Source organism: Shewanella piezotolerans WP3 (assembly GCF_000014885.1).
GTDB classification, from domain to species: domain Bacteria; phylum Pseudomonadota; class Gammaproteobacteria; order Enterobacterales; family Shewanellaceae; genus Shewanella; species Shewanella piezotolerans.
In genome coordinates this window covers 634,386-692,056 of the sequence record NC_011566.1, presented here as the reverse complement: position 1 = coordinate 692,056, position 57,671 = coordinate 634,386, and the positions used below count along the sequence as shown (strand labels likewise).

The following is a 57,671-nucleotide window of genomic DNA, read 5'->3' as shown; positions in this document are numbered from 1 at the left end:
CCGCTGCAGCAACAAGGAAACTACCGGTTTCAATTCTGTCTGGCATCACTTGGTAGTCACAACCTTGCAATGATTCAACCCCTTGAATACGAACCGTATCAGTTCCTGCACCCTCGATCTTAGCGCCCATTGCAATTAAGCAATTGGCTAAATCGACAACTTCAGGCTCACGAGCTGCATTCTCAATGACAGTTTCACCATCAGCTAATGCTGCTGCCATGAGTAGATTCTCAGTTGCACCAACGCTTATCATATCCATAAAGATATGCGCACCTTTTAGCCGACCATCAACGCGAGCTTTAATGTAGCCCTCTTTGACTTCTATCTTGGCGCCCATTTGCTCAAGCCCCTGCAAGTGCAGATTCACCGGTCGAGCACCAATTGCACAGCCACCAGGCAGTGATACATCAGCCTTACCATAACGGGCAAGTAGAGGCCCCAAAATAAGTATCGATGCACGCATGGTCTTAACTAACTCATAGGGTGCACAAAACTCATTAAGGTTAGTGGTTGAAATGCAAACTTTATCATCACCAGAGCGAGTGACTTCAGCCCCTAAGCAGCGCAAAAGTTCACAACTAGTATTAACATCCCTAAGGCTAGGCACATTCGATACGTTGAAATCAGTTTCAGCTAACACACCTGCCATAAGGATTGGCAGAGCGGCGTTCTTCGCGCCTGAAATAACAACGTCGCCTGCAAGCGCACCGCTTGCTTCAATTTTTAATTTATCCACGTTAACTCTCTAAATCCGCATTTACATATTAAACACTTTTTCACGCTTCCATTGGGTCGGCGTGAAAGCATTAATCGTAATTGCGTGTAACTCACCGCTGGTAATGTGAGCCATTAATGGACCATAAATAGTTTGTTGCTGCTTTACGCGCCCCATACCGTCGAAACATTCACCGACCGCGACGATTTTGTAGTGAGTACCTTCTTGAGTTACCTTAACTTCGTCTAGCGATAATGCTTCTAACAGGATAGCTTCTATATCTTTACATTCCATGGAACTGTTCACCTTACTGTGCTTCTTCAATAAAGAAGTCGTTTAAATCATATAATACGATAAATTTCTTAAGCTGCTCTGAAGCAGAAACCAGTTTTAAACTGGCGCCTTTGGCAGCAAAGATGCTGACTAATTCGAGTAAAAATGCCACTCCGGCACTGTCGCAATATTCAATGTCCGATAACTGCAAAAATGCAGTATCTACATCTAATAAGCAATGTCTGTCATTCCATAGACTGATTACGGCTTGCTGATCTAGGCAGCCACTAATCGCACAAATTATACCTTGCTGTTGAAAGCTAGCCACTAGTTCGCCTGCTCATTCGCACTTAAATCAATATGAGTCTCGGTGCGCTCAATCAGCATTTCTATTACAGACTCTATGCCTTTTTGGCGTACCAAATTGGTGATCTCTGATTTTTTAGAAGACAATAAACTTACACCCTCTGCCACCAGGTCAAATGCCTTCCAGGTGCCATCTTTTAAACGTCGAGCCTTAAACTGTAAGCTAATATCAGGACGCCCTTTATCTATAATCCTAACATTAACATTAACCATTTTCTCACCAGCAAAGTCCCTAGCAGGGCTAAACTCCACAGTTTGATCGGTATATTCAGTAAATGCCTGAGCATAGGTTGAGATTAAGTAACCGCGAAAAGCATCGACAAAGCGTGCTCGCTCATCTTTTGTAGTGTCACGCAGGTATTGGCCCAGTACTTTATAAGACGCATATTTATAATCAATATACGGCATTAATTCTTCGGTCACGATAACTTTAAGATGATCAGGATTATCCGCAATCAACTGCTTATCTTGATTGAAACGGGCAAAAGTTTTTTGAGAAACGGCTTCCACTAGTGCGTAAGGGTTGGTTCTATCTATTTCAATATCTGCGGCGTTGTCTGCCGCTTGAGCGATAAAGCTCAATACAACTGTTGATACCAACACTAGCCCACGAAAAAATTTGTTAAACATAGCCATTACTCCAACTACTAATCCTTAGTGCCAGCACTATAAAGAAATTGACCAATCAACTCCTCAAGTACCAAGGCGGAATGAGTATCATCAATACTGTCGCCATCAACTAACATCTCAATATCATCGTCCATAAACCCTGGAGATAACCCTAAAAACTGTTCACCCAATAAGCCTGAGGTCAAAATAGATAAACTACTGGTTTCTGGGAAATACTTGTATTGCTTATCCATCGATAAGCTTACAACCGGAACCAACCTTTCAGGATCCAATTCAATTGCACTAACACGCCCGACAACAACACCACCGACCTTAACCGGAGAACGTACTTTCAAACCACCAATGTTGTCGAATTTTGCATGCAAGGTGTAACTATTTTCCCCCGTCTTCACTTCGACATTCGCAACGTTAAAAACCAAAATCAAAAATGCAGCCAACCCTGACAATAAAAATAGACCGACTAAAACCTCAATCTTCCGTGTCAACATAACTCATCTACCACTCTATTCAATAAATCTAAACAATAATTAACCGCAATTAGTATGCTAATCATTAGCACTAGTTACCAAACATCATCGCTGTTAATAGAAAATCTAACGCCAATACCGCGAGGCTCGACTGCACTACAGTTTGGGTTGTTGCTCGGCTGATCCCTTCAGGATTAGGAATGACATGATAGCCACGATAAAGTGCAATCCAGGTGACCACAACGGCAAACAATAAACTCTTAATCATGCAGTTAACAATATCTTGTCGCCACTCTACAGATGACTGCAAAATTGACCAAAAGGCACCACTATCAATGCCCTTCCACTCCACGCCAACAATATGGCCACCATAGATACCAATTGCAGTGAACATTAATGCTAAAAGCGGCAAGCTAATCACTCCAGCCCAAAACCGCGGTGCAATAATCTGCCTTAATGGATCGACCGCCATCATCTCTAAGCTTGATAACTGTTCGGTACTCTTCATTAAGGCGAGCTCAGCAGTTAGCGCTGAACCTGCCCGCCCAGCAAACAGTAATGCCGTAACCACAGGGCCTAATTCTCGTAATAAACTCAAGGCGACCATCGGGCCCAAGCTCTCTTCAGTACCAAACCCTACTAGAATATTATAGCCCTGTAGGGCTAGTACCATGCCAATAAATAGTCCGGAGACTAAAATGATCACCATTGATTGCACGCCAATGACATACAGTTGCTTTGTTAGTAATGGCAGGCCTTTCTTCAATCTTGGACGATGCGCGATAGCTCCCCAAAGCATTAATCCCGCTCTGCCAAGTCCAGTCACTAACTCAATAGCACTGCGACCCAATTTAGCAATTTGTTCAGTCAAGCCCACTTAACAACTCCTTTTTATAATCAGGCGCAGGGTAATGAAACGGCACAGGTCCGTCTGGTTCACCACCTATAAACTGTTTCAATTGCGGATTATCAGCTAAGCGAAGCTCATCAGGTGTACCATGGGCAATAATTCTTTTATCTGCCAATACATAAACATAATCAGCAATACCTAACACCTCATCTACATCATGAGATACCACCACAGAAGTAAGATTAAGCGCATCGGACAGTTCACGAATAAGCTTAACTAACACCCCCATGGAGATCGGGTCCTGTCCAGCAAAGGGCTCATCATACAGGATAATTTCAGGCTCTAAGGCAATTGCACGAGCCAATGCAGCTCTACGCTGCATACCACCCGATAACTCGGTTGGCATTAACTTCGCTGCGCCGCGCAGCCCAACGGCTTCTAGTTTCATCAATACAATACGACGGATGATAGCTTCAGGCAGACCGGAGTGCTCTCTCAGTGCAAAAGCGACGTTATCGAATACATTAATATCGCTGAAGAGTGCGCCGCTTTGAAAAAGCATGCTCATACGCTTTCGCAGTGCAAACAGCTCATTACGATTGCATTGATGCACATCAGTACCATCAAATAGTACTTTGCCTCTATCTGGCGTAAGTTGACCCCCAATAAGTTTTAGTAAGGTTGTCTTACCGATACCGCTTGGTCCCATAATCGCAGTCACCTTGCCGGTCGGGATTGACAGGCTGATGTCCTCGTAAATGACATGAGAACCTCGGCTAAAGGCCATATTCTGGATTTCGACCAATGAGTTATGCTTTTGAGTCATGCATGAGCCCTGCATTCGAAGTTAGAAACATCCATTTTTCCACACCGGAAAGGAAGAAATTGTACGTAATTGGCCATTCAGGTACAACCAAATCAACACTATCTCGACTCAATACTTTCATTTTTCTTCAATTACAGCGAAAATACGCGGCTATATCCCAAAATACTAAGAATCGATGTTATTTAATATATTTTTGCTAGTGGCTGGCTTAGGTGCTTTAGTCTGGAGTGCAGATAAGTTTGTCTATGGTGCAGCAGCCTTTGCACGTAACTTAGGTCTTCCGCCAATGTTGATCGGCTTAACCATCGTCGCGATGGGTAGCTCTGCCCCTGAAATGTTTGTTGCAGCGACAGCCTCAATGGAAGGAATGACAGATACTGCGATTGGTAATGTACTTGGCTCAAATATTGCGAATGTCACTCTTATCTTAGGTATTACAGCACTACTTGGTGCTATTTCTGTCAGCTCGCAAACCCTAAGGCGTGAAATACCTTTGATGCTAGCCGCGACGGCGATTGTGGGTTACTTTTTACATGACGGTTTTCTAACTCGCATCGAAGGTGTGTCTTTAATGGTGCTGTTTTTCGCATTGATGGGATACCTTATCTGGCACGCACTGACCAATAAAAATCGCGATGCGTTGGCAATAGATGCTGAGAGTGAGATCCCAGCAGACGTCCCGACTAAGAAAGCGATTTTTTGGCTTATCATTGGGATGGTGTTATTACCATTGTCTGCAGATTGGATGGTTCAAGGGGCTGTCGGGATTGCCAAGGCATATCACCTTTCAGATCTCGTTATCGGACTCACCATCATTGCAGTAGGCACAAGCTTACCAGAGCTGGCAGCTTGTGTAGCCGGCGTTCTGAAAAAAGAAGATGACTTAGCCATCGGTAATATTGTTGGCTCAAACTTATTTAACATTTTAGCGGTACTTGCACTCCCCGGCCTCATTGCACCTGGCGAAGTCGATGCAGCGGCAAGTACACGAGATTTCTACATGGTACTTGCAACGAGCAGTGCACTTGCAATACTGATCTTATTGACCGGACGCGCACGGCAATTAAAACCGTGGCACGGCATCGTACTACTGATTACATTTGTTGCATACCAAGCGTTACTTTTCCTATCTTGAATATGAATGCAGCAACTAAAGCAGTAAATAAAAGAGAGACCAAGAAATGGTAAATGAACAGCAGTTACGCCAATGGGGCACCAAAGTGATTGATATCGAGAAACAAGCCCTCGATAACCTTCACCAGTATGTTGATTCGAGCGAATTTGCCCAAGCTTGCCAACTTATATTGCAATGTACAGGTAAAGTCATCGTGATGGGCATGGGTAAATCAGGCCACATTGGTAACAAGATATCAGCGACATTAGCCAGTACCGGAACCCCTGCATTCTTTGTCCACCCGGGTGAAGCGAGCCATGGGGATTTAGGCGTTTTAAGCGAAAACGATATCGTACTTGCTATCTCAAACTCCGGTGAGTCAAGTGAAATACTAACCTTAATGCCCGTCATTAAGCGTATGGGACTGCCGATGATATCGGTCACGGGCAAACCTGATTCAAACATGGCAAAACTCGCTCAACTGCACCTTTGTATTGAAGTGCCAGAAGAAGCATGCCCACTTGGGCTAGCACCGACCTCAAGTACGACAGCTACTTTGGTTATGGGTGATGCACTCGCCGTAGCTTTACTGCAAGCGCGTGGCTTTACTAAAGATGATTTTGCGCTTTCTCATCCAGGTGGAAGCTTAGGCCGTAAGCTATTATTAAAAGTCAGTGATGTGATGCACAGCGGTAATGAACTGCCTTTAGTAAAGCATGATATTTGCATTACCGACGCGCTTTATGAGATCTCTAAAAAAGGCTTGGGCATGACGGCTATTGTAGATGCTGCAAACACCTTAGTCGGGATTTTTACCGATGGAGATCTGCGCCGGGTAATTGATGCTGAGGTCAACTTACGCACCACTTCTATTGCTGATGTCATGAGTAAAGGTTGCGTCACGATTACCGACAATGTACTCGCAGCAGAAGCGCTGAAAGTGATGGAAGAGAAAAATATTAACGGCCTTATCGTCATCAATTCAAAGCAACAACCTGTCGGCGCATTGAATATGCTCGATATGGTTAAAGCAGGAGTGATTTAACATGTCTAAACAAGGATTTTACGGACCAATCAGTGATGACGTTTGGCAAGCTGCCAGCAAGATCAAACTCCTGATCTGTGATGTCGACGGGGTATTTTCAGACGGCTTGGTTTACATGAGCAATGCCGGAGAAGAGCTTAAAACATTTCATACCCGCGATGGCTACGGTGTGCGCTCAGTCCTATCTAGTGATATCAATGTGGCAATTATTACCGGTCGCAAATCACAAATAGTAGAAGACAGAATGACGGCGCTTGGTGTCACTCACATTTACCAAGGTGTGGATAATAAACTCGCCCCTTACAATGAACTACTCGCCCTGTATGGTGTAACTCCTGATGAAGTCGCCTATATCGGCGATGATATGGTCGATCTTCCTGTCATGAAGGAAGTGGGTCTATCTGTATGTGTAGCTGATGGCCATCCATACGTTAAGCAGCATGCGCTTATGACCACCCATATTAAAGGCGGTCACGGTGCACTGCGCGAGCTAACAGATCTACTGCTGCTTAGCCAAGATAAGTTTGAGTCAGCTCATGGGATGAGCATATGAATCGCGTCACACTCGCGATAATCGCTTTATTTGGCACTGCACTCATCCTCTATTGGCAGGTTCAGTCTAAAAAAAGTGATCAAACGTTAGACGTCGATGCAAGCGAACAACCCAATTACATCATCGATGATCTGCGCAGCACAGAGTACAATGAAGCAGGTTTTGTCAATAGCAAGGTCACAGCCAAGCATATGGAACACTATGAAGATGCTAGCATGACTTACTTTACTGAGCCTGTTTACTTGATCTATCCCGATGATGGTCAAGCACAATGGCGCCTAAGAGCAACCAAAGGCAGCCATAACAATTTAACCGGTAAGGTCTCATTGCAAAACAATGTTATTATCGATTCAATTAGCCCTGAAGAGCCGATCCAAACATTATCTACATCCTATTTAGAACTCGATTTAGATACTATGATAATGACCTCTGATGAAATTATTCACGTCACTGGCAATGAATTTGTTATTCAAGGCACAGGTCTTTATGCTGACCTCAATGCTCAAAGTGTAAAGTTGATCAGCGAAGTCGAAGGGATCTACGATGCTAAATAAGCTGTTCAAAAAAACCAATATACTCACTCGTGCAATCACACTAAAGGCCGAGTAGAAGGAAGTTATGAAATATAATCAATCCATACTTGCAGGTCTATTGTGTCTGCTCAGCATTAGCAGCTATGCCGCTGTCGATGACCTTAAACAAGAGGTCAAAATTGCCGCTGCAAGCCAAGAAGCCGATATCAAAAACAATCAGGTTATCTTTTTTGGCCCAGTAGAGGTGACTCAAGGCTCAATTAAAATGAACGCTGATGAGTTACGTGTTTTCTCTAAAGAAGCGAACTCTGGAAAAACACTGGTTGCCACAGGCAATCCAGCAACCTATACCCAAATAATGGAAGATGGCCGCCCCGCAACAGCAAGTGCTAAAGAGATCCGTTACGAACTCGCGACCAGAACCTTAACTCTTTTAGGTGATGCGACACTCGAGCAAGAGGGTAGCCAGGTCACAGGTAATCGCATTAAGTACAATATAGGTTTACAGCAACTTATTGCTGAAAGCACCGGCGAAGGCAATGACAGAGTAATCACCATCATTCAACCAGAAGCCTACCAAGAAGAGACTCCTGAAACCCCAGCTGAACCGATAGAAAAGCAGGAGCAGCAATGATCCAAAAAACGCTTATGGCACGCAACCTAGCTAAGAGTTATAAAAACCGTGCAGTTGTTCAAGATGTGAGTTTAACGGTAAAAACCGGGCAGATCGTTGGCTTACTCGGCCCAAATGGGGCAGGAAAAACCACAACTTTCTATATGGTTGTCGGTTTAGTGCAGAGTGACAAAGGGCAAATATTTATTGATGAGGACGATCTAACCTTAGATCCTATGCATCTTCGCGCACGAAAAGGTATAGGTTACTTACCGCAAGAAGCAAGTATTTTTAGAAAGCTTTCAGTCCGCGACAACATCATGGCAGTGCTACAGACTCGCAGCGATATTGACAATGAGCAGCGTGAGGCGCAACTAGAGAGCCTGCTTGAAGAGTTTCATATCACTCACATACGTGACAGCCAAGGCATGGCACTTTCAGGTGGTGAACGCCGTCGAGTTGAAATTGCACGAGCGCTAGCTGCCAACCCAAAATTTATATTGCTTGATGAACCCTTTGCAGGTGTAGATCCAATTTCGGTCATCGACATTAAAAAAATCATTGAGCAGCTAAAAAGCCGCGGCTTAGGTGTGCTAATTACTGATCACAATGTTCGTGAAACATTAGACGTTTGTGAGCATGCATATATCGTAAGTCACGGAAATCTCATTGCTGAGGGTACGCCTGCTGAAATCTTAGACAACCAGCAGGTTAGAGCAGTGTACTTAGGTGAACAATTCAGGCTATAGTTAATCAACAACATGAGCGTTTAAAGCGCGGCACTAGTTAAGTATACTAATATAATCATAGTGTTGGCCCTTTATGCTCTCTTCGCCAAATTAACGAGCTTCAACGTTTAATTACAGTGTAGGGAATAGCGGTAAGATGAAAGCGTCACTTCAGCTCAAAATGGGTCAGCAGCTAACCATGACTCCACAGTTACAGCAGGCAATCCGCTTACTGCAACTGTCCTCTTTAGAGCTGCAGCAAGAGATCCAGCAAGCATTAGAGTCAAATCCCCTACTAGAATTAGATGAAGAGCAATCTGACAGTGAACCTGTCAGCAATGAAGATCGCACCACCAGCGAATCCGATAGCTATTCAGAATCCGATAGTGACAACGATTACAGCGCCAGCGCCGAAGTTGATCCCCAGCAAGATAGCGCTGCAGTAGAAACCTCTGATGCATTAACCCAAGATTCAATGCCAGATGATCTGCCGATGGATACCACTTGGGACGAAGTCTATACCGTTTCTTCAAATGCAAGCTCTGGCGGTATGCGCGATGACGATATGCCATTCCAAGGTGAAACCAGCGAAGGCTTATATGAGCACCTTGAGTGGCAAAAGAACTTAACACCATTTTCCGATAACGATCTTGCTATCGCCACCGCCATTATTGATGCTATTGATGAACGTGGTTACCTCACTCAAAACTGCGAAGATATTCTTGAGGCAATGGGCGACCCTGAAATTGAGGTTGATGAAGTCGAAGCCGTACTCAAGCGCGTGCAGCATTTTGACCCCATTGGCGTTGCCGCTCGCGACTTAAGCGAGTGTCTATTGATCCAACTGGCCCAATATGCCGCTACCACACCGCATATTGACCATGCCCGCCTACTCATCAAAGACTACTTAGATTTGATTGCAGGACGCGACTTTAGACAGTTAATGCGTAAAACTAAGCTTAAAGAAGATGAACTACGTGAAGCCATTAGCCTGATCCAAACTCTCAACCCAAGACCAGGGTTAGCAGTCACTCGCAGCAAAGATGAATACGTTATTCCCGATGTATCAGTGGCCAAAAAGAAAGGTCGCTGGGTGGTTGAGCTAAACCCAGATTACATGCCTAAAATTAATGTTAATCAGCACTATGCTTCAATGGCTCGCAGCACTAAAAGCCAAGCCGATGGCCAGTTCATCCGTGGTCATTTGCAGGAAGCTAAGTGGTTTATTAAAAGTTTAGAAAGCCGTAATGAAACTTTACTAAAGGTCAGTAACTGCATTGTAAAATTCCAGCAAGGCTTCTTTGAGTATGGCGATGAAGCCATGAAACCAATGGTTTTGAATGATATCGCAGAAGCCGTTGAGATGCATGAATCCACCATATCAAGGGTTACCACTCAAAAGTATATGCATACCCCCAGAGGTATTTTCGAATTAAAGTATTTCTTCTCTAGTCATGTCGGAACCGACGACGGTGGAGAGTGCTCATCAACAGCTATTAGAGCGTTTATTAAGAAGTTAGTCGCAGCTGAAAACCAAAAGAAACCATTAAGCGATAGCAAAATGGCGCAACTTTTGGCAGAACAAGGGATAAAAGTTGCTCGTCGTACTATCGCGAAATATCGTGAAGCAATGCTGATCCCGCCCTCAAACCAACGTAAGAGTTTATAACTCAAAATTAGGCACTTGGAGGAATTTTCTATGCAAATTAACCTTACTGGACATCACATCGAAATCACCGCATCATTGCGTGGCTATGTAGAAGAAAAGTTTACAAAGCTTGAACGTCATTTCGATCAGATCAATAATGTCCACGTCATTTTGAATGTAGAAAAAATGCAGCAGATTGCCGAAGCCAGAATTCACCTTAAAAAAGGTGAAGTTTTTGCTACTTCGGAACATGCGGACATGTACGCCGCAATCGACTCCCTGATCGATAAATTAGATCGTCAGGTTATTAAACACAAAGAGAAGCTGACCAAACATTAACGATGGAACTATGTACCATCCTGCAGCCGGAGTGCACCACCTGTGCCACTCCGGGCAGTAAGAAAAAAGTACTGGAACTAATCAGCGACATTGCCGCTGTCCAGTACCCTACTCTATCTTCACAAGAGATATTCGAGAGCCTTTTGGCACGCGAAAAAATGGGTAGCACAGGTATAGGCAACGGTATCGCAATCCCGCATGGGCGATTGACCAATATTGACCATCCATTGGGCATATTAATCAAATGCGAAACACCGATCTCTTTTGACTCGATAGATAAACAGCCGGTCGATATATTGTTTGCACTTTTGGTTCCAGCAGAGCAATGTGAGCAACACTTAGCCACCTTGTCTTCAATGGCTGAAAAGCTTAACGATAAAGCTATCGTTAAGCAGTTGAGAAAAAGCACCAGTGAATCAGAGCTGTACGATTTGATCACTCAATAGCTAATGACTCAGGTCCTTAAGTAACCTTATGTAATACAAATAGGTTATTTAAAGACCTTAGTATTTATGACAGCAATATTATTTATTATCTCCTTCTTGCCTAAGCTCTTGCTTTCACCAATAAAAAAGTTAATCTATACCCTTGTACATCTTGTAAACATATATAATACCAATCTGTATAAAGATTTGATCGCTCAGCGAGAGTTTAGCGGCTTGAGGTTAGGTCATTAAATGCTCCTGCATTAAAGACCTCCACCGTATCTGAGCTCCAAGGGTGGTGGGAATACCTTAAGCATGTCAGGAACATGCTTGGCCATGTGGTTTGCAATGAATGAAGAGCATAGTGAGAATAGGTTCAAGTTCATTAACGCAGCATCAGAACCGCTATGACTCGCCTGTAAGGAGTGTTTTGACTTGCGACTTCTGCATTGAGTAAACTCATAAGGGAATAACCATTATGTCATTTATTCGCCTTGAACTAGTTCGTAATAAACACTCTGAGTAGATCAACTTCTTATACTGATTGGTATAAAACACTCACTCTAACTTCTATCAGGTAGTCAAAAGATGAAACTCGTTCTTGTCTCTGGTCGTTCAGGCTCTGGTAAATCCGTTCTTCTAAGGATGTTAGAAGATCTCGGCTATTATTGTGTCGATAATCTTCCGTTACCTATGATGGGAACGCTGTTAGAGCAGCTAACGGGTAATTCAGAGCTCGTAGCAATTAGTGTCGATATTCGCAATATGCCAGAAAAAGACACAGAGCTGGAAAAGCACCTAACGAATTTGCCCAAAGGTGTCGAGCTACTCAGTTTCTTCCTAAACTCAAGCGATGAAGTATTGCTTAAACGCTATAACGAAACCCGACGACTTCATCCACTGTCTCATTCGAATATTTCGTTAAAAGAAGCCATTCAGCTTGAAGGCCGTCAGCTAGAGCCATTAGCAAAAATAGTCGACCACTATATCGATACTTCAAACCTCAACATTTACGATCTTAACGATCAAGTTCGTGAAATTTTGTTGGGTAATATTGATAAAGAGCTAATGATCAAGTTTGAGTCTTTTGGATTTAAACATGGTATGCCTACCGAAGCCGACTTTATGTTCGATGTTAGATTTCTACCTAACCCTCACTGGGAGCCAGAACTAAGGCCAATGACAGGGCTTGATAAGCCGGTGCAGGACTTTCTCAATCAACGCCCATTGGTGAATAAATTTATCTGGCAGATAGAAAATTTACTGCGTACATGGCTGCCAGACTTAGAGCGTAATAATCGCAGTTATTTGACCATTGCTATTGGTTGTACCGGAGGCCAACATCGCTCTGTGTATGTAACCGAAAGGCTTGCTGAACACTTTAAAGATGGACGGCATAAAGTGACGACTAGTCACCGCGAGTTAAAAAATGCCAAAGATTGAACGACAAGTTACCATATGCAATAAGCTTGGGCTTCATGCCCGAGCCGCAACTAAACTTGTGGTGTTAGCTTCTGAATTTGATGCTGAAATCACAATAATCCAAGGCGAAAAACAAGCATCAGCTATAAGTGTACTAGGCTTACTAATGTTGGAGACTGGAATGGGCAAATCCATAAAGCTAGTTGCCACAGGAGCAGATGCAGAGCTAGCGTTAGAGGCTATATGCCATTTAATCAATGCCAAATTTGACGAAGACAGTTAGCCCTATTTTCCTGTAAAATTTATCCTTTTATACCTCTGACACCAATCCAATTAATTCAGTGAGCTATTTCTTGAGCCGATTGGTATTACTTACGTTATTATATGCGCCTTTTATACGAGCCTGAGAGGGATCCATGCCGATTGAAGTCTTAGATAATGAAACAACAGATCAACGCCTCAATCAGCTGAATAAAGCATTAGGCAGCGGGATGTTCGTCCATGTCCGCAATATGCTGCAAGATATGGCAGCCACAGATATCGCCTTTATCCTCGAATCTTCGCCACCTCGAACACGTCAAGTCCTCTGGCAATTGATTGACCAAGAGCATACCGGTGAAATTCTTGATGAGCTAGGCGAAGAACTCAAAGATAGCCTGATTAGTCAAATGAGTCCTGAGCGAGTTGCTAAAGCCGCCAAAAGCATGGACACCGATGACTTAGCCTATATTTTGAGAAGCTTACCTGACAGTGTCTTTAATGAGGTGCTGCAGTCGATGAGTACTCAAGATAGGGTGAGAGTTGAGCAAGCACTCTCCTACCCTGAAGATACCGCCGGCAGTATTATGAATACCGATACGGTGACCTTAAGGCCTGACGTCAATATCGATGTGATACTTCGCTATTTGAGAATTCGCGGCGAACTACCTGACGCAACCGATATGCTGTATGTGGTCGATAAGCATGACCGTGTACTGGGTGGTGTCCGTATTGCCGATCTACTGACTTGTAATCCAGATTCCTCCATTAGGGATATTATGGCAGCCGATGTGGAGCCCATTCCCGTAGGCATGTCAGACAGCGAGGTCGCACAGCTGTTCGAACGTCATGACTGGATGTCAGCCCCGGTCATTGATGATGACAACAAACTGCTTGGCCGTATTACCATCGATGACGTGGTTGATGTTATCCGTGAAGATGCAGAACACTCAATGATGGGTATGGCGGGTATGGATGACGATACCGATACCTTTGGCCCGGTGCTGAAAAGTACTTTTCGCCGCTCATTGTGGTTAACGGTTAATTTATTTGCCGCATTACTCGCCGCTTCTGTCAGCAACATGTTTGAGGGAACCTTGGAGCAGTTCGCCACCATCGCTATTTTGATGACCATTGTCCCCAGCATGGGTGGTGTAGCAGGTAACCAAACCCTAGCTCTGGTTATTCGTGGTATTGCCTTGGGTCAAATTGGTCAAAGTAACTCTAGATGGCTTATCGGTAAAGAACTCGCCATTGGCTTCCTCAATGGCATACTGTGGTCAGTTCTAGTTTTTGCCGCCGTTTGGGCATGGAAAGGCGATATCACGCTAGGAGCAACTATTGGTGGCGCTATGTTGATTAATATGACGGTAGCAGGGCTTGCTGGTGCCAGTATTCCACTTATCCTCAAAAGGATGAAAATCGACCCTGCACTCGCTGGCGGTATGGTTTTAACGACAGTGACCGATGTGATTGGCTTGTTTGCTTTCTTAGGCCTAGCCACCGTGTTCTTATTAAATTAACAGGCTTAGCTGACACATAGAAAATGCCGCCTTGATAGGCGGCATTTTTGTCAGGTTATAGCTATCAGAAGCTAAAGCTTTAACGGCGCACTAAAACCATAGTCAGCTAAAATAGACTGGCCTTTTTCAGATAGTACAAACATCGCTAGCTTCCAAGCATCTGGTTTGGCAGCCTTTAATACGACTAAGCCATAATTTGCCCCCACAGCCAGCTCATTAGGCAACTGCACCACCTTAAGATTGGGCACCTCTTTTTGCGCCAACACTGCATTAGTGCAGTAAGTTAAGAAGATATCAGCGCGATTGTTCTCCATCACCCAACCATAAGTGTTACGTCCCATAGGTGCTTTTTTACTGCTCTCGCCACCAGTGAGTTGCAACGCTTTAGTTTGTAGTCGAACTTGTGCACCAGCACTTAACCCATCCGCTTTCGCAAACACCTTCCATGCATAATCACCTGAAGGATCAGCTTTGGGCGTAGATGTACCTAGCCTTATATCGCTACTAAGCATCTTCTGAAGTAAATTTTCGCTATTGAGATCAACATCTGCCTGCGCAATGGCGCACATCTGATTTTGAGCAAACATCACCACGCTTTCAGCCAGTTCATTTCGCTTTAACGTTTGCGGGTGCTTAATATTGGCTGAAGCTAAAACATCGACAACCTCACCAGCCTCAATCCGCTTTCTCAGCAGGCCTGAAGGTGCAAAATCACTATTAACCGCTTGCCCTGATTCTAGCTGGTACGCGGTAACAATATCTGTCATAGCATTTTTCAGACTACCGGCAGCACGCATCTCAATAGGCGCTGCGGTGACGGTAAGAGGGAAGATTAATAGTGTAGCTGCGCTCCATTTTTTCATGTTTGATTCCATAAGTAACTTTGACGCGATAATAAACAAAGCGAATAGAAAAGCAGATCAAAGAACATTTTGCGGTCAAAAACAATCCGCAATCTCCCAGCGGCCAACTCTATATTCAAACACTTGAAAGCGATCACTCGAAAACCTAAGCCATGAGACAAATAGTCGCATTGAAATCGCTAATTTTAACCAATAAAAAAGCCACCTAATCGGTGGCTTATTCTGTAAATAACGCTGATAGTTATCAGTACTAAGACTAACTTAACGGACTAAGAATAATCTCAACTCGGCGGTTTTCAGCTCTACCCGCTTTGGTCTCGTTACTTGCAACAGGTCGATCTTCACCAACACCATGAGAAACCACTCTGGCTGACGGCACTTTACGGCTCATCAAGTAGCTTGCCACTTCGCTGGCTCTCACCTGTGATAGTCTCATATTGTATGAGGCTGCACCTGAACTATCGGTATGACCCATCACATTGAGTTTGGTCTCATCATACTCTAATGCAACTAAGGCAACGCTGTTTAGCACTTGCTTTGCTCGTTGACTAAGATCGGTTTGATCCACGCCGAAAGTCACATCGTTTGGCATATTCAAAATAATGGTATCACCGCTACGAGTCACACTCACACCCGACGATTGCAGCTGCTTACGCAGCTCAGCTTCCTGCACATCCATGTAGTAGCCAATGCCACCACCAAGCGCAGCGCCAGATGCAGCGCCAATTAACGCACCTTTACCTCTATCACTTTTGCTTGATGAAGCGACACCTATCGCAGCCCCCGCTAATGCGCCAATCAAAGCCCCATTAGTGGCTTTAGCATTTTGGGATTCATTACTATATGGATTGGTTGTCTGACAACCTGAAACAAACACTGCTGCAACAATACAGCTAGCGATTGCACTACTGTGCTTAATACTCATAAACATTACTCCTAACTGTCTTCATGCTAATAAAGACGACAACATATCGAGTGAATTCGTTAGCAGTATATAAGCAGCAGGTGAATAGACAATGCCCAATGTGACAAGCGCTTTAAAAACGTACAACTCTCTGGTTATCCCGCTCTGCACCACAATCAAGCAAGCTTGCACCATCTTGTAACTTCAATCACAGCTCCACTTCAACTCTCAAATTGAAGCGGGGAAATAACGCATTGTTTTAATATAGAATAACCCTATTATTTGAATTTGGCACAAAACAAGCATAGCTACAAAGCAGTATATATACCCATCCGACCTGAAAATGCAGGATTCAGTGGGAGTTTAATGGGCTTTAGTCACAGGTTCATTGCTTCATACTGCACCTAAGCACCTACATTTATGTCGGCGAGGCATTGATTGCAGCTAATGGTCGCTCCCTTGGTAAAATCAATAACACAGAGTAAAGCCCATGCTTTTTATATAAAAACGCCCATCGAAGAAGGGGTTGTGCAAGCCCACTTCGTTGTTGCGGCAACTAAAAAGGGAATAACCATTTCCACGTTAACGCACCTAGCATTGAACTAGCACAACACCTCTGAAACGAGCATTTTCAAGTGGGATGGATATATGAGCGCTATAGAAAGTGTAAATGCAGAATAAAATGACTGAGAAAATTATCAGAAAACCAGCAAGAATTTGCCACGTTAATTAAACATCTAAGCTTCATCCTGTGGAGTGTAGAGCGCTCAACAGCCCGCTTGTTAGCAATATAAAGAGGTAATCAATGACACCAATAAAACATGAACTCAGCCTCAGGATTATCGACGAAGTTAAAAATAATCGCAGATTATTGTCTGACGTTGCTAGGCAGTACGGCTTACCAACAAAAGCGGTTTATCAACTTGTAAGTCGAAGTGAACAGCCTGAAAGCCGCTTTAAGATATTAAAGTTAGAGATTGAGCAGCTGCGTAACCGCATTAGCAAACTCTCGAATGAGGTTTGTCGGATCTGTCGTTAACCGTCCTTACCGCAGAGGTCAAGCATAGCGTTCCGCCCCAACGGCATGACAAACTATCGTCATAACAATAATAACTCAGCCGCTAATTTCGCTTTTACCCCTGCACACTTTTCCTTTATTAATCACTCCCGCGTCACAGAAAGCCTGCAATAAATTCAGTTACGCTGTTACACTTAATTACATATTCCTCCAGAGGTAACCGCAATGGGGACTGACTTTACAAATCCAGTAATCAAGACAACTCTAATATCAATAGCTGTGGTTTTCATGCTTTCAGGCTGCGTTAGCCAACATGATTTGATGGTTGAGAAAGGTTTTCCACTTCCCTATGCCGACGGTTTTGATGACGGTTGTCATAGCGGTAACAAAGCTGGCGGTAGCTCATTCGACGAATTCAAGAAAGATGTCAATCGCTTTAATAATGACAAGCAATATGCCCAAGGTTGGTCAGATGGCTTTAGACAATGCGAAACAGAACAAGAAGCTGCACAGCGTCAAACTAGAATGCTCATCGAGCAACAGCAGTTGCAAGAACAGAAAAAAGCCAACGATATAAACCAGCAACGAGCACTAGAGCGAGAAGTGATGAAAGGCATCGATACTGACGCCCTTAAAAGCTTAGAAAAGCAATAGCCAAACAAATAAGGCGCTAGATTTGCAGTAAGTCTAGCGCCTCACTGAATGATTAAAAAGTGCTGATGAGGTACCCTAACGGTTGAGAATCATCCTTGTGTAACACCATGGTGTGGTTACCCGCACTATCAAACGATATTGGTTCTGATTGATAGAGCAAAGTCAGCGTTTCATTGTCATCTTCAAAAACGACATTTATCTCATATTCTCCCGATGCGATACTAAGCGTCTCCAGTTCAGTGAACTCAACATAGCTAAGTTTATATTCAGCAGACTCAATAGTTTCTGTGGGTTTAACGAAATAGACATCAAGCGCCTCATAATCAAAAACCAAATTTGCTAAATCAATCTGGTGGGTAAAAGCACGAGGACGATGATCATGAGTCAATGTCATCCCCTTGGTCACGCCAGCTGTATCTTGATACACCAATATCGTCTTGCTTTCATCTTAGTTAAAAGTCACCAATAGATTGTTCGCCAGTATTTCATTGGCACTATTATCAATAATCGTCACACCATAATCACTGTAGCCAATAGCGGTAAACTCACTTAGCTCATACTGCTCAAGATCATACAAATGTTGTGTCTCTTGGTTGCTCGACATAGTGATATCAATTTCTTCGGCATTAATCAGTGCATTGAAAACACGATACTCAGCATTAGCATCAATATTGGCATATTGGGTCGGACTACCAGTTGAATCAACGGCATCAATAGTGAGCTTAGGCATTCCAGGGCCATAACTGTTACGGATCACAAACTTATAAACAGTATTAGACGATAGATCCAACGTTGCCGTTGTATAAATAGGCACACTTGCCCCTGTCTCAGCCAGATAAAGCACATACTCGCCAGTATCAAACATCACTTCACCGGAATTGCTTTTATAGCTAAGCGAGTCCAACATAGCGGCAGCGTTAAAATCTTCCCCCTCTTTAGCAAAGTAAACATCATAAGTGGCTTCACCTACTGCAGCATGAGCCACCAAGACTTGCATTTTGCTGTAGTCATCACTGTCATCATCATTCAACTCGTCCATCTCTGTGCGGTCATACTGAATGTCTAATAACTCTGGTTCACTATAGTCCCCCGTCAAAACAAAGAAATGCTCATCACCATTCGCAAGCGACAAACTTGAAGTGTAAAGCGATATTTCATCACCAAGTTCATCACTGCCAACGACTTCCATTTCAACCGTTCCAGTACCGTAAACATAGCGCGGTTGAGAATCTGCGTAATCAATTGCGGTATATTGATAACCGTCTAAAACTAAGGCCGTTGCCGTACTATTGGGTGATGCATTGTAATATTGTACGTATGCTTCGCTGCTTGAATCGCTTTCATCATCTGAGCTACAAGCCGCAACAGTAGCCACTGCTAATAAGAGACAACTAATATTCCGTGGTGTTAAATTCATTTATTTTCCTTAACCAATTAATGACAAACTCATTACCTATGACCAATGATTTACGTCAAGAACTGTCAGCAACTGCAATGTAAGGAAAGGCTATATATAGCTTTGTAAATTAGGGGCTATCGCTCCTTCGAGCTTAGTTTTTGTTCGATTCTTTAGCGTAAGGAATAATGCGTTTAGCACAAGGCTTGAGCGATGATGCTTAGCGAGCTAAGTGAAAAGCTTATAACGCAAAACGACCCCCGAAGGGCCGCGCTTCTTGGCTATTTTTACTGCGTTATAAGCAGAATGACTAAACCTCATAACCTCGGCCTTGTTGAAATAGCCAATAAACTGCGGCAAAAACAACCTTGAAAGATTAATAGCCCCTATAGTTATTTTTGTATTTGCGCGAATAAAGGCATGGATGTCGCGGTAAAGTATGTGACTAAAGCGTAAGAGAGGATGCTTGTGACAACCCCTAATATACCCGTTCTACTTGAAGATGCAGGATTCAGTGGGAATTTAATGGGTTTTAATCACAGGTTCATTGCTCCATGCTGAACCTAAGCACCTACATCCATGTAGGCGAGGCATTGATTGCGAATAATGGTCGCTCCCTTAGTAAAATCAAAAACACAGAGTAAAGTCCATGCTTTTTATATAAGCCTTGCCTTAGCTGGCGAAAAAGACCCTAAACTGATTAGCGAGGGCTTTATCATCTTGTTTGCCGTATTTAATCAAGATGTCCTCTTTACCATCACCATTTAAGTCATCACTTTGCAGCATGCCACCATCAACAGGTAGTTTTAAATCGTGCTTTTCAGCATTGTGACCAAAAAGACTATCGCCAGCAGCGCCGAAATAGATCTTTAGCGTGTCTTCATCATCTGACAAGATTAGATCTTTTAGGCCATCGCCATTAAGATCCGCCAGCTTGACCACAGGACTGCCACTTTGTCCTGAACTCAAACTAAAATTAAGCTCAACCTCTTTACTCACATTAGACTCTTCCGCAAAACGTCCTTGATCATCCATTTTAAACAGGTGCACATCTTGATCGATACTGCCTGATAGCAGAGCACCGATGATCTGTGATACTCCGATATCAAACCCAGCGACCATCACCTCGACTTTATCGTCACTATCAATATCAATAAACTGTAATCCAGTTAAGGTTCCCTCAGCTTTAACAACGCTATTGGCTACTTTTGGGAACACTAGCTTGCCCTTTTGATTCTCGCCGAGATAAACCTCGTAATCGTTCGCCCTATCGAATACGCCAGAACTTTTGGTATAGCGCACCACAAGATCGGTAATACCATCGTTGTTGATGTCCTTAAGCTCTTCCACTTTACGATACACCAGCTCACTCTGGTCAAGCTGCTCACCATAAGCATCACGCTTATTCCACCAGTCAATACCGCTGATCGGTTGTCTAACAGATACATACTCAGCAATTGGGTTAAATAGCCTGTCTTCTGTTTGGCTATACAGCTCTAACTCACCCTCACCAATTTTAACAATATCAACTAAACCGTCCAAGTTAATGTCAGTAACATAGAGCTTAGACTGCGTGTAGGTAGCACCATCTTCAAATAATCGAGATTGCGGCTTTATCGGCAGCAGTTGCTGCTTAAACTCGCCGTTATCTGCAATTAATAGCTGCACCTGATTAAAGTCGTGGATCAAAATATCGTCTTCACCATCTCCATTAAGATCCGCAATAAACTCTCCCTCACTGAGGTAGTCTGGGCGCGATTTAAAGGATAATGAGTCAACCTTCGCGATGGCAGTAAGCTCAGCCCCTCGGCGATCAGATAATGGATTAAAAACATGCAGCTGGTCTTGCGATAAAAAGTAAAGTTGTTGACTCTTGCCCTTTTGATATTCAGTGATATCAAAAGTGTGTAGAGCTTGCGGTAATGCCAGCTTCATTGCCAGCTTGTATTGCCCCTCTTCTAAACCATATACAGCCATCCAGCGCTGACTTAAACCATCAACGCCAAAAGCGACCAGTTCTTTACCTGCACTGGGCAACAGATCTGCTGCCACGATCGGGTGGGTCAGATTAAAAGGCGCATTTAATGTTGTTTCCGTCAGCGTCAATTTAGGTGTTGATTTAGCCTCTGCGGGTGAGACGACCGCAGTAACGAGCGCCAAACTCACTCCTAAGCCTTTTAAAACCGATTCCATGTTGTTCTACTCCATTAGCTATCACAAAAGTACAGTCCATGAAGCTAGCGGTTTTAAGCGCAGAGTAAAAGCAAATTTAACAGTTTGTAACATATAGCAGCCTTTTTAACGGATTATTCAACCTCAATCGCTCTAAATGTCCAAAAATTGGCTCCAATCCAATTCAGTATTAATCCAAAAAGCACGCCAACACTAAACGCTAAACTAATGCCTAACCAAGTCTCCCCTAAGAACAATGTCGCCAAATAAAAGCCGCTTAGATTAACAATGGCAGCAGTACATGACACTGCAATAGACTTCAACAATTGTTCAGTTTTAGCCCCTTGCTGTCGCTCATGAAAAGTCCAGCAACGGTTGCACCACCAAGACAGCAGCATAGCGATAGAAAACGCCGCCACCCTTGCTGCCAAAACTTGCAAATGAAGCAACTCAAAAAACAGATAGAACAACACAGCATCCGCAACAAATACCGCCGCTCCCACCAGCAAGAATCGCCCCTCTTGTTGATGGGATTGCCATATTTGCTTCAGAGACTTTAATGACTGCGACGACAAAGCAGTAATCCTCGGTCTTTGTTATTGGCGACTTTTGCGCAAGCTTCAAAACGGTTGTCGATTTTCGAATTATCCACCACCAAATAATATCGACTTTCGCTCGCTGCAATCTCAGCCAAAGAGGTTATCTTTTTAGCTAAACCTGCACTGTAAAAGCGAGCAGAGAAAGGTTGCTTATTTAGGTAGTAAGTAGGCAGAGTTTCCGCTCGTTGCTGTAGCAACCAGCGCTCACTCTTGTCTTTTGCTGAACCGAAATAAATGATCGCAACCGCTATCATTAATAAAACCGCGATAGCTATTGCGACCTTATGCAAATGCGGGACTTGAGAACCACGCCACGCAAAGGTAATCACTAGCGCTAACGCTGGGATCCCTGGTAATACATAGGCGGGCAGGATATTACCAGCAAGCGTGAACAGCACCATAGGCGCTAGCATCCAACAGATGAGGTAACTGGCAAGCGCGCCGTCGTTACTGTCACATCCTTGCTCAACGTGTTTAGGTGCTTCAACATAGATTTTATACAGAGCTTGCGGTAAAAATACCGACCAAGGTAGCGCGGCGCCAATGAAATAAAGCCAAATGGTGCCACGTGTTTGATCGTGTGCAGTGCCATAAAGATCTCCCTGCCAGCCACTATCAACAAATCTAGACCAATGCTCACCGACTATAAAATAGTTCAAAAAACCAGGCGTCGCACTTTCAGCCAAAACATACCAGGGCAGCGCAATGGCCAACATTAATAGCAATCCAGAGACGAGTGGAGTACGTTGCCATAGCAATTTCCAAGGTCTGAAGACTCCATATTGCCACAACAGCCATAGCCCGGTACCAATTGCAAAAATGACTAGAGCCACAGGCCCTTTAGCGAGCAGTCCAATCGCCAGTCCCACAAAGCCGAGATAGCCCCAACGCAGTTCGCCTTGCCAGCATAAATAAAAGCCAACCATCGCCATCGTCAGACCTAACGTTAACGCCATGTCAGTCATGACCGCACCTGCGCTGACAATAAATACAGCTGTAGACGCTAAGATAATCAATGATGGTAAAACAGGCAATCGCTGCTTCTCAGCGAAGGTTGCTACCACGGCTAAGGTCAACATTGCCGCTATCCAATGGGGAAAACGCACTGCAAATTCAGACACACCCAAAATGACAATTGACGTTGCACTCATCCAAGTGTGCAGAGGTGGTTTCCCCCAAAACGGCACATCGTAATCAAACAAAGGAGTAACCCAATTTCCCGTCTCAACCATTAATCGCGCCATTTCACCATAACGGGCTTCAGTGGTATCCATCAGCGGATATAGAGGCAACAGCAGTAATCGGGTTAATACCACCAACAGCAGTACAGCCAGACTTTTCTGCCCTGTGCTCAATGCTTGCATTACTTCGCCTCCAAATAGCTGACATTACTTTTGGCTGCCTTCGTTGTAGCGGAGGCTTTATTAGGTTTGACTTGTGACAGTGATTGCCTAAAAGCCACCTCCTCTATCAAATACAGTGGTCGCTGCTTCACCTCGACAAACACCCGCCCTAGATATTCGCCAATCAAACCTAGCGCTAATAACTGAATGCCAGCAAGACCCAACTGCACCACCATCAATGATGGGTAGCCCGCGACGCTCTCGCCATAGATCAGCGTTTTACTCACTACCCATCCACCATAAGCAAACGCACTAAATGCAGTGAAAACGCCACACCAAGTTGCTATCCGCAGCGGTTTAAAACTAAAAGAGGTTATGCCATCCATCGCCAAGCCAAATAGTTTGCCGTAATTCCACTTTGTTTCTCCAACAAAGCGAGGGTCTCGATCAAACTCCAAGGTCGTTTGCGAAAATCCCGGCCAGCTAAACAATCCTTTCATAAAACGATTACGCTCAGGTAAAGCTCTAATGCTATCCACTACTTGACGGCTCATTAAACGGAAATCCCCCACATTCTCCGGCACAGGAGAATCCGACACCCAGTTCATAACACGGTAGAAACAGCTGGCAGAAAATCGTTTAAACCAAGTTTCGCCCAACCTTTTACGACGTTTCATATTGACGATATCGTAACCCGCTCGCCACTGCTCAAGCATCAATGGGATCTGCTCAGGCGGATCTTGAAGATCAGCATCCAACATAATCACTGCCAGCCCACGAGCATGCTCTATACCTGCTGACATCGCCGCCTCTTTACCAAAATTTCGGCTCAACTTTATACATTGGTATTCATTATTTGCTAACGGCAACTGGCTTACCTGTGACCAAGAGTCATCACTACTGCCGTCATCAACAAATACAATTTCACTGCTCTCATCTAGCTCAGCTAATACTGCTGTAAGCCGGGATAAAAGCGGCGCTATCATCTGCGACTCATTAAACAGCGGTACTATCACTGACAAACACATTTCAGTGCGATTGCCGTCATTCACGCGAGTGTATGTCATGCGAGCCCCTAATCAACTTCATTTTGGAGTAGCATGCCAGTGATAAGGTGAAGAAAATGTCATTGACATTTTTTCGACAAAAAAAGTGCTAAAGTAACCAATATCGAACAGAACCATTGATTAATTGCCATGACACTTAAACTACTCATTATCGAAGACAATATAGATGTCGCAGGCATTCTTGGAGATTACTTCGAGGCTCAAGGTGCAGAGCTTGATTTCGCAGATAATGGCGAACTGGGTTTATCATTGGCACAAGCGTTTGATTTTGATGCCATCATATTAGATCTAATGCTACCAAAGCTTGACGGTCTCAGCCTATGTAAGGCACTACGTTCACTCGGCTGCAGCACCCCTATTTTGATGTTAACCGCACTTGATAATAAATCAGATCTTCTCACCGGTTTTGATTGTGGCGCCGATGACTATTTAGGGAAACCCTTCGATTTAGATGTCGTTGACGCTCGAGTAAATGCACTGATAAAACGTCATCGTGGTCGGGTGGCACAAGGGGTACTTAAATTTGGTGATGTGGAAATCAATATTGCCCAGCATCAAGCCTATCGTCAGCAAATGCAGTTAGCACTGACACCAACGACCTACCAAATATTACTGTTATTGATAAAACATGCGCCAAATATAGTCAAACGTGAACAGATAATTGAAGAATTATGGGGCCAATCCCCCCCCAACAACGATATTTTGCGCAGCCATATGTATCAATTGCGCAACCAACTCGACAAACCCTTTAAAACCCCGATGTTAGCCACGGTGCCTAAAGTAGGCTTCCGCTTACAGTCAGAGGACTAATCGTGCTAAATAACTTAACAAATAGAGCACCTTTAGCAGCGAGTTTGCCACACAAATTGATGTGGTATTTTAGTGCCATCGCGTTAATGATAGGCCTAACACTTTACCTTTGTGTTGTGGGGTTGTCGCAGTGGATAGAAGATGAAGTAAACCAACGAGAATTGGCAAGCAGTGCGCCTTTTGCCATCAAGCAGTTTCAGCAAGGTGCTAAGCAACCGCTCAAAATAGGCTTACACGTTAATGCCTATTACTCGGCAACACTTATTCCACAACAGTATGGTGATTTAAGTCAATTTCCAGCCGAATTCTTAGGCGAAGTTGTCGACAGAAACCAAGCAGGGTTTCTCCATGAAGTGTTCAACTTCAAGTCATCTAACGAAAAAGACCCAGCTACAAAAAGTGAAATTTTTCTCTATCGAAATCAATTTGAACTCAATGGCGAAACGGTACCACTTTACCTAATAATGCCATCGGAAAATGTCGAACTGAGCCAAAGCCAATGGAATGCAATTAATCTGTTTGTATTCAGCTTTATATGTGTACTGTTTATGCTATTTGGTTTTGCTATCCATAAACTAAGCAGTCGATTAGTAGACCCAGTAAAACAGTTAGTAAAACAGCTTAAGTCTCCCACCAAACACAGCACATTTAGTGTAACGCCACAATCTGCGGCCGAATTTCGCGATCTGGCCAACACGCTCAATGATTACCGCCAGCAAAATGAGATGATGATTAAGCAGGAACAAGCCTTCGCCCGCTATGCGAGCCATGAGTTAAGAACCCCTTTAACAGTCATCAGCGGTGCGGCAAAACTACAGGAGCAAAATAATGCGGCAGAGTTTCAAGCCCGTCAACGTAGTCGCATTCAACGTGCTGCACTCGACATGCAACATACCATTGATGCATTGCTTAACTTGGTTAAACAGGAAAATGCCACCAGCAGCACCGCGCCTAGAACATTACAGCAAGCTGAAATTGAGAGTATCACTCAACCACTGCAGGCATTAGCAAATAGTAAAGGCATCAAGCTATCGATTGATTTTAAGCAAGCGCCAGTCATTAAGCCTACCCCTGCCGTGTTACGGATGTTGCTAAGTAATCTCATCAGCAATGCAATAAACGCCAGCGACTCTGGAGAGATAACCATCTCAGTCAATAGCGATGAAATAACCATTAGCGACAAAGGGCGCGGACTATCGGCATCAGAACATGACAGCGCCAATGGACATGGACTAGGCTTATTGATTGTCGATAGTCTTTGCCAGCGCTATCAATGGCAATTCAGTTTATCCGATACTCAACCGACTGGCTGCTGTGCTCGATTAACCTTACCCCAAACAGATAGCTAACGTTCTGGCTCCCAACGTAAAAAACAACTAAGTGCCAATCGATAATCGATTGGCACTTATCCTTTGTTCCTAGCCTTGACGGGTAAAGCGGTATGACTGGATTTGCACCTCTTTGCCATCAATCACCGCATAGCTGTCTACCAAAAATACATCTTGCCCTGCAAACCTAAGCTCTAGACGCATTTGGCTACGCTCATTTCCAGAAAAGGTTTGTCCGTTTGCCCCCACAGGGTAGTAATTGTAACGTTGCAGCTGCGGTTGGAACTCCCCCGAAAAGCTTAGCTTACTGTTGTCATTAAAGTCCGTTTGTAATTGATAGCCCTGCGCAGGAGTATATGACAACAGAACCAGTCCATTTAGGTTCTGCTCTACACCTGACACCTTTAAGTTCTCTACTGATAACGTCGCCGCGGTGGTTTTACTTAGGCCACCTTGAGCAATACCGGTTGCTTCAACGCGCTCTCCTTTGCTATCCAGTGCCCAAATATTCACTAGCCATTGCCCACTAAAAGTATCTAAGCGGTCCCAGTTTTGCGCTATTGTTGCTGGCGCTGCTGCTCCACCCACTTGCGCTGCAGACAAACCATTTATATTAATGCTCTTGCTGGCATTCTCGTTGCGATGATCTTCTCTGTCATTGGCATAATCAGCACTCGCGCCGGCAACACCACCCGCGGCAGCGCCAACAGCCGCCCCTTTTAATGCAAGGCTAGCATCTCCCGCAACAGCGCCCATTGCGAGCCCTAAAATGGCGCCACCTGCTACGCCAGTTTTAAGGCCACGATTACTGTCACGCCCGTCCTCACCAACGCCCTCACTGCTTGCACAAGCTGTCAATACGCTCAGGCTTAACGTAGCTAGAATAATTTTTGAATACTTGTTTACTGTGCTCATAGTGTTAGACGCTCCGTTGATAAAGGTTTTGTCAGCCGCTGTCGTTGAAGACACTAAATGTGTAGATTGTGTATTTGAAAAAATAGTGTTGCTAGACATAAATTTATCCTCATAAGAATATGTGTCCCCCTGTAAATGCTGCTAACTTAGGGGAAGTGGTAACGCATTGATGACTATTAAACCTGTAATCTAAAAGTGCTATTAGGGCATGGCGATGAAAAAAAAATATCCCAATGCCTAGTTGAGATCAGATTGTTCCGCATTGCTATTTATCGAGACAAACAGAGGGAGTCAGCATGAAATCAGACAAGTTTGCAGGCATTGCAGATTACATCACTCAGCGACGAGCCCAAAAGTCCTTGTCACAAGAGGCGCTAGCTTATGCTCTGATTGATTATCATGAATTGTTTGCGGATCTCGACTCCTTAACAATCAGCCGATGGGAGCGAGCAAAGGTCAGTCCTAATCTGCGAAGGCAGGTAGCGCTTATGGAGTATTTTGGCGACAAACCCCACACACTATTATGTGATCCAGCCTTTGAGCTTAAACAGTTACCCTCGCTCGATGCATTCAACAAAATGTTAGATCAACAGTTCAAGTACAACCACGTAATGGGAGCTCACCCCTATATTTCCCCCGAAAATATTAGTTTCGACAAGCTGTGTAAGCGCGCCGATGAAGCAGCACAAATGTATGGTTGGATAGCCAACTATCACACCAACCTCAGTCATGGACGAGAGCAATGGAGTCAAAACTTCATAAAATCATTAGCTGATGTAGACTCAACTGAAGTCTCTTTTTATCTGGTTAATGGTTTGCTCGCTGGCCACATTTTTATGGTCAAAGTCAGCCAAGAAACTTTTGATCAACTGCTTTTCGGTAAGCTCAAAGACAATGAGTTAACACCTGCCCACCTCATAGCGAGTGACCAACCTGGTTGCTTATACATGCTAAGCACTTATCTAGGGGGAGCCCATGTATCAGAGGACTTCGTCGCACAGCTACTATTTACCTTGGTTGAAGATCCACAGAACACCTCTTTTGGTTATAAAGCGCGTTCAGACATAGGAACTAAGCTAATGGATTTTCTCGGGGGCGTGGTAGTCCATACTGGAGAAGTATTAACAGAACGTTTAGACGGTGCTAAATACCAAGGCAAGCGTCGCAGCTATGTTTCTTTCAATCTGCAACGCCAGGTGCTGATTGCCAGCCCACTTTTCCTAAATCTCATCCGTAATAGCAAATAGTCATTATTTTTTATTACAGATTTCTTTAGATCTAAGTTGATTTTGGTCAGAAACCAACTTAACTAATATCAAGGTTGCACGGAATCGCGCCTGTGGTCTGAATCAGAGACTAAAAAAGGAATATAAATATGATTGCACTCAACACAGCAGAGATCGACATTCACCATGACATCTGTGAAAGCTGGCAAGAGATGGTCAATTTGGTCTCTGAAATATCTCGCATCCCCGCCACGTTAGTCATGCGAACCTACCCCAGAGAGATAGAAGTATTTATTGCCAGCAACACCCCCAACAACCCCTATAAAGCTAAAGATCGAGAACGCTTAGGTATTGGCTTGTATTGCGAAGCGGTAATAACAGGTAAGAAAGAGCTAATTGTTAACGATGCAACTCAAGATCCAAATTGGGATACAAATCCGGATCTTAAGCTCGGTTTGATTGCTTACTTAGGCTTACCTATCTGTTGGCCCAACGGCGACATATTTGGCACCATCTGTATGTTAGACTCGCAACCCACTCAGTTTGATAATCCGACGAAACAACTGCTCACTCGCTTTAAGTTGAATATCGAAGCCGATCTTAACCATGCCTATCAACAAGCACTGTTAGCTGAAAAAAGTGACCATTTAAGTGAAAATTTGCAAAGTGGTAACCACAATTCAGAAACGGTGAGACCGATAACACATCGACGCTCTGTTTAAGCAAGCAATGTCAACTTGGCAAATTGCCATTAATTTCATTAACGATTTTACGACTAAAAATCACGCTAAGGTGCAGCACAACCCAAAATGACTTATTCTCTGCCACCGCCCAAACGGAACTAACGCTGGGCACAATAGTGAGATCTATCGGGGTGCGATAGGAATACAGCACAACACCTTCAAGGCTGCTTACAGTGGCATTGAGTTTACTTAACAATTTACTTTTAGGCCGCAGCTGCCTTACCCCTTTAGACGGATATGGCAAGTAAGCCCAAATACTGCCAGCATGGGGTGTTGACAGGCTAAAGAACTGACTCACTCTGCTCGCTCCACCCAATAATTGTAAGTAGTAGCGACCGACAATGCCGCCCATGCTAAAACCAATGAGCACCAACTCCTCGCTTGCACCAAACTGCTTGTCTATCTGCTGCTTTAAGTTTTCGGCCGCATACTCAATTCCTAAGCGCCCATCAAATGGTCCAATGGTGGGAGAAAAACATTCATGACCCGCTTTGGTAAGTTGATGCTGCATCCAACGCATCACATGCCCAGTATTAAAAATGCCATGTACTAATACTATCTTCACAAAGACTCCTTTTAGGGTTATCCCCACTCATACTCTAGCAGCAAAAACATCCAATATACTTTGGCAAAAGCACTAAGGCGTTGCAAAACCTGTAATACACAAGCTTCAGCGATATTTATTACATTAATTTTGCTACTATTAACTCGTCCCATCTGCCTATATTTCAAATGAGCCCAGTATTTATGTCGACAAGCCAATCGAACCCCATCTCTTTGTCAGTATCACAAGCATTGACTGCAGCAATTAGCAATCGAACTAAATTTTTCGCTGCTGCACAGCAAAATGACACTGATTGCTACCGCATTTTTCATGGCACAGTCGAAGGTGTTAACGGCCTCAACATCGATCGTTATGGCGAAGCTTGGTTGATCCAAAGCTTTCATCAATCATTGACCGAGGACGAGCTAGCTCAAGTCTCTGAACTACTCATTCAACAAGCACAACTGCCGATTATTTATAACGATCGCTCTAACAAAAACTCTCGCGTGCTTAACCGCTTGAGCGACGAGACTGAAGCCTTTGCAACTAGCTCACAAACAATGCACGAAAATGGCATTTTGTTTAGTAGTAAACTGCGGCATGAAGGGCAAGATCCACTGCTGTTTTTAGATATGCGAGTTGGCCGCGAATATGTAAAAGCGCACAGCCAAAACCGATCGGTACTGAACCTGTTCTCTTATACCTGTGGTATTGGCACCGCCGCAGCGGTTGGCGGTGCATCTCGAGTGGTAAACATCGACTTCTCCTCATTTGCACTGGCTGCAGGTAAGAAAAATGCCCAGCTCAACCATGTTGAGGGAGTATGTGAATTTGTGCAAAGCGATGCCTTCCCAGCACTTAGGCAACTGGCAGGACTAAAAGTGGGAGGGCGCAGAAATCAAAAGCTCCCAGCCTATCCAAAACTCGCAGCAACACAATTTGATTTGGTCTTTTTAGATCCACCAAGATACGCCAAAAGCCCATTTGGTATCGTCGATCTGATTAATGATTACCAAAGTTTGTTTAAACCAGCACTGCTCACCACCAAAGCAAAAGGCACCATAGTGTGCTGTAACAATGTCGCTAAAGTGGATCGCCAAGCTTGGTTTGACAGTTTAGTCCGCTGCGTCGAAAAACAAGGTCGCCAAGTCACCAAGCATACATGGCTTGATTGTCATGAAGACTTCCCTTCGTTTGATGGCAACCACCCACTAAAAATCGTGGCACTGACCTTAAGCTAGCCACCTACCTCAGCGTCTAGAGCAGCAATAAATGGCAACAAAACCTGCCATTTATTGCAACTTCACAAGATGTAGCACTCAAACTAGGTAAAACATAACAATAAAATATATTTCACTGCGCAATACCTTCCACAAAAAATAATCTTTAAAAAGCCTTAAAAAACTCCCCACCCAACCAAAAAACAATAAAATCAAAAGCGATAAAACCCATCTAAAACAACAAACTAACCAACAAAGACAAGCTTTGGCAACGACAAAACAACAATGTTCAAAAAATAATCTTTACTTTATTAAAAAAAGGCCTAAAATCCGCTTCCCATTATTTAGGGGCTGTTGATCTTTCACGGTTGTTTTTGCCGCAGTTTATTGGCTATTTTGACAAGGCGGAGGCTATGCCGTTTAGTTATTCTCCACAAATAGTTTACAACACAGTAAAAATAGCCAAGAAACGCGGCCCTTTGGGTTCGATTCAATGCTTCTATTCTTTTATGACTAGAATGTGTTATGAGCTTTTCACTTAGCCAGCTAAGCTTTATCGCTCAAGCCTTGTACTAGAAGCATTATTCCTTACGGTAAAGAACCGAACAAAAACTAAGCTCGAAAGTTCAACAGCCCCTAGCACCAAACATGCAAAAGCATATACATTCAGGAGTACAAGGTGGATAAATCTGCCTTTTTTACCGTAAAAAATAGCACCTTCACACCTGTGGCAGGGTTAGCTTTTTTCGCAATAGCTTCCGGCTTCCTCATGAGCCTTATTCCCTTGTCCTTAACATCATTTAATATGGACAATTCGCTTACAGCTTGGCTAGCCAGTATCTTCTACTTAGGCATACTAGTGGGTACTTTGGGTGTACAGTCCATTATCACTAAAAGCGGCCATCGCTTGGCACTTGTCCTGTTCCTATCTCTTTTGATAGCAACCATATTATTGATGCTCATGCATCCCGTTGCGTGGGTATGGTTAGCGGCACGATTCATTGCAGGCATTGCCGTTGCGGGAGTATTTGTCGTGGTGGAGTCTTGGTTACTCATGGCCGACAGTGCTAAACAAAGGGCCAAGCGATTAGGTTTATATATGATGTCTCTTTATGGCGGCAGCGCCTTGGGTCAGCTTGCTATTGGTCCTATCGGCATTAGCGGCTTAACCCCATTTTTTTGTGTCATAGGGCTTTTACTCATTGCCATATTGCCGCCACTACTGGTTAAAAAGGGACAACCTTTACAGTTGCAGCATCAAAAAATAGGACTGAAAGAAGCACGCAAAATAAGCACTCCGGCCATCATTGGTTGTTTGGTGTCTGGCATGTTACTCGGGCCTATATATGGTTTGATGCCTAGCTACATTAATACCCAGCTTGCCAGTACCGAGAAAACAGCATTTTTAATGGCGGTGATCATTATCGGCGGCATGCTCATTCAGCCATTGGTGAGTTTTTTATCAGTAAGAGTCAGTAAAAGCTTACTGATGGCGCTGTTTTGCTTACTTGGAACCATAGGTATTGTGGGAGTATTAGACGGCAAATCATTGCTGATAATCAGCATGAGCTATTTTATTCTAGGCGCCAGTTGCTTTGCCTTATACCCCATAGCAATCACGCTAGCTTGCGAAACGATAGGAGTAGAAAAGATTGTCGCGGCCACAGAGTTAATGTTGCTCAGTTATAGCATAGGCTCCGTCTTTGGGCCTGTCATTGCTGAGCACAGTAACCGCTCAGCCCATTCACTGATTTTGTATTTGGGCTTTGTACTGACTACAACTTCTATTTATATGCTGCTAAAGAGTTTGCACAAAACCCATAGCGGCCAAACGCCCGCCATAGGTTAAGTAGCGAATACGCCAACACTGATAAGAGTATTCAGAAAAATACTCTTATCGATTTTAACTCCCTATTGAAACCATTCCCTCAATCGAAGATGGCTAAAACCACTTTGCGATTCCGCCTTTCTCCTTAGCGGGAATGCGAAATTCAAAAATAAAAACTCACCATTAGTAAGCACTTAACTAAAAAGAAGATTACCGAAAGGTTACCCGTTGCGATCTAACCTAATCTCTGTTCCGAGTGTAATTGAGTACAAGAATGCCAATTAACAACGGATGTTAATTGGCGACAAGGAGTCACAGTCATGCACATTAAGCAAACGCAACCACAGTCATCAAACTCAAAGCGCTACCTGAAAAAGCAACTAGTGCTCTTTATTTCAGCAGCAACGGCTATGGCCAGTGCTTATGCTGCAACAGCGGCAGAAGTGTCCCCCGTTCTCAGCTTAACAATTGCCCAAATAGATATTGCTGTGGAGCAAAAAATACCGCGAGCAAACACTCAATAATTCAGTAGCAATGGCGTAAACCCACCTAAATATGCAGCGCACCAAAAAGGAAATACATGATGAGTATTAAAAAATTTCTCGGGATGAGAACGCAGCAAGAACTGCTAACCAGCCACGATATCGTACACCCAAAGAGGGTGGTTAATAGAAACCAGTGGACCATTGAGGCTCTGCGAGAGCACCTACAGTGGGCCGTCGACGTTGAGCTCTATACCATTCCCTATTATATGTCGGCAATGTACTCCGTCATCGACCAAGCCTCTGAGGCTAGACGGCTAGTGCGCTCAGTGGTCAACCAAGAGATGCTGCATATGCAATGTGCGGCCAATATAGCGAATGCCTACGGTGTTGATCTGCACATTACCGCTCCTCACTACGGCAAAGAGGTACCCCATTTAGATTTTACTGAAAATCCTAATCAACCTACGAAAGTCTTCAGCCCTTATAGCACTCAAATAGGGCCGATGGACGTCGAGCGTATCAACACCATGTGTATTATCGAATGCCCTGGCGAACTAAGCCCTGCAACGTTAAATCCTAGCAATGATGAGTACAGCTCAATTGGTGAGATCTACAATGCAATCCGCGAAGGCGCGGCGGTACTTAGCGAATGCATCATCGCCAATAATAACCAAGTGGCTCATTTCCAATCCACCTACCCTGAGGTCAGTTCGCTAACAGTCAGTAAAGATTGTTGTGAAGGACTCAATCAAGTTAATGGGCTAATCGATTTAATCGTCGATCAAGGCGAAGGCGCCGCATGGCCCGAAGAGAGCATTAATCGAGAAGTGCCGATTGAGCAACGATTTGAAGATTACCAACAAGAGCAGCTTCCGTCTGAATATCAAAACCATGTTGATGATATTCAGCCCTACTGGGATCACTTCCAAAAATTTACCTATCTGCGCAAGCAAACACTGCCAGAGACCTTTCCGTTAAACTTTGGCAGCCCTCGTGGGCTTCAAAACCAACAGATCCTCATTAGCCATTTTGGTCATTTCCTGCAGCTAATGAATATCGTATTTAACCCTATCTATCAACAACAGTTGGCCGAAAAGAATGGCATCAGTGTCGAGCAGGTGCAGCATGATGCTGGCGCCGAGTTCGGCACCACCATGTACAAAGTCGGCGCCGCAATAGCCGCTTGCTGGGAAAACGGAGTCGTCCCTGTATTCTCTACTTCACAAAGCCAAACGGAGCAATCATCATGAGCCAGTCTATTTTTAAAATTCATCCCGCTATTGGAATTGCTCGTGTGGGCAATAGCAGCGAGTACTACCTTGCACCAGAATCCATTGCCGCAATGCCGCAACCGGGTAAACCCTGCGATCCCACAACTGGTGGCTTACCCATTCGCCCAGGTACCGAAGACACCATCATCAAAAGCTCAGAGTTCCGTGATGCCTGCGGCGCCTTTAAACGTCAGGCAGCTCGCTTTCGTATTTTTGCCTACCCTGAAGAAGCAGTTGAAAAGTACCCCGCTGAACATGGCGAAGAGATTAAGATAGGCAGCGTTATCAATGGTAAAAAAGTGGTCGACATCGTATGGAGCGTGCACCTGGCCAATAAAAAATGTAGCTGGTTTGCCAATGACGATGACCACGGAGCTGTCGCCTACGATAATGGTGCCACGCCGACCTTGAGAAACTTGCGGGAGGGTCTAGATCCTTACAATGGTGAGCGACTCAAAAAGCTGATTATAGATGCTGGCCCTCGGGTGCTAAAAGGTTGCGACAGCAAAGCCAGTTTCTGCCCCGCAGATCAAGCCAGTATTGAAAAGGATGGCGAAGTCGTTCCGTTACCCGACTATCCAGTGTCTTTCCCCTATATGCACTTTGAAGCGCTAGATTGTCCACAAGGTCGAATTGATACCCTAGGCGAAATGGAAACCGACAGCCAAGGACGCTTGATTGTTGCAGGTGGTTACGGTCGCAGCAACGCTTGGAAGTTAGATGCAAAAGATAAAGTGCAGATCAATAACCCCGTCAACAATGACCAATGGTTTGACGACACCTCTGACGGCCCAGTCAACGCCACCGTGCAGTTTGATGATGGCACAACCGCGAGCGTATTTGGTGGTTGGGTAGTGGTTACCGACCCAAGTTATGCGCCGCAAACCCTCAACGTCGTTTCACTGTTTGACGAAGCCTACGATCTGTTCCTACGTCAACTAGATTTAGATCCCGCTATTTTCAGTGATGGACGGTTTAATCCCGACTACCATCCTGCTTTCGACGACCATATTAAGCCGATATTCAGAGCTACCGCCCAACAATTGTGGAACGCCTACCTGCCGAGTTTTGCCATAGATGCTCACAAGAATGTCGACAGTATTACAGCCGACGACAACCCCGATGAAACCATCTTGGCTGGCCTTGCATATATTCGCCAACCCAATGCAGGAAACCAAGCAAGCTGGCGCTCACAATCTATCGATGTTGGCGCACCGCTTATGCCATTGTCACTCGGTGACTCTAGCCCTGCGGGCGGTAAACCGTTTCTCAGCCCAACGGTGAGTCAGTACCACGCTCTACACTGTTGGTCTAATCATCAATACAAAATTAGCAACGACAAGCCCCTTGGCGCGGGGGAATATCTCGACCGAGCAACGCTGCAAAACTGTCTTGGCGGCCGCTTTAGCCCCGGTATCGATATGACTTGGGTGATCCGAGAGCCCAGCATGTATGTCACTCACTGGCAACAAGGCGCAGGCCCCTTTCGAATTCACCACAAAACACTCGATTACGCCGCAGTCAGTAACCAAACTCTTGGCTATAAAGCCCCGTTACTGACCCTTGGCTGGATCCCTCGCCATGAAGATGTTGAACATCTAGGATTGGAGCCAGGAGATGCCACCAAGTTTATGGCGCTGCCTTGGCATGCAGATTATAACTCCTGCGCCATTCACCAAACCTCCCCCAATACACAAGACTCGCAAACCCTCTATTGGTCATGGCCAGCTCAGCGTCCAGTGACGGTTTATACAGCTCAAGACTATAAAGACTCGCAGATAGCAAAAGACCGTCATGGCCTGCCACCACAGCGCTATTCGGTCAGAGGCAGTGGTACAGTACCTGGCGAAAACAGCCCAACAGACAGTGGCAACTTAGCCAATGCAGGCCGCTTCTGGCAGTACAGCGAGATGCTTGAAAAGTGGAATGATATTGGTGTGATAGTGCAAGCCAGCATTATCGATGATGGAGAATGCTACCCCGACGATGTTTATCTAGAAGTGGAAAGTAAACTCGAAGGTAAAACCCCAGAACTGAAGCAACCCACTCCTTGGCCCATGATTGCTGGTAACCAAACTGCCATCAACAAAAAGAGGTAAGCGATGAAACCACTCTATGACGTCATCATCGTCGGAGGGGGCCCAGCAGGTTGTGCAACAGCGATAGCGTTGCACAACCTTGGGGTTAATAATACGCTTGTCATCGAGGGCAGTGACTACACAGCCCCTCGTATTGGCGAGAGCATTCCACCCAATAGCCGTGAACTATTTGAAAAATTAGGGATCTGGAGCGCCTTCAGTGCGCAAAAACATGCACCTTGCCTAGGGAGTTACTCAAGCTGGGGCAGCGATAAGCTCGGCTTCAATGACTACCTATTTAATCCACAGGGCAATGGCTGGCATTTAAACCGCAGTGCATTTGACAAGTTTCTCGCCATGCAAGTCGAGAAGCTCGGCGGGGCACTACTAAAAAACACCCATTTTGCAAACTTAAGTCAAGAGCAGCACCCGTACCCAATTAAAGTAACCCTGCGCAACAAGGCTCAAATTAGATGCCGCTTCATTGTTGATGCCACAGGCCGTAGCGCTAAAGTTGCCCGACAATTCAACGCTAAAGTACGAGTCGAAGATCAACTGGTCGCAGTGAGTGGCTACTTCGAGGCAGACGACATCATTGCCAAAGAAAGCTATCAACAAATGACCCTACTCGAGGCAGTAGACTATGGCTGGTGGTATCTAGCTCACCTCCCCAATAATAAGGTTATCGTAACGGTTGCCAGCGACGCTGCCGTGATTAAACAAAAGCAGCTCAAAAGCACAGATGCTTGGCAACACGCCATGCACCTCACCCAACATATTAGCCCTATTATTGCTCAAGCTCCGCCGAGTAATCTGCACACTTGGATTGCCCAATCAGCCATTATGGATCCTCCCGCCGCCCAATGCTGGCTAACCGTTGGTGACTCGGCATCAAGCTTCGACCCTATAAGTTCACAAGGGATCTACAAAGCCCTTAACAATGGCATTGAAGCCGCCACCGCGATTAAAGCTTGGCTCGATAACAATGCACAGGAGATCAACCAATACCGCAACGCCATTGGTCACAGCTTTATCAACTATCTAGAACAAAAAGCTTTTTTCTATAATCAAGAACAACGTTGGCCAGACAGTGAATTTTGGCAAAAAAGACAAGGACCACCATAATCATGGCAATGTAACCCGCTAATGTACAATACAGGTACGCGCTAACTTAGTGAGCGTCAGACTCACCAATAATACCAATCAGTATATAGGTTTGATCGCTCAGCGAGAGTTTAGCGCCTTTGAGGTAAGGTCATTAAATGCTCCTCGGTAACTGCTCCTGCGTGACTCTCGATAATCACTCCAGCATGATGCTAGCTTCGAGTATCCTTACTCTCGTATCTCCTATATCTGACCTCCAGGGATGGCTTAAGCATGTCAGGAACATGCTAGGCCATGTGGTTAGCAATGAATAAAGAGCATAGTTAAACTAGCTTCAAGTTCATTAACGTTGCATCAGAGCCACTAAAACTCGCCTGCAGGAGTGTTTTTGGCTAGCAGTAACTTCCATTCAATTATTTAGTAGTTAACAACTAACCCGCCAACAATTAGTCAGTCAAAAGCAGTAATTTACCCCTATACATGCCCATGAATTAGCTAACGCTGAATTAACGCTTGTTTTTTACACAGTTTGAGTTAGGTTAATAAAACCACAATGACAACGCTGTCATTGTGGTTTTAATGAAATGAAAGGCAAGCCAATTTATATATTGGTATGCAAGGCCTCTCGGCAAGTGTCCGCCAAGTCAGACATAGATACGAGACATTTCAGGAGTTTCTTCATACAGCAGGATATTACCCTGAGTAACCAATGCCTGTCTGTGTGGTATTAAGAATGCAGTCGTATTCTGTTCAAGCTTTGTTTTGCCTTATTGATACTAGCAACAACCAATAGGGATTATTATGTACAGCAACAAACTCACTGTCACTGCGCTACTGGTCGCCGCAGCTTTCAGCTCCTCCGTCTACGCTCAGGCGCCAGGAAAACCCTCAATCGCTTGGGGAGAGACTAAATTTTCACTGATTGACGTGCACCAATCGGCCACTGCCTACAACCAACTTATCACAGTCAAAGATGCCGCCAGTGTTTCGGTTTCCTGGGAGCTATGGAGCGGTGAAACAGGCGACAGTGCCACAGTATTACTCGACGGCGTGCAAGTTTGGTCTGGCCCAGCCGCAGCGACGGGGACCGCCACCTTTGATGTCACCGCAGGGGGTCGCTACCAAATGCAGGTAGGACTGTGCAATACCTCGGGCTGCACGCTAAGTGACGCCAAAGAGATCATCGTTGCCGATACCGATGGCAGCCATTTAGCGCCATTAACCACCACGCTAACAGAGAACAATCAGCCCTATAGCAACAAGTCCGGCAAAGTGGTCGGTGCCTACTTTGTTGAGTGGGGTATTTATGGACGTAACTTCACCGTCGATAAAATTCCAGCACAAAACCTCACTCACATACTTTATGGCTTTACTCCCATCTGTGGTGGCGATGGTATCAACGATAGCCTCAAAGAGATTGAAGGCAGCTTTCAAGCCCTGCAAAATGCTTGTGCTGGCCGCGAAGATTTCAAGGTGGCCATTCATGACCCTTGGGCGGCAGTGCAAAAAGCCCAAACCGGTGTCAGTGAGTTCTCCGACCCATTCAAAGGTAACTTCGGTCAGCTAATGGCGTTAAAACAAGCCTACCCAGACTTGAAAATTCTGCCATCCGTGGGTGGTTGGACGTTATCAGATCCTTTTTACTTCTTTGACGACAAAGTCAAACGCGACCGCTTCGTCGCCTCAGTCAAAGAGTTTCTACAGGTATGGAAGTTCTTCGACGGTGTCGATATCGACTGGGAGTTTCCCGGTGGCAAAGGCGCCAATAGCAATTTGGGTAACCCAGCCACCGATGGGCAAACCTATGTGCTACTGATGCAAGACCTACGCGCCATGCTTGATGAACTCAGCGCTGAAACGGGCCGCAGCTATCAGTTAACGTCCGCTATCAGCGCTGGCGATGACAAAGTCTCAGTGGTTGACTACCAACAAGCACAACAGTATATGGATCATATCTTTTTAATGAGTTATGACTTCTACGGCGGCTGGTCAAACACCGATCTTAACCATCAAACTGCGCTGCATGCCGCAAGCTGGAAACCCGACACGCAATACACCACTGATGTAGGTGTTCAAGCGCTATTAGCCCAAGGTGTAACACCCGAGAAAATAGTGGTTGGGGCCGCCATGTATGGCCGCGGCTGGACAGGCGTTAACGGCTATCAAAACGACAATCCCTTCACTGGTACAGCAACAGGCAAAGTCAAAGGCACATGGGAAGATGGCGTGGTCGACTACCGTCAAATAGTTAATCAATACATGGGCGGTGCATGGCAATACAGTTACGATGAAGTCGCAGAGGCTCCTTATGTGTTTAACGCTGCAACGGGTGACCTAATCACCTTTGACGACCCACGTTCAGTAAAAGCCAAAGGGCAATACGTCACCGCCAACCAACTAGGTGGACTATTCGCTTGGGAGATTGATGCAGACAACGGTGATATCCTTAATGCCATGCATGAAGGACTTGGCCACGGAAGCGGTACCACACCGCCCGTTAACAAAGCGCCTATCGCCAACGCAGGCAGTAACCAAAGTGTCACAGGCCCTGTAACTGTCACCCTAAACGGCAGTTTATCGCGCGACCCAGAGGGCAAGCTACTCAGCTACCAATGGAGCCAAACGGCTGGAGCCAGTGTGCAACTGCTTGATGCAACTAGCGCGCAACCGAGCTTCGACTTAGCCGCCACTAGCACTACCACCCAATACAGCTTTAGCCTAACCGTTACCGATCCTGAGGGCTTAAGTACCAGTGCCAGCACCCTGGTTACTAACACAGCAGAACAAGCGAATCGCGCTCCCACGGTATCACTAACGGAAAACGTAAGCGTTGATTCAGCCAGCCAGGTCAGTATTGCCGCCACAGCCAGTGATCCCGACGGCGATAGTCTCACCTACAGTTGGACGCTAGCCCCAGGACTCAGTGCAGCCAACACCACCAGCAGTGCTATCACAGTCACAGCGCCAAGTGTCACGGTTGATACTCAGTACAGCATTAGCGTATTGGTCTCTGACGGCGCGCTAGATAGCAGCGCTCAAAGTGTTATCACGGTAAAAGCCGCTGCGCCGAACGGCTGTGACGCCAGTGATCCCGACGCCGCAAACCACCCTGCTTGGCAAGCTGATGCAACCTATACTGGTGGCAATACTGTTAGTCATAACTGCTTGGTATGGAGGGCAAAATATTGGACTCAAGGCAACGAGCCTACGGTTACTGCTGGCGAATGGGCACTGCAAAGTAATGTAGAACAAGGTTGGCACTCTGGCGTTGCCTATAACGGTGGAGATACCACTAGCCATAATGGCCGCAAATGGCAAGCAAGCTGGTGGACACAAGGCGAAGAGCCTGGTGTTGCCAGCGTTTGGCAAGACATAGGCGTCGCCAACTAAGCCCGCTTCACTAACCAACAGAGCAGTATGCAGTTAAAGATATAGCCCAAGACAGCGCAGCCATTGCGCTGTCTTTATACTAGATGACAAACAACAACTTAAAATAAAAATCCAGCTATTAATGTTTCAACATTAGGGAATGTTGATCTTTCATGGTTGTTTTTGCCACAGTTTATTGGCTATTTTAACCAGACAGAGGTTATGCAGTTAAGTCATTATCCACAAATAACCTATACCGCAGTAAAAATAGCAAGAAGCGCGGCACTTCAGGTTTGTTTCAATGCTTTTATCACAGCGTTACGAGCTTTTCACTTAGCTCACTAAGCGCCATCGCTCAAGCCTTGCCCTAAAAGCATTATTCCTTTCGGCAAAGAATCGAACAAAAACTAAGCTCGAAAGTTCAACAGCCCCTAGCTTTGATTAACCTTCTGCGACTTACTTCAAATAAATATCACAATTTAACTTTAAAATTAGATAGATAGCCAAATACGCACGTATACTTTAGCCTTCATACATTAAAGGAACTATTCCATGAAAATCAGCGCACGTAATACCCTAAACGGCAAAATAAAATCTATCGACGAAGGTTCAGTCAATAACGAAGTCGTTATTGAGTTGGCACCAGGCGTTGAGATCACGTCTGTTGTGACTAAAAAATCTTGCCAACAACTTGGCCTAGTGGTTGGTGGTGATGCGTATGCCATTATCAAGGCAAGCAATGTGATGGTTGCTGTAGATTAACCAAGTCATCTAAGTCTAGTCAGCAAAGCCGCGGTTGCAATGGTAACAGCGGCTTTACTCAGCCAAATAGTGAGATGACAAAGCCAATAATAATCAGAGAAGTTCCCAATAAAATAGTATATTTCACTCGGGTTGCTTGTTTAAAAGCTTGATGACCAGCGTACTGGATATCGATATTGTCAGAGATTTCGAAGCCACGCCCAAGCGTCCAGAAAAACAGTGTTAGCCTATCAAAAGAAGCCATAAAACGACCTTGCGACCCCAGTAAACTGTCCCATTGCTGCCGATCATGCTGCTTAAGCGTACGATTAAGCTCAGGCAAGCCCATAAAAGCAATTCCTATAAACAGCACCACAAAGCCCAATGCTAATACTGACATTTTGTCCTCCACTGACGAAAAGCAACCCCAACAAGCTAAACATCAAACAAATTAACCAAAAAGTAAAGACCAACTAACCCCTCAAGCCAATAAAATTGAGCTTTTTCGAAAAGCACATAATCACTATTAGTCACAAGCTAACTTAAGCTTTCAGCCAGAAACGTTATCAAAAGTGCACTTAGCAACAACATTAAAAATAAACAACAAATTAACAGTATTCACACTTTAACTACACATCAAACGATGCCATAATCATTAACAACTTAGTGGTTAACCACCTGATTTGTGGTTTTTTTTGACTATTTTTTGGGGTAAATACAGCAGGAATAACCTTACCCTAGGTCAATAGCACCATCCTATAGGGCCAATGGAATGAAACTATGAGTGATAGCACGTTTTTCTTCGGCGAGTGGCAGGTTGACCCTGACGCCAACAGTCTAAGAAACGGTAAACAAGTTAAGCAGTTAGAACCTAAAGCCATGGATGTACTTAACTTGCTTTGTCAGCGTGCAGGTGAAGTATTAAGTAGTGACGACATTGTGCATCATTGCTGGCCCAATACCGATGTGGGCGACAATCCACTGCATAAAATCATCAATCAGATCCGTCGTGCCCTTGGCGACAGTGCCACCTCGCCTATTTTTATTGAAACCATTCGCAAACGCGGTTACCGCACCCTTGCAGAAGTGCGTTTTCCCATTGGCCAAGAAGAGGTCGCCGATAGCCAAAGCTGGCAAAGTGGTTCGCCATTTCCTGGTCTGCAGGCATACTCTGCCAATTATGCCGACGTATTCTTTGGTCGCGGTAAACAGGTCAGCGTGCTACTCGATAGAGTCAGCCAACAGATAAAATATGGCCGCGCTTTTTGTCTTACCCTCGGTCCCAGTGGCAGTGGTAAATCATCACTCATTAACGCCGGCGTGATGCCAAACTTAATGACATCAGCTGGCTACAACAGTATTAAAGTGGCATCTTACAGTGAGTTAGACTTTGCCGATGTTGGCGCTTCACAGCTATTTATTGAACTTGCCAGTACCATGCTCGACTGGGAGCTTAACGATCTTCCGGTGTTTGACGGTTACAGCGCCGACACCCTAGCAACCGCGATTCAAGCTGATCCCAACCGCATAATCCAGCTATGCCAGCAAGCACTGAAAAATCAAACCAGCGGCTTCACCCATTTTGCCCTGTTTATCGACCGGCTGGAGATCTTACTCTCATCGCCGCTGTTTATTGATGATGAGCGCCATCAGTTTGTCGAACTCATCGAACATCTATCCACCTCAGGCACAGTGCTGGTACTCAGTGCTTGTCGTAATGAGTTTTATCCATTGCTGGTGAATTACCCCACGCTAATGGCGGGCAAGAGTCGCGGCGCCCATTTTGACTTAGCGCCGCCCTCGCGCAGTGAGCTACTACAGATGATCCGTCTGCCAGCTATTGCGGCTAACTTAACCTGGGACAACGATCCTGACACTGCCATGCCGCTGGACGAAATCATCTGCGGCGAAGCCGCCAGCAACCCCGACGCCCTGCCCATGCTGCAGTTTATGCTGCAAGCACTTTACTTACGTCGCAGCAGCAATAACCAATTATTGCTCTCCGTTTATCAAGAACTTGGCGGCATCGAAGGCGCCATCGGCAAAAATGCCGAAGACGCCGTAAACGCCCTAACCAATCAGCAAAAGGCCAGCCTGCCACAGGTGTTGTCGCTGCTGATCACCTTGCGTGAAGATGAAACCTCAATTACCAGCCGCACCGCTCGCTGGTCACAGCTCAGTACCCAATCAGAAATAGCGTTAGTGCAGGCCATGGTCGACAGTCGCTTGTTTGTCTCCCACCTGCAAAACGATGAGCCCTGCTTTAGCATCGCCCACGAAGCACTATTAAGGCGTTGGCCACGTGCCACCAAATGGATAGAAGCGCATCTAAGCGATCTGCAGATAAAAAGCCGCCTCTTCCATCTTGCCAAGCGCTGGCGCAAAGAGCACAAAAATAATGCCTATCTAATCGCCGACGGCAAGCCGCTGATGGAAGCGCAAACACTGCAACAAAACCCGCTTTTCACGCTTGAGGCAGAGGAGCAGCAGCTCATCGACGCCTCAGCAAAACAGCAACAAAGCAAGCGCTGGCGTCGTCACGCGACCATTGCCATTCTCTGCCTGTTGTCAGTGGTGTCGGTCGCCATGGGACTTAAAAGCATGCAAGCCGAGAAAATGGCCCAGCAAAAACGCCTCGCCGCCGAAAACCTACTCGGCTTTATGGTCGGTGACTTCGCCGACAAGATGCGCGGCATCGGTCGTATGGATCTGCTCGATGGCATCAGTAACAAGGCGTTAGAATATTTTAGTGACGACGCTCAGCTCAACAATGACTTAGGTTTTGCAGCTAACTTCCAACACGCGCAAACCCTTGAGGCAATGGGCGAAGTCGCCTATTCGCGTAATAAATTAGATGAAGCCAGCAGCGCCTTTCATGCCGCCCGCAATAAGCTCACCGCACTGCTGGAGCAACAACCGCACAATTTAGAACTACTCAAAACCCTCGGTGCCAATGCCTTTTGGATAGGCCAGCTCGATTACGACAACAGCGACTGGGATGCCGCTAGGGTGTGGTGGGAGATCTATAAGAATTATAGTCAGACTATGTTTGATATTGCTCCTGATGATACTGAATCGTTGATGGAGCTTTCTTATGCGCAGAGTACTTTAGGGTCGGTGTCGATGAAACAGCAGGACTTTGTAAGCGCGCAAGAATCATTTAATAATTCACTAGAACTAAAATTAACAGCGTGGAATAAAGATAAGGAAAACTCTAAACGCAGTGCAGATGTAGCGAATACAAGGTCATGGTTGGCCAGTGCAGCTTTAGCTCAAGGCGATATATATACAGCAGTAAAAAGCCATCAACAGATTCAGAAGATGTTGAATAATACTGACTCAAGTGCATCCTATACGCTAGATAGATTAGCAAGTAGTCATCATATTTTAGCAACACTCTTCTATTATCTTGGTCAAACCCAGTCAGCATTTCAACAGGCTCGATTAAGTTTTCAAACTATTACGGAAGCCCTCGCTCGAGACCCTAAGAATCAGACTTGGAGAGTCCAACAATATAATGCTTATTTTATCATGTTGATGTTCATCGATGAGCCTTTGGAATTAGATACTAGTTTTCAGCCTGAAGCTATAGGTGCTCTACTGAAAGCAGATAAATCACTTGTTCAGTCCAATCAATTTGAAGTCATGTGGGCAAAATATAACTTAGCCGCTGCAACATATTATATAAAAATAAATGCTTTTAAAGAAAGTGCTCAAAGAGCTGAAGAAGCCACAAGGATATTTAAACAAATTACGTTAAAATATCCAAAGAATAATCTTCATTTAGGCCGCTTAGCCTCTAGTGAGCTGCTGCAAGCTCAGTTGGCAGAGAAGGTAGATACTAGTGGCAAAGTTATACGCTTGTGTCAACAAGCAAAAGAAAGAATGGCTGACTTAGTTAAAGTCAATAAACACCCCAACTTTACGATTTCTTACATTCGTGCTCTGCACTGTCTGAACCAATTAGATAGTGAACCAGAATTGATTAGCAAATTAAAAAGTTATGGAATTAAAGTCGACTAATCATAAAAGTTAGTCCTACTTAGGCTAGAAACTAGCGTTACATTAACCCACAATAACTTAATACGTCAAAGGAAGATGATATGTTAAACCAACACCTAGAAGAGTTCACATTAACAGTAACTTTAAATAAAGAAGACGTTCCTCAGTTTAATTATACACAGCTAGATAATGGTCAAGATGTTCCTGTGACTGGTAGCTTTGTTGTCAGTACCCCCACAACTATTCGCTACTACTTAATAGACAAAACAGAAAAAGGACTTGAATTTACTGGAGCAGCTTTTACCACACCATTTGATAATGTGATTGATAGTGTTGAGTTAGGAGAGGATCAGCGAGGTCCCTATATTGATTTAATAGATTCTGATGCTCAACCAGGTAAAACAGGATTCCGCTTTATATTATCAGTTAAAAACAGCAAATTACTAATGATGAGTCCAGATCCTGAAGTTATTAACCGCGGTACAGCTTAAGGAAAACACAGGACAGCCATATCTTTATATGGCTCCTGTCACTAACCAAAGATGAGGCGCTTTCGCCTCATCTTTTTGTTGCTGCCTTTTGTTGCTGCATGGATAACCCACTAAATTTAAAAGGACTTTCAATGAAAACCCTAACTAAACTCAGCACTGCGATTCTCACCAGCTTTTTACTCAGCAGTACTGCCACTCAAGCTGCCACCCAACAACAGATTGACGCAGCGTTGGCGCCAGTGAAATCTGCTGCCACACTTGAAGCAACCCTAAGTCAGCCTTCTGCATTCGACGCGCTTGGTGATGAACTGCCAGTTTTTGTTGCCAGCATTCAATTTAGCCAAGCGGGTGAAGCCACTTTTGATAATGCGCTGCTGCAGTCACACTTAAGTGCCACCGAGGTCTACCAAATTCTGGCACTGTTTGGCCAACAAACCCGTATCGCCCAATACCCAGATGCACTCATTTACAACGCTACCGATGAGCTGCTGCTCGAAAATGCACTGCCTTTTTGCAGTGCAGACAGCCCCATTAAGCTACGAGTCACCCTCAAAAATGATAACCAAGTTAAATTCAACTACCGTCAAGCCGGCGTCGCCTGTGATGGTAATGTTGAGGTCACTGAAAATACCACCATTACCTATAAGCTGGTACACACTAAGCGCACGCCAAAGGGCTTGCGCATCACGGGCGCAGGATTTACTAATCCCTTTGATGCCCATATCAAGCGGGTAACCGTGAGCCAAGATGGCCAAAAACTCCAGCTAGAGAACGATATTAATAATACTGGTATCAGCAAGTGGCAATTTATCTTCAGTAGTGATGACAGTGATTTGATACTGCTAAGCCCAGATCCACAAGTTGTTAATTCTGGGCCCAGGGCAAGATCATGAACAAACAAAAGACGGGACAGCCATATCTTTTGTGATCCTCACCATCCTCGACTAAGCTTTGAGTTATCTGATTTGAAAAAACACAGGACAGCCATATCTTTTAATGGCTCCTGTCACTAACCAAAGATGAGGCGCTTTCGCCTCATCTTTTTGTTGCCAAAAAAAACACAGGACAGCCATATCTTTTGATGGCTCCTGTCACTAACCAAAGATGAGGCGCTTTCGCCTCATCTTTTTGTTGCTGCATGGATAACCCACTAAATTTAAAAGGACTTTCAAAGCACTTTCAAAGAAAGTCCTAACTAAACTCAGTAACAAATTCAGCCCCCATTAACCCCAGTAAAACCAAGCCAGCAACAATCACTTTGTCATGCCGTCCCTTCTGCTTATTTTTCTTCTAATTTCTAGGGGCTGTTGATCTTTCACGGTTGTTTTTGCCGCAGTTTATTGGCTATTTTGACAAGGCGGAGGCTATGCCGTTTAGTTATTCTCCACAAATAGTCTACAACACAGTAAAAATAGCCAAGAAACGCGGCCCTTTGGGTTCGCTTCAATGCTTCTATTCTTTTATGACTAGAATGTGTTATGAGCTTTCACTTAGCTGGCTAAGCTTTATCGCTCAAGCCTTGTACTAGAAGCATTATTCCTTACGGTAAAGAACCGAACAAAAACTAAGCTCGAAAGATCAACAGCCCCTAGCTAACGCCTTTTAAAAACAATACTTTTTTCTACCTAAAAACCCCTCCTGCACGACTTTAGACCTAGGTGGCAAGCTTACAAACACAAAATAACAAGCATAATAACAACAACTTAAATAGGAAGGTTCCCGAAAGGTTATCAGTCACAACTTTCACTAAAGTAGTCACTCAATAAACGCGGGCTAAGCGTTAACTAAATCATAAATAAGGGATAATGTTATGTTGGCGACTCCAACGGATACAACTGCTAGTGCGACATCTACGACAACAGACTCTAGTAAGGTAGAGCTGAAGAGTACTCCAGCAGACTTGTCATCAACGAACACTATCAACCAAATAACCCACAACGATACCCTGAGTTTCACCCCCAATAAAACCATTAATCAGCAACAACAAGCTGAACTACAACCTATAAAAATGATGGTGAGCCTGTTAATGGAAGCGGTTGTGGTCGTTGATGAGCATGGCACGATTCAGCTCATCAACGAACACGCCATTGACCTTCTAGTCGGTGATAATCTTAACAATGAAACCGCAAGACCTGATGCAACAATCAGAACCGAAGAGCCAATAACGACACCCACTTTAATAGGTCAACAATGGCAAACATACCTGTTAGAACCGCAAAAAAGCTTATATCAAAAGATGGTTATAGAGTCTCAAATAGGTGCGCGGCCATTAAACCACGCGCCAGCTGAAACCACCTTGCGCCTCATGGACAAAAGCAACAAAGATGTCGAAGTATCAATCACTCACTTTGCTCTAAATACTCCGCTATTCGCTATTGTGATTAGAGATTTAACTAAATATCGTATGGAGTACAAACAGCTACACCAATGGGCATCGACCGATTGCTTGACCAAATTAGCCAATCGCCGCGTATTTGATTCTGAACTGCAAAATCATTGGCAAAGCTGCACCGACAAGCAACGTCCGATCAGTGTGTTATTGATAGATATTGACCATTTCAAGATTTTTAATGACAAGTATGGCCACATCCTAGGTGACTACTGCCTGCAGAAAATAGCCCGAGCGATTGAAAGCTCCTTACCTGATGCAGACTGCACAGCAGCTCGTTATGGCGGAGAGGAGTTTGCCATCATTCTGCCTAATTGTAATGCCAGACAAGTAGAGCAAACGGCACGCTTAGTGCAGAAAAACATAAACGACTTAACTTATGTAGATATTGGCCTTGATGCAGCAGTAACGGTTAGCGTTAGTCAGGGGCACGCCAGTGAAGTTAATGGTCAGTTCCGAACCAGTACCGCATTGTTATGCGCTGCGGATACCGCACTGTACCGCGCCAAAGCCGATGGCCGTAACCGGATCAATGCCTGTTTATAAACAATGAGCAGCTCGACTGCTTAGAGCATAACTAGCAATAGACAACAGCTTGAAATATTGGAGAGTTGAGATGCAGTATGACCAAGACAAGTATCGGCTTTTAACCCATAACAGTCCGCAATTGCTGTTTTGGGCCGTCAACCCTCTACTCGCTTTCAATGAATTGATTTTAGGCCAACGTCTGCCACAAAAGATATTAGTAGAACGACACAGCGGGCAGGCCTTGCTAGCGCGGCAATTCGTGCCCTGCCCCCATTGCAATGCCCTTAACCCCGCGAAACTCTGGGGTAAGGGCAACGCCTTTGGCCATTGGTTTGGCTATCTTTGCCCTAAATGCAACGGTGAGATCCCCTGTTTATGGAACCTGACTAGCCTATTACTGCTAACGATAATCGCTCCGCTTTGGTTATGGTTCAAACCATGGTTTAAGCTGCGCTGGCAGCTCAGTCGCTTACGCCGTACCAAAGCTATGCAAGCTATACCTCAGCCTCAACCCGCTGTTACACCTTGTATTAAAACGGCGCAAACTATCGCGGTGTTAATGTTTCTATTTATGTTATTTGTTCAGAGTAGAGAAGCGAGTTTAAGCCTAGAGCAAACTGTGATCAGCCTGGCCGTTAGCTGCGTTCTGGGCGTTTTGTATGGACTGCTAACCCCAATAAATCGTTTTAGAAAATCAAAAAAGCGCTATTGGTAGTAGCGCTTTTTTGCAAGTAACCACATCAGTAGTTAACCGTTAACGAGTAATCGTGACCTTCTCAATAACGATCTGCTCTCTAGGTACATCATCGTGGCCAGCTTGAGTTGTGGTTTTAGCTCGGCCTATTTTAGTCACAACGTCCATCCCAGCCGTCACGGTGCCAAATACCGCATAACCCCAACCTGCATTAGTGGTTGCGGTAAAATCAAGAAATGAATTGTCAGCTAGGTTAATAAAAAATTGCCCCGTTGCTGAATGTGGCGCATCGGTACGTGCCATCGCGATAGTGCCCCTGACATTTTTAAGGCCTCTATTGGCTTCATTAACAATTGCAGCGCGGGTAGGTTTCTCCTCCATCTCGGCAGTAAAACCACCACCTTGCGCCATAAAGCCCTTTATTACACGGTGAAATATGCTGCCTTCATAGAAACCATCTTCACAATACTTAAGGAAATTCTTCGAGCTCACTGGCGCCTTTTCAAAATCGAGCTCTATCTCAATATCACCAAGGTTGGTGCTGAAAGTAATCATATCAATTCTCTTACACTACACAATTGCCGCCAGTATAACCTGCGCCATAGCAGATACTGCAACCCCGTTAAGGCCGTACGTCCACAACCGTATCACTTGCTTGTTGCTGATAGCGCTCAAACATCTGCTGCAGTGGCTCAACTGCAGGTTCAAAACCTTTGTCAGCCAAAAACTCTGCATTGTATAACTTAGATGATGAGCGCTCGGCTACGTCACAATAAAAAGTCACTATCCGCTTGCCCTTGCCCATTTTAGCCGCTGCAAATAGTGCCCCCGCTACATTAAGTGCGGCGCTACTACCAAGCACTATGCCATCTTGCTGCTGAATATGACGCGCGATCGCAATAAGGTCAAGATCTGGCAAAGTAATCGCTTTATCGACTTTTGCTTGTTTGAAGTTTTCCACTAAGCGCATTATCCCAATCCCTTCGGTAAATGAGCTACCGCTAGACTGGTATTCCCCTCGTTTTAGAAAGCTGTAAATGCCAGAACCATCGGGGTCAACAAGCCAAGTTTGTAAGTTAGGGTTTTGCTCCGATAAATAACGAGAGTTGCCCGCAATCGTGCCGCCTGTACCTGCGACAGAAACCAGTGCATCAATATTGCCATTGGTCTGTTGCCAGATCTCTGGCGCTGTATGTTGATAGTGGGCTTTACTATTGCTGACATTCTCAAATTGGTCAGCCCACCAATAGTCCTCATTAGCCTCACCAAGACGCCTGGCGGTATGATAAAAGTGCTCAGGATTGGCAAATGGACAAGCGTCTACCAATAATAGGTCTGCGCCATAGAGTTTGATCATCTGCTCTTTTTCTGGTGCTTGCCCTCTTGGCATGACCACCAGCAGTTTAAAACCCAGCGCTTTAGCAACGAGCGCTAATCCAATGCCAGTATTACCAGCCGTGCCTTCAACAATTGTCATGCCGGTTGTTAATTTTCCAGCCTCAACCGCATCCAGCACCATCTGCAATGCGGCGCGATCTTTAATCGAGCCCCCAGGATTTTGCTGTTCGCATTTAAGTAAAATGTCACAGCCACTTAACGTCGATAAGCTATCGATCCGTAATAGATCAGTATGACCAATAAGTTGTGTAATATTGTTTGATTGCAGAGGATATTCCATAAACTGCCTTAATGATTATTAAGCATATTCATATACTAAGCCTAGCGCTAACGAATGCAAGTCGAGCCTTTATCGCTTGAATTCTGTTTCCCCCAGCGGCAAATAATCTTTAATGAATTTTTATAACAGGGACTTACAACAAAAAACCGCAACATTAATGCAAATTTACATTACAAATCGCTGCAACTGTAATAAAGTTGCAACCAACGTTGATTGCATTCATCTGTTCCGTTGAACTAGAGATAATAAAGGATTATTTATGAAGTTGTGCTCTACAAAAATGCTGCCACTTATCATTGCTGCAAGCCTTGGCCTATCCGCATGTGGGGGTGGAGGTGATTCAGGTTCTCCTAGCATTACCCCTCCTTCAGGTGGCAATAATGGCCCAACATGGGTGCAGGGACAGTTTGCTAGTGAGTCAAGTTTAATCAACCAATGTAGTGCTAACCAAACGGGTAGCGCCTTGACTGAAAAACTATGGCTGCGTTCATGGAGCAACAACACCTACCTTTGGTACAGTGAAATTGAAGATCGCGATCCCGCACCTTATTCCGTTGCTGATTATTTTGCCCTACTGGTGACTGAGGAGTTATCAGACACTGGCAACAAGAAGGATAATTTCCACTTCTCTATGTCGACCGAAGAATGGGATCAGCTAAATCAGTCTGGTGCTTCTGTCGGCTACGGTATCAATTTTAAGCTCGATAATGGCTCACAAGCTGGCGCACGAAAAGTCACTGTGACTTATAACGAACCCAACTCTCCCGCCAGCGCTGCTAATGTTACTCGCGGCGCAGTCATTGTAGAAATTGATGGCATAAGTGTAAAAGATGCAAATGACAGTGCCAGTATCGACATTCTCAATGCAGGCTTATTTCCAAGCGCAGATGGCAAGCAAACGACGTTCACCATTCGAGACTTAGGCGCTTCAGCTGACCGAGAGGTGACGCTGACGGCACAAACCATCGTCTCGACCCCAGTGCAAAACACTAAAACAATTCAAACTGCTAACGGTAAAGTGGGTTACCTGCAATTTAACTCTCATATTGCGACTGCTGAACGTGGGCTATTTGATGCGTTAACCAGCCTAAGCCAAGAAAATGTAGACGATCTTGTCATCGATCTGCGCTATAACGGCGGTGGATTAGTGGCTATGGCAAGTCAACTTGGCTATATGATTGCAGGTAAAGAGGCGACCGACAATAAGACTTTCGAAGAAACGAGCTTTAGTGATAAGCACCCAAGTATTAACCCTATTACTAATCAAGTGCTGTCTCCGATCCCTTTTATAGGCGAGACATTAGGTTTTAATACCAGTCTTCTCACAGGTGGAACCCCGCTGCCAACCCTGGACTTAAAAAGGGTTTATGTATTAACCACATCAAGTACCTGCTCTGCGAGTGAAGCGCTAATGAATGGTTTACGCGGTGTCGATATCGAAGTGATTCAAATAGGCGGTACTACCTGTGGTAAGCCATATGGTTTCTACCCGACACCTAATTGCGACACGACTTACTTCACCATTCAATTTAAAGGCGTAAATGAAAAAGGCTTTGGCGAGTACTCTGACGGTTTTGTGCCATCAACTAGCCCAACACTCGCTAGCGAAGTGCAAGGCTGTGCGCTTACTGATGACTTAAATCATGCTCTGGGTGATCCGGATGAGCGCCTGCTAAGTGCTGCGCTTTATTATCGTGATAACCAACGTTGCCCGGCGATTGCCGCTAGCGTATCTCGTGTATCGGCTGCAAATGATTTTGTTGATGAAGGCTTTATGCTGAAAGACGATCGTAAGCAAACCCTTTGGATGAACAACCGTATTCTAAGCGATATGCAAGGAGCACAATAATGTCTAGGCCAGTGTGGAGCCAAATGTTTAAACTGATTTTTAGCGCCACTTTTATTGTGGGGTTAAGTGGCTGCAGTGCTTTTGCTGAAAGTGAAACTAAAGCAATACCTGCGGTGTTATTGTCGGCCGACGCCAATAACACGAGTCAGCTTGAGCAAGCCATCGCCGGTTTACTCAATACCGACAATGTCAAAATTAGCCCCTCGGCATTTGTGCAAAGCAGTTTATTGTCCATTGAACGTGCACCGCATAAAGATGCTACTGGCCAGCTAATCATGGGCAGAAACTATGAGATGCCACAAATGGTACAACTGTATGTACAGGGTGATAGCTGCTTTATAAAGCTTGTAGATGGCGAGAGCAGCCGTCAATTACCAAAGCTTAAATGCAAAGCTGAATAAACAGTCGCTTATCGTAAAAACGCCGCAGATGCGGCGTTTTTTGTGGCAACAAAACGTTAGCAGCGGCTGAGCTCTCACGGTTGTTTCGCCGCAATTTGTTGGCTACTTTAACGAAGCTTATGCTGTTTAGTTATTCTCCACAAAAAACTACAACACAGTAAAATGCCAAGAAGCGCGGCACTTTGGGGTTGTTTCAATGCTTTTATCACAGCGTTACGAGCTTTCACTTAGCTCGCTAAGCACCACTGCTCAAGCCTTGCCCTAGAAGCATGATTCCTTACGGTAAACAATCGCACAAAATCTTACCTCGAAGGGTCAACAGCCTCTAATATCAAAACCAAAGCCCACTAGCAGCTTCGCCTCCTCGTTGCAGAGTCATTTTCAGTGCGGCAAGTTATACCAATCAGCCAGCAAAGACTAATACCAATTGCATTAAAAGTTTGACCATTCAGCGGCAATTCAAAACGCTGTAGGCAAGTAGTGGAATTTGAGCTAATAGTTATTCTCGGCTCTGGCATCCTGCTTCGCTCTCGATAATTGCTCCTGCATTATTCTACCTTCGACCATCCTTGGTCTCGTACCTCCTAAATCTGACCGCCAAGGAGGGCCGGAATGTCTTATTTTGTATGGAACAAAATAGACCATTTAGTCGTATATCCAAATCCCATAGCGAAGCATACAGCGTTTGCCAATTTGTTTAACCTCAGCCGCACTACGTGAGCCCCTCAGTCTTTCCACTTCTTCTTTGCATTGGCTTAAAAGGGAATAACCATTTCTTTACCAATGCGTTTTGAATTGAAAAGACTGAGGGGCTCTGAACTGCTCAAATACTTAATGCAATTGGTATAACCAAATCAAACATCGAGAGAACAGCACTACAGAATGCTAATGACTTCAAAGGCTTCACAGTCTGCACTGCATCACTATTTTCGCTTTCGTAGTTCAAGCTTGATTCAGCTTACCAAGGTTAAGATCAACCTAATTCCTAACCAGCTTTATCCTAGCCAATTGGCTTATGAGAGTTTAATGAAAATCCATGATACCGACTTAATCTATACCAACTTACCTGGCACTATAGGGTTACTCAATTCCGTTGCTTTTATGTGGGTCATCACCGCCGTCACCGTCGGTGTTTTTTGCTGGGTCGCTATTAAGCTATGGCATCTGCACTCCCTTCCCAAATACTTAGCCAAAGAGCGCGGTATGCAGCAAGCAAAGCTGGTATTTTGGCTGTGTATGCTTGGTCTGTTCTGGAAACCTCTGTGGGTTTTAGCGGTAATCGCAATCGTCACTGATTGGGACAAAGTACAACAGTGGATTAGGGGGACGCGCGCATGAAAGAGATAATGCTGCCCTATATTTTTATTTGTTGGTTACTGTTTAAATTCAATGTGATCAAGAAAAGACCGCGAAACTACTTTATTAGTGTGTTGGTAGGCTGTTTAATTGCCACGACTCTGTTCTTGGCGCATCGCTTCTATTCACCTGCGGATCTCACCGACTCGACAACCATACGTGCACCACATGCCGTGTTATCGCCAGCGATAGGGCAACAGATTGAGTCCATTTCAGTGGATCACAACCAGCATGTAAAAAAAGGCGAGCTAATCTACACCTTGGTCGACGATAAGGTCGCCAGCGCCATTGATGAAATTAATGCAAAAGTGCAAGAGATAGAACGAGCAATCGAAGCCACCGAAGTTCAACTCGCTCAAGCAAAACGTAACTACCAACGTAAAGCAGAACTTGGAGAACACGTCAGCGAACGCGATCTTGAAAATGCTGCCGATAAAGTCGAAATCATAGCGGCTGAGCTAAAAGTGCAAGCCGCTCAACTTGAGGTTCAGTATGCGCAACTGCGTAAGCAAAATTTTGAATTAGAGAGACTACAAGTACGGGCGCCATTTGATGGTATGGTCACTCACGTTTATATTGCTGATGGCACTCGAGTAGGCTCTATGCACCTGTGGAATACCGGCAAAAAGTTTGTCGAGATGCGGATCCCAGATCAATCCTACGCTTATATTCAACCGGGGCAGTTTTCTGAGTTCTATATCGATGCCTACCCTGGGCAGATATTTAGAGCGCGAGTACACAGTAAGGTAGAAGCAACAGGAGAGTCTCAGGGCGATTTATTACCTCGTGAGCAGATGGTGTCACGTCATATCAACCTTGGCTCGATGCCAGTAGGCAGAACCGTCGTACTTGAAGTCGATGAAAACACCATGGCGATGCTACCCATTGGCGCTACAGGCTCTGCTTGGGTCAGTGCCGATAAACCTCACTCAATATTGGGGGTGCTCGATATCATTGGCGCAGCAACCGTCAGACTTAAAGCCGTAAAAGCATATTTAAATCCGTTATAAGCCAGCATTAAAGCCCCGCTAGTGGTACCTCTAGCGGGGTTAAATAGATAGGTGCAGTTTAAGAGAGGCTTCGGCATAAGCTTATACCAATTGCATTAAAATTTTCACCATTCACAGTGCAAGCCAGTCGCTTTATAGCGCAGTTTTATCATCTCGCTGACTCTGCCACTGTTGCATTAGTTGCTTCACGAAAACTTTATCTTTCTCATCTGTGCTAGTGGCATACAATACAAACTCATCGCCACCTTCAACATGAATGGTAACTTCAGTGACCTCAGATTCTTCACCTGAATCGGCATAATCAACTTCAATATCAGCAACGTCTTTTAGTGGGCTTGAAGCCACTTGTAACTCGTCATTCTCAACCCAATAGGAGAATACGGTCTCTGGCGTGAAACCATTGCCATCAGCTCGATTGCTCAGCCAATCGTCGCTATAAAATAAAATTGGCATTTCCATTTCAGTGAACACCTTATTTTGTTGCATAAAATCAATATCATGCGACCAAAGGTTTTCACCTTTAATAATGTCATCCTGTGCGGTTAAGCCAAAATCCTGCGCTGCGGCGTACATCAGCAATGGCAACATACAAGCCATAAACACCCAATTACGCGCATGCCACTGCGAGTTAGCTAAATAAGCCTCGTTATTTTGTTTGTTTATCTTATTCACGTACATGACTAACGGGGCGAAAACAATGAACGGAATTAGGTAATCCCAGTTACCCCAATCAGTCTCCCAACTCACCCCGTTATAAATCAGGTATCCAACAAACAGGATAACGGCCGACCATGCAGGAATAAGATAGGGGTGCGGCTTACGCTGATCACGATCAATTTCAAGCCACAAATATAAGGGGTAATACCAGAACGGTGAAAATACAGCCCTCGCAACAGGCCATATATCCGGCCTGTCTTTCTCATATTTAATGTACTGCCAATTCTTGTAGCTCCAATAGGCTGAATACAGCCCAAGACTAAATACTGACAACACGAAAAACTTAACTAATGATACCGGATAGAACTGACTATCATGACCACTGCTGGGCTCCAACAGTAAACTGACCAATGTATACACGAAACCTAACAGCAGTAATATTCCAGCTAAAACCCAGGGGTTAGCCGACTCTAATGAGTCAGCCGCTAAGGTATCAGTTGTTGTAGCTGTGCTTGTAGCATTAGGGTAATCAACAATTCCGTAGCTATCTATCGATTCGACTTTTTTGAGTGCCGCAATATAGCCATCTAACTGTTCAACCTCGACTCGG

General features: G+C 44.8%; 57 protein-coding genes (2 of these 57 cut by a window edge). 36 read left to right on the top strand and 21 right to left on the bottom strand.

What is annotated here, in order from left to right:
- The 7 genes from murA to SWP_RS03030 all read right to left on the bottom strand — a co-directional run.
- Positions 1-736, bottom strand: the 5' portion of a protein-coding gene (gene murA, locus SWP_RS03060; RefSeq protein ID WP_020910889.1) for a UDP-N-acetylglucosamine 1-carboxyvinyltransferase. 524 nt of this gene lie to the left of the window's left edge; 736 of the gene's 1,260 nt are visible here — the first part of the coding sequence; its start codon is at positions 734-736; its stop codon lies beyond the left edge, outside the window.
- A gap of 21 nt (positions 737-757) precedes the next feature.
- Positions 758-1,009, bottom strand: coding sequence for a BolA family protein (locus tag SWP_RS03055; RefSeq protein WP_044555622.1), 252 nt, complete (start codon positions 1,007-1,009; stop codon positions 758-760).
- A gap of 13 nt (positions 1,010-1,022) precedes the next feature.
- Positions 1,023-1,316: an STAS domain-containing protein gene (locus SWP_RS03050; protein WP_020910887.1), complete on the bottom strand. Its 294-nt coding sequence runs from the start codon at positions 1,314-1,316 to the stop codon at positions 1,023-1,025.
- Complete coding sequence (locus SWP_RS03045) at positions 1,316-1,984, bottom strand: MlaC/ttg2D family ABC transporter substrate-binding protein (protein ID WP_020910886.1); 669 nt, start codon at positions 1,982-1,984, stop codon at positions 1,316-1,318. The genes SWP_RS03050 and SWP_RS03045 overlap by 1 nt, the downstream gene beginning before the upstream one ends.
- A 17-nt stretch (positions 1,985-2,001) precedes the next feature.
- Complete coding sequence (gene mlaD, locus SWP_RS03040; protein ID WP_020910885.1) at positions 2,002-2,472, bottom strand: outer membrane lipid asymmetry maintenance protein MlaD; 471 nt, start codon at positions 2,470-2,472, stop codon at positions 2,002-2,004.
- 70 nt (positions 2,473-2,542) lie between these two features.
- Positions 2,543-3,328, bottom strand: a complete 786-nt coding sequence (mlaE, locus tag SWP_RS03035) for a lipid asymmetry maintenance ABC transporter permease subunit MlaE (RefSeq protein WP_044555621.1) — start codon at positions 3,326-3,328, stop codon at positions 2,543-2,545.
- A complete protein-coding gene (locus tag SWP_RS03030; RefSeq protein WP_020910883.1) occupies positions 3,315-4,127 on the bottom strand; it encodes an ATP-binding cassette domain-containing protein in 813 nt (270 codons plus the stop codon). Before SWP_RS03030 ends, mlaE begins: the two co-directional genes overlap by 14 nt.
- A 175-nt stretch (positions 4,128-4,302) precedes the next feature.
- Between SWP_RS03030 and SWP_RS03025 the strand changes: the two genes are divergently transcribed.
- The 12 genes from SWP_RS03025 to mgtE all read left to right on the top strand — a co-directional run bounded on the left by SWP_RS03025 (position 4,303) and on the right by mgtE (position 14,328).
- A complete protein-coding gene (locus SWP_RS03025) occupies positions 4,303-5,262 on the top strand; it encodes a calcium/sodium antiporter (protein WP_020910882.1) in 960 nt (319 codons plus the stop codon).
- Between the two features lie 46 nt (positions 5,263-5,308).
- Entirely contained in the window at positions 5,309-6,286 is a 978-nt protein-coding gene (locus tag SWP_RS03020) for a KpsF/GutQ family sugar-phosphate isomerase (RefSeq protein WP_020910881.1), read from the top strand.
- Position 6,287: 1 nt separating this feature from the next.
- Entirely contained in the window at positions 6,288-6,839 is a 552-nt protein-coding gene (gene kdsC, locus SWP_RS03015) for a 3-deoxy-manno-octulosonate-8-phosphatase KdsC (RefSeq protein WP_020910880.1), read from the top strand.
- The gene (gene lptC / locus SWP_RS03010) at positions 6,836-7,393 is read left to right on the top strand and encodes an LPS export ABC transporter periplasmic protein LptC (RefSeq protein ID WP_020910879.1); all 558 of its coding nucleotides are present in this window, start codon (positions 6,836-6,838) and stop codon (positions 7,391-7,393) included. Before kdsC ends, lptC begins: the two co-directional genes overlap by 4 nt.
- Before the next feature lie 64 nt (positions 7,394-7,457).
- The gene (gene lptA / locus SWP_RS03005; protein ID WP_020910878.1) at positions 7,458-8,006 is read left to right on the top strand and encodes a lipopolysaccharide transport periplasmic protein LptA; all 549 of its coding nucleotides are present in this window, start codon (positions 7,458-7,460) and stop codon (positions 8,004-8,006) included.
- Positions 8,003-8,734, top strand: a complete 732-nt coding sequence (gene lptB / locus SWP_RS03000; protein ID WP_020910877.1) for an LPS export ABC transporter ATP-binding protein — start codon at positions 8,003-8,005, stop codon at positions 8,732-8,734. Before lptA ends, lptB begins: the two co-directional genes overlap by 4 nt.
- Before the next feature lie 136 nt (positions 8,735-8,870).
- Positions 8,871-10,382 carry an RNA polymerase factor sigma-54 gene (locus SWP_RS02995; RefSeq protein WP_044555620.1) on the top strand — a complete coding sequence of 504 codons (1,512 nt, stop codon included), beginning with the start codon at positions 8,871-8,873 and terminating at the stop codon, positions 10,380-10,382.
- 30 nt (positions 10,383-10,412) lie between these two features.
- Positions 10,413-10,700, top strand: coding sequence for a ribosome hibernation promoting factor (hpf, locus tag SWP_RS02990; RefSeq protein WP_020910875.1), 288 nt, complete (start codon positions 10,413-10,415; stop codon positions 10,698-10,700).
- Between the two features lie 2 nt (positions 10,701-10,702).
- Positions 10,703-11,146 carry a PTS IIA-like nitrogen regulatory protein PtsN gene (gene ptsN / locus SWP_RS02985; protein WP_020910874.1) on the top strand — a complete coding sequence of 148 codons (444 nt, stop codon included), beginning with the start codon at positions 10,703-10,705 and terminating at the stop codon, positions 11,144-11,146.
- A gap of 567 nt (positions 11,147-11,713) precedes the next feature.
- Positions 11,714-12,568 carry an RNase adapter RapZ gene (gene rapZ, locus SWP_RS02980; protein ID WP_020910873.1) on the top strand — a complete coding sequence of 285 codons (855 nt, stop codon included), beginning with the start codon at positions 11,714-11,716 and terminating at the stop codon, positions 12,566-12,568.
- A complete protein-coding gene (locus SWP_RS02975; RefSeq protein WP_020910872.1) occupies positions 12,555-12,830 on the top strand; it encodes an HPr family phosphocarrier protein in 276 nt (91 codons plus the stop codon). The genes rapZ and SWP_RS02975 overlap by 14 nt, the downstream gene beginning before the upstream one ends.
- Before the next feature lie 133 nt (positions 12,831-12,963).
- Entirely contained in the window at positions 12,964-14,328 is a 1,365-nt protein-coding gene (mgtE, locus tag SWP_RS02970) for a magnesium transporter (RefSeq protein ID WP_020910871.1), read from the top strand.
- A 71-nt stretch (positions 14,329-14,399) separates the two neighbouring features.
- Here the strand turns inward: mgtE and SWP_RS02965 are convergent, their stop codons facing one another.
- Together SWP_RS02965 and SWP_RS02960 are read right to left on the bottom strand one after the other, a co-directional pair.
- Positions 14,400-15,191 (bottom strand): molybdate ABC transporter substrate-binding protein, encoded by a 792-nt coding sequence (locus SWP_RS02965; protein WP_228371107.1) that lies wholly within the window; start codon positions 15,189-15,191, stop codon positions 14,400-14,402.
- A 256-nt stretch (positions 15,192-15,447) separates the two neighbouring features.
- Positions 15,448-16,116, bottom strand: coding sequence for a YiaD family glycine zipper/OmpA-like lipoprotein (locus SWP_RS02960; RefSeq protein ID WP_020910869.1), 669 nt, complete (start codon positions 16,114-16,116; stop codon positions 15,448-15,450).
- A gap of 784 nt (positions 16,117-16,900) precedes the next feature.
- On the opposite strand from SWP_RS02960, the gene SWP_RS02955 reads away from it, so the two are divergent.
- Positions 16,901-17,134, top strand: a complete 234-nt coding sequence (locus SWP_RS02955; protein WP_020910868.1) for a hypothetical protein — start codon at positions 16,901-16,903, stop codon at positions 17,132-17,134.
- A 204-nt stretch (positions 17,135-17,338) separates the two neighbouring features.
- Positions 17,339-17,767 (top strand): hypothetical protein, encoded by a 429-nt coding sequence (locus tag SWP_RS02950; RefSeq protein ID WP_020910867.1) that lies wholly within the window; start codon positions 17,339-17,341, stop codon positions 17,765-17,767.
- Between the two features lie 52 nt (positions 17,768-17,819).
- Here SWP_RS02950 and SWP_RS24360 read toward each other — a convergent pair whose 3' ends face one another.
- From SWP_RS24360 to SWP_RS02925, 6 genes are all read right to left on the bottom strand, one after another.
- On the bottom strand, positions 17,820-18,194 hold the full coding sequence (locus SWP_RS24360) for a metallophosphoesterase family protein (protein ID WP_228371106.1): 375 nt from the start codon (positions 18,192-18,194) through the stop codon (positions 17,820-17,822).
- A 21-nt stretch (positions 18,195-18,215) separates the two neighbouring features.
- Positions 18,216-19,184 (bottom strand): DUF4397 domain-containing protein, encoded by a 969-nt coding sequence (locus SWP_RS02945; protein WP_020910865.1) that lies wholly within the window; start codon positions 19,182-19,184, stop codon positions 18,216-18,218.
- Between the two features lie 651 nt (positions 19,185-19,835).
- Positions 19,836-21,356, bottom strand: coding sequence for an FG-GAP repeat domain-containing protein (locus SWP_RS02940; protein ID WP_020910862.1), 1,521 nt, complete (start codon positions 21,354-21,356; stop codon positions 19,836-19,838).
- A 113-nt stretch (positions 21,357-21,469) separates the two neighbouring features.
- Positions 21,470-21,910, bottom strand: coding sequence for a GtrA family protein (locus SWP_RS23310; protein WP_044555618.1), 441 nt, complete (start codon positions 21,908-21,910; stop codon positions 21,470-21,472).
- On the bottom strand, positions 21,892-23,298 hold the full coding sequence (locus SWP_RS02930) for an ArnT family glycosyltransferase (RefSeq protein ID WP_020910860.1): 1,407 nt from the start codon (positions 23,296-23,298) through the stop codon (positions 21,892-21,894). The genes SWP_RS23310 and SWP_RS02930 overlap by 19 nt, the downstream gene beginning before the upstream one ends.
- The gene (locus SWP_RS02925) at positions 23,298-24,344 is read right to left on the bottom strand and encodes a glycosyltransferase family 2 protein (protein ID WP_020910859.1); all 1,047 of its coding nucleotides are present in this window, start codon (positions 24,342-24,344) and stop codon (positions 23,298-23,300) included. The genes SWP_RS02930 and SWP_RS02925 overlap by 1 nt, the downstream gene beginning before the upstream one ends.
- Before the next feature lie 129 nt (positions 24,345-24,473).
- On the opposite strand from SWP_RS02925, the gene SWP_RS02920 reads away from it, so the two are divergent.
- Together SWP_RS02920 and SWP_RS02915 are read left to right on the top strand one after the other, a co-directional pair.
- Positions 24,474-25,154: a response regulator transcription factor gene (locus SWP_RS02920; RefSeq protein ID WP_020910858.1), complete on the top strand. Its 681-nt coding sequence runs from the start codon at positions 24,474-24,476 to the stop codon at positions 25,152-25,154.
- Positions 25,155-25,156: 2 nt separating this feature from the next.
- On the top strand, positions 25,157-26,503 hold the full coding sequence (locus SWP_RS02915) for a sensor histidine kinase (RefSeq protein WP_020910857.1): 1,347 nt from the start codon (positions 25,157-25,159) through the stop codon (positions 26,501-26,503).
- A gap of 69 nt (positions 26,504-26,572) precedes the next feature.
- On the opposite strand, the gene SWP_RS02910 is transcribed toward SWP_RS02915, so the two are convergent.
- Positions 26,573-27,496, bottom strand: a complete 924-nt coding sequence (locus SWP_RS02910) for a hypothetical protein (RefSeq protein ID WP_020910856.1) — start codon at positions 27,494-27,496, stop codon at positions 26,573-26,575.
- A 197-nt stretch (positions 27,497-27,693) separates the two neighbouring features.
- Between SWP_RS02910 and SWP_RS02905 the strand changes: the two genes are divergently transcribed.
- Together SWP_RS02905 and SWP_RS02900 are read left to right on the top strand one after the other, a co-directional pair.
- Positions 27,694-28,644 (top strand): helix-turn-helix domain-containing protein, encoded by a 951-nt coding sequence (locus tag SWP_RS02905; protein ID WP_020910855.1) that lies wholly within the window; start codon positions 27,694-27,696, stop codon positions 28,642-28,644.
- Between the two features lie 128 nt (positions 28,645-28,772).
- Positions 28,773-29,345 (top strand): GAF domain-containing protein, encoded by a 573-nt coding sequence (locus SWP_RS02900; protein WP_020910854.1) that lies wholly within the window; start codon positions 28,773-28,775, stop codon positions 29,343-29,345.
- A gap of 10 nt (positions 29,346-29,355) precedes the next feature.
- On the opposite strand, the gene SWP_RS02895 is transcribed toward SWP_RS02900, so the two are convergent.
- Positions 29,356-29,931 (bottom strand): esterase/lipase family protein, encoded by a 576-nt coding sequence (locus tag SWP_RS02895; protein WP_020910853.1) that lies wholly within the window; start codon positions 29,929-29,931, stop codon positions 29,356-29,358.
- 182 nt (positions 29,932-30,113) lie between these two features.
- Here SWP_RS02895 and SWP_RS02890 point away from each other — a divergent pair, with 182 nt between their 5' ends.
- From SWP_RS02890 to SWP_RS02855, 8 genes are all read left to right on the top strand, one after another.
- Positions 30,114-31,151 carry a class I SAM-dependent rRNA methyltransferase gene (locus tag SWP_RS02890; RefSeq protein ID WP_020910852.1) on the top strand — a complete coding sequence of 346 codons (1,038 nt, stop codon included), beginning with the start codon at positions 30,114-30,116 and terminating at the stop codon, positions 31,149-31,151.
- Between the two features lie 658 nt (positions 31,152-31,809).
- Entirely contained in the window at positions 31,810-32,979 is a 1,170-nt protein-coding gene (locus SWP_RS02885) for an MFS transporter (protein ID WP_020910851.1), read from the top strand.
- A 299-nt stretch (positions 32,980-33,278) separates the two neighbouring features.
- Positions 33,279-33,482: a hypothetical protein gene (locus tag SWP_RS02880; protein WP_020910850.1), complete on the top strand. Its 204-nt coding sequence runs from the start codon at positions 33,279-33,281 to the stop codon at positions 33,480-33,482.
- 56 nt (positions 33,483-33,538) lie between these two features.
- A complete protein-coding gene (locus SWP_RS02875) occupies positions 33,539-34,693 on the top strand; it encodes a ferritin-like domain-containing protein (RefSeq protein ID WP_079891906.1) in 1,155 nt (384 codons plus the stop codon).
- A complete protein-coding gene (locus tag SWP_RS02870) occupies positions 34,690-36,813 on the top strand; it encodes a LodA/GoxA family CTQ-dependent oxidase (RefSeq protein ID WP_020910848.1) in 2,124 nt (707 codons plus the stop codon). Before SWP_RS02875 ends, SWP_RS02870 begins: the two co-directional genes overlap by 4 nt.
- A gap of 3 nt (positions 36,814-36,816) precedes the next feature.
- Positions 36,817-37,917, top strand: coding sequence for an FAD-dependent monooxygenase (locus SWP_RS02865; RefSeq protein ID WP_020910847.1), 1,101 nt, complete (start codon positions 36,817-36,819; stop codon positions 37,915-37,917).
- 780 nt (positions 37,918-38,697) lie between these two features.
- The gene (locus tag SWP_RS02860) at positions 38,698-41,286 is read left to right on the top strand and encodes a glycosyl hydrolase family 18 protein (RefSeq protein WP_020910846.1); all 2,589 of its coding nucleotides are present in this window, start codon (positions 38,698-38,700) and stop codon (positions 41,284-41,286) included.
- A 531-nt stretch (positions 41,287-41,817) separates the two neighbouring features.
- Positions 41,818-42,027: a TOBE domain-containing protein gene (locus SWP_RS02855; RefSeq protein WP_020910844.1), complete on the top strand. Its 210-nt coding sequence runs from the start codon at positions 41,818-41,820 to the stop codon at positions 42,025-42,027.
- Between the two features lie 58 nt (positions 42,028-42,085).
- On the opposite strand, the gene SWP_RS02850 is transcribed toward SWP_RS02855, so the two are convergent.
- A complete protein-coding gene (locus SWP_RS02850; RefSeq protein ID WP_020910843.1) occupies positions 42,086-42,406 on the bottom strand; it encodes a hypothetical protein in 321 nt (106 codons plus the stop codon).
- Between the two features lie 380 nt (positions 42,407-42,786).
- On the opposite strand from SWP_RS02850, the gene SWP_RS02845 reads away from it, so the two are divergent.
- The 6 genes from SWP_RS02845 to SWP_RS23165 all read left to right on the top strand — a co-directional run bounded on the left by SWP_RS02845 (position 42,787) and on the right by SWP_RS23165 (position 50,131).
- Entirely contained in the window at positions 42,787-46,029 is a 3,243-nt protein-coding gene (locus SWP_RS02845; RefSeq protein ID WP_020910841.1) for an nSTAND1 domain-containing NTPase, read from the top strand.
- Positions 46,030-46,109: 80 nt separating this feature from the next.
- Positions 46,110-46,499 (top strand): DP-EP family protein, encoded by a 390-nt coding sequence (locus SWP_RS02840; RefSeq protein ID WP_020910840.1) that lies wholly within the window; start codon positions 46,110-46,112, stop codon positions 46,497-46,499.
- 131 nt (positions 46,500-46,630) lie between these two features.
- The gene (locus SWP_RS23170; protein ID WP_020910839.1) at positions 46,631-47,392 is read left to right on the top strand and encodes a DP-EP family protein; all 762 of its coding nucleotides are present in this window, start codon (positions 46,631-46,633) and stop codon (positions 47,390-47,392) included.
- Positions 47,393-47,865: 473 nt separating this feature from the next.
- Positions 47,866-48,027: a hypothetical protein gene (locus SWP_RS24080; protein WP_187148533.1), complete on the top strand. Its 162-nt coding sequence runs from the start codon at positions 47,866-47,868 to the stop codon at positions 48,025-48,027.
- Positions 48,028-48,309: 282 nt separating this feature from the next.
- Complete coding sequence (locus tag SWP_RS02830; protein ID WP_020910838.1) at positions 48,310-49,434, top strand: sensor domain-containing diguanylate cyclase; 1,125 nt, start codon at positions 48,310-48,312, stop codon at positions 49,432-49,434.
- A gap of 49 nt (positions 49,435-49,483) precedes the next feature.
- Positions 49,484-50,131 carry a hypothetical protein gene (locus tag SWP_RS23165; protein WP_143711160.1) on the top strand — a complete coding sequence of 216 codons (648 nt, stop codon included), beginning with the start codon at positions 49,484-49,486 and terminating at the stop codon, positions 50,129-50,131.
- A 39-nt stretch (positions 50,132-50,170) separates the two neighbouring features.
- Here the strand turns inward: SWP_RS23165 and SWP_RS02820 are convergent, their stop codons facing one another.
- The gene (locus SWP_RS02820; RefSeq protein WP_020910836.1) at positions 50,171-50,665 is read right to left on the bottom strand and encodes a peptidylprolyl isomerase; all 495 of its coding nucleotides are present in this window, start codon (positions 50,663-50,665) and stop codon (positions 50,171-50,173) included.
- Between the two features lie 67 nt (positions 50,666-50,732).
- Positions 50,733-51,788 carry a cysteine synthase A gene (locus SWP_RS02815; protein ID WP_020910835.1) on the bottom strand — a complete coding sequence of 352 codons (1,056 nt, stop codon included), beginning with the start codon at positions 51,786-51,788 and terminating at the stop codon, positions 50,733-50,735.
- Between the two features lie 259 nt (positions 51,789-52,047).
- Here SWP_RS02815 and SWP_RS02810 point away from each other — a divergent pair, with 259 nt between their 5' ends.
- The 4 genes from SWP_RS02810 to SWP_RS02795 all read left to right on the top strand — a co-directional run bounded on the left by SWP_RS02810 (position 52,048) and on the right by SWP_RS02795 (position 56,404).
- Positions 52,048-53,637, top strand: a complete 1,590-nt coding sequence (locus SWP_RS02810; protein WP_020910834.1) for a S41 family peptidase — start codon at positions 52,048-52,050, stop codon at positions 53,635-53,637.
- Positions 53,637-54,038 (top strand): hypothetical protein, encoded by a 402-nt coding sequence (locus SWP_RS02805; protein ID WP_020910833.1) that lies wholly within the window; start codon positions 53,637-53,639, stop codon positions 54,036-54,038. The genes SWP_RS02810 and SWP_RS02805 overlap by 1 nt, the downstream gene beginning before the upstream one ends.
- Positions 54,039-54,926: 888 nt before the next feature.
- Positions 54,927-55,376, top strand: coding sequence for a hypothetical protein (locus SWP_RS02800; protein ID WP_228371105.1), 450 nt, complete (start codon positions 54,927-54,929; stop codon positions 55,374-55,376).
- Complete coding sequence (locus SWP_RS02795; protein WP_020910831.1) at positions 55,373-56,404, top strand: HlyD family secretion protein; 1,032 nt, start codon at positions 55,373-55,375, stop codon at positions 56,402-56,404. Before SWP_RS02800 ends, SWP_RS02795 begins: the two co-directional genes overlap by 4 nt.
- Positions 56,405-56,536: 132 nt before the next feature.
- Here the strand turns inward: SWP_RS02795 and SWP_RS02790 are convergent, their stop codons facing one another.
- Positions 56,537-57,671 carry the 3' end of a DUF3857 domain-containing transglutaminase family protein gene (locus SWP_RS02790; RefSeq protein WP_020910830.1) on the bottom strand. It continues 1,970 nt past the right edge of the window, so the window shows 1,135 of its 3,105 coding nt (coding positions 1,971-3,105); its start codon lies beyond the right edge, outside the window; its stop codon occupies positions 56,537-56,539.

Excerpts from the sequence above, each read along its gene's own strand:
- SWP_RS03055 (WP_044555622.1), bottom strand. The coding sequence starts at position 1,009 with ATGGAATGTAAAGATATAGAAGCTATCCTGTTAGAAGCATTATCGCTA.
- SWP_RS03045 (WP_020910886.1), bottom strand. The coding sequence starts at position 1,984 with ATGTTTAACAAATTTTTTCGTGGGCTAGTGTTGGTATCAACAGTTGTA.
- mlaD (WP_020910885.1), bottom strand. The coding sequence starts at position 2,472 with ATGTTGACACGGAAGATTGAGGTTTTAGTCGGTCTATTTTTATTGTCA.
- SWP_RS03030 (WP_020910883.1), bottom strand. The coding sequence starts at position 4,127 with ATGACTCAAAAGCATAACTCATTGGTCGAAATCCAGAATATGGCCTTT.
- SWP_RS03025 (WP_020910882.1), top strand. The coding sequence starts at position 4,303 with ATGTTATTTAATATATTTTTGCTAGTGGCTGGCTTAGGTGCTTTAGTC.
- SWP_RS03020 (WP_020910881.1), top strand. The coding sequence starts at position 5,309 with ATGGTAAATGAACAGCAGTTACGCCAATGGGGCACCAAAGTGATTGAT.
- kdsC (WP_020910880.1), top strand. The coding sequence starts at position 6,288 with ATGTCTAAACAAGGATTTTACGGACCAATCAGTGATGACGTTTGGCAA.
- lptC (WP_020910879.1), top strand. The coding sequence starts at position 6,836 with ATGAATCGCGTCACACTCGCGATAATCGCTTTATTTGGCACTGCACTC.
- lptA (WP_020910878.1), top strand. The coding sequence starts at position 7,458 with ATGAAATATAATCAATCCATACTTGCAGGTCTATTGTGTCTGCTCAGC.
- lptB (WP_020910877.1), top strand. The coding sequence starts at position 8,003 with ATGATCCAAAAAACGCTTATGGCACGCAACCTAGCTAAGAGTTATAAA.
- SWP_RS02995 (WP_044555620.1), top strand. The coding sequence starts at position 8,871 with ATGAAAGCGTCACTTCAGCTCAAAATGGGTCAGCAGCTAACCATGACT.
- hpf (WP_020910875.1), top strand. The coding sequence starts at position 10,413 with ATGCAAATTAACCTTACTGGACATCACATCGAAATCACCGCATCATTG.
- ptsN (WP_020910874.1), top strand. The coding sequence starts at position 10,703 with ATGGAACTATGTACCATCCTGCAGCCGGAGTGCACCACCTGTGCCACT.
- rapZ (WP_020910873.1), top strand. The coding sequence starts at position 11,714 with ATGAAACTCGTTCTTGTCTCTGGTCGTTCAGGCTCTGGTAAATCCGTT.
- SWP_RS02975 (WP_020910872.1), top strand. The coding sequence starts at position 12,555 with ATGCCAAAGATTGAACGACAAGTTACCATATGCAATAAGCTTGGGCTT.
- mgtE (WP_020910871.1), top strand. The coding sequence starts at position 12,964 with ATGCCGATTGAAGTCTTAGATAATGAAACAACAGATCAACGCCTCAAT.
- SWP_RS02965 (WP_228371107.1), bottom strand. The coding sequence starts at position 15,191 with ATGAAAAAATGGAGCGCAGCTACACTATTAATCTTCCCTCTTACCGTC.
- SWP_RS02960 (WP_020910869.1), bottom strand. The coding sequence starts at position 16,116 with ATGAGTATTAAGCACAGTAGTGCAATCGCTAGCTGTATTGTTGCAGCA.
- SWP_RS02955 (WP_020910868.1), top strand. The coding sequence starts at position 16,901 with ATGACACCAATAAAACATGAACTCAGCCTCAGGATTATCGACGAAGTT.
- SWP_RS02950 (WP_020910867.1), top strand. The coding sequence starts at position 17,339 with ATGGGGACTGACTTTACAAATCCAGTAATCAAGACAACTCTAATATCA.
- SWP_RS02945 (WP_020910865.1), bottom strand. The coding sequence starts at position 19,184 with ATGAATTTAACACCACGGAATATTAGTTGTCTCTTATTAGCAGTGGCT.
- SWP_RS02940 (WP_020910862.1), bottom strand. The coding sequence starts at position 21,356 with ATGGAATCGGTTTTAAAAGGCTTAGGAGTGAGTTTGGCGCTCGTTACT.
- SWP_RS02930 (WP_020910860.1), bottom strand. The coding sequence starts at position 23,298 with ATGCAAGCATTGAGCACAGGGCAGAAAAGTCTGGCTGTACTGCTGTTG.
- SWP_RS02925 (WP_020910859.1), bottom strand. The coding sequence starts at position 24,344 with ATGACATACACTCGCGTGAATGACGGCAATCGCACTGAAATGTGTTTG.
- SWP_RS02920 (WP_020910858.1), top strand. The coding sequence starts at position 24,474 with ATGACACTTAAACTACTCATTATCGAAGACAATATAGATGTCGCAGGC.
- SWP_RS02910 (WP_020910856.1), bottom strand. The coding sequence starts at position 27,496 with ATGTCTAGCAACACTATTTTTTCAAATACACAATCTACACATTTAGTG.
- SWP_RS02905 (WP_020910855.1), top strand. The coding sequence starts at position 27,694 with ATGAAATCAGACAAGTTTGCAGGCATTGCAGATTACATCACTCAGCGA.
- SWP_RS02900 (WP_020910854.1), top strand. The coding sequence starts at position 28,773 with ATGATTGCACTCAACACAGCAGAGATCGACATTCACCATGACATCTGT.
- SWP_RS02890 (WP_020910852.1), top strand. The coding sequence starts at position 30,114 with ATGTCGACAAGCCAATCGAACCCCATCTCTTTGTCAGTATCACAAGCA.
- SWP_RS02880 (WP_020910850.1), top strand. The coding sequence starts at position 33,279 with ATGCACATTAAGCAAACGCAACCACAGTCATCAAACTCAAAGCGCTAC.
- SWP_RS02875 (WP_079891906.1), top strand. The coding sequence starts at position 33,539 with ATGATGAGTATTAAAAAATTTCTCGGGATGAGAACGCAGCAAGAACTG.
- SWP_RS02870 (WP_020910848.1), top strand. The coding sequence starts at position 34,690 with ATGAGCCAGTCTATTTTTAAAATTCATCCCGCTATTGGAATTGCTCGT.
- SWP_RS02865 (WP_020910847.1), top strand. The coding sequence starts at position 36,817 with ATGAAACCACTCTATGACGTCATCATCGTCGGAGGGGGCCCAGCAGGT.
- SWP_RS02860 (WP_020910846.1), top strand. The coding sequence starts at position 38,698 with ATGTACAGCAACAAACTCACTGTCACTGCGCTACTGGTCGCCGCAGCT.
- SWP_RS02855 (WP_020910844.1), top strand. The coding sequence starts at position 41,818 with ATGAAAATCAGCGCACGTAATACCCTAAACGGCAAAATAAAATCTATC.
- SWP_RS02850 (WP_020910843.1), bottom strand. The coding sequence starts at position 42,406 with ATGTCAGTATTAGCATTGGGCTTTGTGGTGCTGTTTATAGGAATTGCT.
- SWP_RS02845 (WP_020910841.1), top strand. The coding sequence starts at position 42,787 with ATGAGTGATAGCACGTTTTTCTTCGGCGAGTGGCAGGTTGACCCTGAC.
- SWP_RS02840 (WP_020910840.1), top strand. The coding sequence starts at position 46,110 with ATGTTAAACCAACACCTAGAAGAGTTCACATTAACAGTAACTTTAAAT.
- SWP_RS23170 (WP_020910839.1), top strand. The coding sequence starts at position 46,631 with ATGAAAACCCTAACTAAACTCAGCACTGCGATTCTCACCAGCTTTTTA.
- SWP_RS24080 (WP_187148533.1), top strand. The coding sequence starts at position 47,866 with ATGCCGTTTAGTTATTCTCCACAAATAGTCTACAACACAGTAAAAATA.
- SWP_RS02830 (WP_020910838.1), top strand. The coding sequence starts at position 48,310 with ATGTTGGCGACTCCAACGGATACAACTGCTAGTGCGACATCTACGACA.
- SWP_RS02820 (WP_020910836.1), bottom strand. The coding sequence starts at position 50,665 with ATGATTACTTTCAGCACCAACCTTGGTGATATTGAGATAGAGCTCGAT.
- SWP_RS02815 (WP_020910835.1), bottom strand. The coding sequence starts at position 51,788 with ATGGAATATCCTCTGCAATCAAACAATATTACACAACTTATTGGTCAT.
- SWP_RS02810 (WP_020910834.1), top strand. The coding sequence starts at position 52,048 with ATGAAGTTGTGCTCTACAAAAATGCTGCCACTTATCATTGCTGCAAGC.
- SWP_RS02805 (WP_020910833.1), top strand. The coding sequence starts at position 53,637 with ATGTCTAGGCCAGTGTGGAGCCAAATGTTTAAACTGATTTTTAGCGCC.
- SWP_RS02800 (WP_228371105.1), top strand. The coding sequence starts at position 54,927 with ATGACTTCAAAGGCTTCACAGTCTGCACTGCATCACTATTTTCGCTTT.
- SWP_RS02795 (WP_020910831.1), top strand. The coding sequence starts at position 55,373 with ATGAAAGAGATAATGCTGCCCTATATTTTTATTTGTTGGTTACTGTTT.